Origin of the sequence: Citrobacter sp. RHB35-C21, from assembly GCF_013816515.1 — a bacterium.
Classification (GTDB): Bacteria; Pseudomonadota; Gammaproteobacteria; order Enterobacterales; family Enterobacteriaceae; genus Citrobacter; species Citrobacter braakii.
Genome location: NZ_CP057147.1, coordinates 1,899,186 through 1,956,856, shown reverse-complemented (window position 1 = coordinate 1,956,856; position 57,671 = coordinate 1,899,186). Strand labels below are relative to the sequence as shown.

At 53.4% G+C, this 57,671-nt stretch carries 45 protein-coding genes (1 of these 45 only partly in view); 29 read left to right on the top strand and 16 right to left on the bottom strand.

Going from position 1 to position 57,671, the window contains the following annotated elements:
* The 3 genes in view from wzc to HVZ39_RS09300 are tightly spaced (at most 5 nt apart) and all read right to left on the bottom strand, a layout consistent with a single transcriptional unit that may run on beyond the window.
* On the bottom strand, positions 1 to 160 hold the 5' end (the start) of the coding sequence (wzc, locus tag HVZ39_RS09310) for a tyrosine-protein kinase Wzc (RefSeq protein WP_046275965.1). The gene continues 2,003 nt to the left of window position 1, outside the view; 160 of the gene's 2,163 nt are visible here — the first part of the coding sequence; the start codon lies at positions 158 to 160; the stop codon falls past the left edge of the window.
* Complete coding sequence (gene wzb, locus HVZ39_RS09305) at positions 157 to 606, bottom strand: low molecular weight protein-tyrosine-phosphatase Wzb (protein WP_016156925.1); 450 nt, start codon at positions 604 to 606, stop codon at positions 157 to 159. The genes wzc and wzb overlap by 4 nt, the downstream gene beginning before the upstream one ends.
* 5 nt (positions 607 to 611) lie before the next feature.
* A complete protein-coding gene (locus HVZ39_RS09300) occupies positions 612 to 1,751 on the bottom strand; it encodes a polysaccharide export protein (RefSeq protein WP_047499630.1) in 1,140 nt (379 codons plus the stop codon).
* Positions 1,752 to 2,405: 654 nt separating this feature from the next.
* On the opposite strand from HVZ39_RS09300, the gene HVZ39_RS09295 reads away from it, so the two are divergent.
* A complete protein-coding gene (locus tag HVZ39_RS09295) occupies positions 2,406 to 3,989 on the top strand; it encodes a TerC family protein (RefSeq protein WP_019077138.1) in 1,584 nt (527 codons plus the stop codon).
* Between the two features lie 44 nt (positions 3,990 to 4,033).
* On the opposite strand, the gene asmA is transcribed toward HVZ39_RS09295, so the two are convergent.
* From asmA to udk, 3 genes are all read right to left on the bottom strand, one after another.
* Positions 4,034 to 5,884, bottom strand: a complete 1,851-nt coding sequence (asmA, locus tag HVZ39_RS09290) for an outer membrane assembly protein AsmA (RefSeq protein ID WP_181630327.1) — start codon at positions 5,882 to 5,884, stop codon at positions 4,034 to 4,036.
* 25 nt (positions 5,885 to 5,909) lie between these two features.
* Positions 5,910 to 6,491 carry a dCTP deaminase gene (gene dcd / locus HVZ39_RS09285; RefSeq protein WP_016153598.1) on the bottom strand — a complete coding sequence of 194 codons (582 nt, stop codon included), beginning with the start codon at positions 6,489 to 6,491 and terminating at the stop codon, positions 5,910 to 5,912.
* Positions 6,492 to 6,582: 91 nt separating this feature from the next.
* The gene (gene udk, locus HVZ39_RS09280; RefSeq protein WP_003036776.1) at positions 6,583 to 7,224 is read right to left on the bottom strand and encodes a uridine kinase; all 642 of its coding nucleotides are present in this window, start codon (positions 7,222 to 7,224) and stop codon (positions 6,583 to 6,585) included.
* Positions 7,225 to 7,539: 315 nt separating this feature from the next.
* Between udk and HVZ39_RS09275 the strand changes: the two genes are divergently transcribed.
* Complete coding sequence (locus HVZ39_RS09275; RefSeq protein ID WP_181633499.1) at positions 7,540 to 10,869, top strand: diguanylate cyclase; 3,330 nt, start codon at positions 7,540 to 7,542, stop codon at positions 10,867 to 10,869.
* Here the strand turns inward: HVZ39_RS09275 and alkA are convergent.
* Complete coding sequence (gene alkA / locus HVZ39_RS09270; protein WP_181633498.1) at positions 10,837 to 11,706, bottom strand: DNA-3-methyladenine glycosylase 2; 870 nt, start codon at positions 11,704 to 11,706, stop codon at positions 10,837 to 10,839. The two genes, HVZ39_RS09275 and alkA, sit on opposite strands and share 33 nt — an antisense overlap.
* 136 nt (positions 11,707 to 11,842) lie before the next feature.
* On the opposite strand from alkA, the gene yegD reads away from it, so the two are divergent.
* The 9 genes from yegD (at position 11,843) to yegQ (ending at position 26,604) form a co-directional block, all read left to right on the top strand.
* Positions 11,843 to 13,195 carry a molecular chaperone gene (gene yegD / locus HVZ39_RS09265; RefSeq protein WP_181633497.1) on the top strand — a complete coding sequence of 451 codons (1,353 nt, stop codon included), beginning with the start codon at positions 11,843 to 11,845 and terminating at the stop codon, positions 13,193 to 13,195.
* A gap of 438 nt (positions 13,196 to 13,633) precedes the next feature.
* Positions 13,634 to 14,881: an MdtA/MuxA family multidrug efflux RND transporter periplasmic adaptor subunit gene (locus tag HVZ39_RS09255; protein ID WP_181633495.1), complete on the top strand. Its 1,248-nt coding sequence runs from the start codon at positions 13,634 to 13,636 to the stop codon at positions 14,879 to 14,881.
* Complete coding sequence (locus tag HVZ39_RS09250) at positions 14,881 to 18,003, top strand: MdtB/MuxB family multidrug efflux RND transporter permease subunit (RefSeq protein WP_181630322.1); 3,123 nt, start codon at positions 14,881 to 14,883, stop codon at positions 18,001 to 18,003. The genes HVZ39_RS09255 and HVZ39_RS09250 overlap by 1 nt, the downstream gene beginning before the upstream one ends.
* Complete coding sequence (gene mdtC / locus HVZ39_RS09245) at positions 18,004 to 21,084, top strand: multidrug efflux RND transporter permease subunit MdtC (protein ID WP_181630321.1); 3,081 nt, start codon at positions 18,004 to 18,006, stop codon at positions 21,082 to 21,084.
* Entirely contained in the window at positions 21,081 to 22,493 is a 1,413-nt protein-coding gene (locus tag HVZ39_RS09240) for an MFS transporter (protein ID WP_016153605.1), read from the top strand. The genes mdtC and HVZ39_RS09240 overlap by 4 nt, the downstream gene beginning before the upstream one ends.
* Positions 22,493 to 23,896 carry a two-component system sensor histidine kinase BaeS gene (baeS, locus tag HVZ39_RS09235; protein WP_016153606.1) on the top strand — a complete coding sequence of 468 codons (1,404 nt, stop codon included), beginning with the start codon at positions 22,493 to 22,495 and terminating at the stop codon, positions 23,894 to 23,896. The genes HVZ39_RS09240 and baeS overlap by 1 nt, the downstream gene beginning before the upstream one ends.
* Positions 23,893 to 24,615 (top strand): two-component system response regulator BaeR, encoded by a 723-nt coding sequence (gene baeR, locus HVZ39_RS09230; protein WP_019077149.1) that lies wholly within the window; start codon positions 23,893 to 23,895, stop codon positions 24,613 to 24,615. Before baeS ends, baeR begins: the two co-directional genes overlap by 4 nt.
* A 135-nt stretch (positions 24,616 to 24,750) precedes the next feature.
* Positions 24,751 to 25,083, top strand: coding sequence for a YegP family protein (locus HVZ39_RS09225; protein ID WP_016153608.1), 333 nt, complete (start codon positions 24,751 to 24,753; stop codon positions 25,081 to 25,083).
* Between the two features lie 159 nt (positions 25,084 to 25,242).
* Positions 25,243 to 26,604, top strand: a complete 1,362-nt coding sequence (yegQ, locus tag HVZ39_RS09220; RefSeq protein ID WP_006683890.1) for a tRNA 5-hydroxyuridine modification protein YegQ — start codon at positions 25,243 to 25,245, stop codon at positions 26,602 to 26,604.
* Positions 26,605 to 26,863: 259 nt separating this feature from the next.
* Here the strand turns inward: yegQ and clpA are convergent, their stop codons facing one another.
* Together clpA and clpS are read right to left on the bottom strand one after the other, a co-directional pair.
* Positions 26,864 to 29,140, bottom strand: coding sequence for an ATP-dependent Clp protease ATP-binding subunit ClpA (gene clpA / locus HVZ39_RS09215; protein WP_016153651.1), 2,277 nt, complete (start codon positions 29,138 to 29,140; stop codon positions 26,864 to 26,866).
* Positions 29,141 to 29,170: 30 nt separating this feature from the next.
* On the bottom strand, positions 29,171 to 29,491 hold the full coding sequence (gene clpS / locus HVZ39_RS09210; RefSeq protein ID WP_003036810.1) for an ATP-dependent Clp protease adapter ClpS: 321 nt from the start codon (positions 29,489 to 29,491) through the stop codon (positions 29,171 to 29,173).
* A 323-nt stretch (positions 29,492 to 29,814) separates the two neighbouring features.
* Between clpS and cspD the strand changes: the two genes are divergently transcribed.
* Complete coding sequence (gene cspD, locus HVZ39_RS09205; RefSeq protein ID WP_003036813.1) at positions 29,815 to 30,039, top strand: cold shock-like protein CspD; 225 nt, start codon at positions 29,815 to 29,817, stop codon at positions 30,037 to 30,039.
* A 74-nt stretch (positions 30,040 to 30,113) separates the two neighbouring features.
* Here the strand turns inward: cspD and macB are convergent, their stop codons facing one another.
* Together macB and macA are read right to left on the bottom strand one after the other, a co-directional pair.
* Complete coding sequence (gene macB / locus HVZ39_RS09200; protein ID WP_103284007.1) at positions 30,114 to 32,060, bottom strand: macrolide ABC transporter ATP-binding protein/permease MacB; 1,947 nt, start codon at positions 32,058 to 32,060, stop codon at positions 30,114 to 30,116.
* Positions 32,057 to 33,172: a macrolide transporter subunit MacA gene (gene macA, locus HVZ39_RS09195; RefSeq protein ID WP_016156938.1), complete on the bottom strand. Its 1,116-nt coding sequence runs from the start codon at positions 33,170 to 33,172 to the stop codon at positions 32,057 to 32,059. Before macA ends, macB begins: the two co-directional genes overlap by 4 nt.
* Positions 33,173 to 33,332: 160 nt before the next feature.
* Here macA and HVZ39_RS09190 point away from each other — a divergent pair, with 160 nt between their 5' ends.
* Positions 33,333 to 34,283, top strand: a complete 951-nt coding sequence (locus tag HVZ39_RS09190; RefSeq protein ID WP_016156939.1) for a VirK/YbjX family protein — start codon at positions 33,333 to 33,335, stop codon at positions 34,281 to 34,283.
* Here HVZ39_RS09190 and HVZ39_RS09185 read toward each other — a convergent pair.
* Positions 34,280 to 35,938 carry an ATP-dependent endonuclease gene (locus HVZ39_RS09185; RefSeq protein ID WP_016153655.1) on the bottom strand — a complete coding sequence of 553 codons (1,659 nt, stop codon included), beginning with the start codon at positions 35,936 to 35,938 and terminating at the stop codon, positions 34,280 to 34,282. The genes HVZ39_RS09190 and HVZ39_RS09185 overlap by 4 nt on opposite strands.
* A 372-nt stretch (positions 35,939 to 36,310) precedes the next feature.
* Here HVZ39_RS09185 and aqpZ point away from each other — a divergent pair, with 372 nt between their 5' ends.
* The 5 genes from aqpZ (at position 36,311) to HVZ39_RS09160 (ending at position 42,653) form a co-directional block, all read left to right on the top strand.
* The gene (gene aqpZ / locus HVZ39_RS09180; RefSeq protein WP_003840208.1) at positions 36,311 to 37,006 is read left to right on the top strand and encodes an aquaporin Z; all 696 of its coding nucleotides are present in this window, start codon (positions 36,311 to 36,313) and stop codon (positions 37,004 to 37,006) included.
* 142 nt (positions 37,007 to 37,148) lie between these two features.
* The gene (locus HVZ39_RS09175) at positions 37,149 to 38,048 is read left to right on the top strand and encodes a lysine exporter LysO family protein (RefSeq protein ID WP_016153656.1); all 900 of its coding nucleotides are present in this window, start codon (positions 37,149 to 37,151) and stop codon (positions 38,046 to 38,048) included.
* Between the two features lie 155 nt (positions 38,049 to 38,203).
* A complete protein-coding gene (gene hcp, locus HVZ39_RS09170; protein WP_016153657.1) occupies positions 38,204 to 39,856 on the top strand; it encodes a hydroxylamine reductase in 1,653 nt (550 codons plus the stop codon).
* Between the two features lie 10 nt (positions 39,857 to 39,866).
* Positions 39,867 to 40,835, top strand: coding sequence for an NADH oxidoreductase (gene hcr, locus HVZ39_RS09165; RefSeq protein ID WP_181633494.1), 969 nt, complete (start codon positions 39,867 to 39,869; stop codon positions 40,833 to 40,835).
* Between the two features lie 201 nt (positions 40,836 to 41,036).
* The gene (locus HVZ39_RS09160; protein ID WP_181633493.1) at positions 41,037 to 42,653 is read left to right on the top strand and encodes an FAD-NAD(P)-binding protein; all 1,617 of its coding nucleotides are present in this window, start codon (positions 41,037 to 41,039) and stop codon (positions 42,651 to 42,653) included.
* A gap of 72 nt (positions 42,654 to 42,725) precedes the next feature.
* Here HVZ39_RS09160 and HVZ39_RS09155 read toward each other — a convergent pair whose 3' ends face one another.
* The gene (locus HVZ39_RS09155) at positions 42,726 to 43,160 is read right to left on the bottom strand and encodes a DoxX family membrane protein (protein WP_016156945.1); all 435 of its coding nucleotides are present in this window, start codon (positions 43,158 to 43,160) and stop codon (positions 42,726 to 42,728) included.
* Positions 43,161 to 43,312: 152 nt separating this feature from the next.
* On the opposite strand from HVZ39_RS09155, the gene poxB reads away from it, so the two are divergent.
* From poxB to HVZ39_RS09135, 4 genes are all read left to right on the top strand, one after another.
* Positions 43,313 to 45,031 carry a ubiquinone-dependent pyruvate dehydrogenase gene (poxB, locus tag HVZ39_RS09150; protein ID WP_016156946.1) on the top strand — a complete coding sequence of 573 codons (1,719 nt, stop codon included), beginning with the start codon at positions 43,313 to 43,315 and terminating at the stop codon, positions 45,029 to 45,031.
* 36 nt (positions 45,032 to 45,067) lie between these two features.
* Positions 45,068 to 46,069 carry a low-specificity L-threonine aldolase gene (ltaE, locus tag HVZ39_RS09145; protein WP_016153662.1) on the top strand — a complete coding sequence of 334 codons (1,002 nt, stop codon included), beginning with the start codon at positions 45,068 to 45,070 and terminating at the stop codon, positions 46,067 to 46,069.
* A gap of 10 nt (positions 46,070 to 46,079) precedes the next feature.
* Positions 46,080 to 47,513, top strand: a complete 1,434-nt coding sequence (locus HVZ39_RS09140; protein ID WP_016156947.1) for an SDR family oxidoreductase — start codon at positions 46,080 to 46,082, stop codon at positions 47,511 to 47,513.
* 94 nt (positions 47,514 to 47,607) lie between these two features.
* Positions 47,608 to 48,621, top strand: coding sequence for an NAD(P)-dependent oxidoreductase (locus HVZ39_RS09135; RefSeq protein WP_016153664.1), 1,014 nt, complete (start codon positions 47,608 to 47,610; stop codon positions 48,619 to 48,621).
* Here HVZ39_RS09135 and HVZ39_RS09130 read toward each other — a convergent pair.
* Positions 48,618 to 49,448, bottom strand: coding sequence for an N-acetylmuramoyl-L-alanine amidase (locus HVZ39_RS09130; RefSeq protein WP_181633492.1), 831 nt, complete (start codon positions 49,446 to 49,448; stop codon positions 48,618 to 48,620). The two genes, HVZ39_RS09135 and HVZ39_RS09130, sit on opposite strands and share 4 nt — an antisense overlap.
* Positions 49,445 to 49,768, bottom strand: a complete 324-nt coding sequence (locus HVZ39_RS09125; protein ID WP_001160725.1) for a heavy metal-binding domain-containing protein — start codon at positions 49,766 to 49,768, stop codon at positions 49,445 to 49,447. The genes HVZ39_RS09130 and HVZ39_RS09125 overlap by 4 nt, the downstream gene beginning before the upstream one ends.
* A gap of 251 nt (positions 49,769 to 50,019) precedes the next feature.
* On the opposite strand from HVZ39_RS09125, the gene HVZ39_RS09120 reads away from it, so the two are divergent.
* The 7 genes from HVZ39_RS09120 to yegS all read left to right on the top strand — a co-directional run bounded on the left by HVZ39_RS09120 (position 50,020) and on the right by yegS (position 56,366).
* Positions 50,020 to 50,535: a lipoprotein gene (locus tag HVZ39_RS09120; protein ID WP_016153666.1), complete on the top strand. Its 516-nt coding sequence runs from the start codon at positions 50,020 to 50,022 to the stop codon at positions 50,533 to 50,535.
* A 225-nt stretch (positions 50,536 to 50,760) separates the two neighbouring features.
* Positions 50,761 to 51,489: an arginine ABC transporter ATP-binding protein ArtP gene (gene artP, locus HVZ39_RS09115; protein WP_016156950.1), complete on the top strand. Its 729-nt coding sequence runs from the start codon at positions 50,761 to 50,763 to the stop codon at positions 51,487 to 51,489.
* A gap of 16 nt (positions 51,490 to 51,505) precedes the next feature.
* Positions 51,506 to 52,237 (top strand): arginine ABC transporter substrate-binding protein ArtI, encoded by a 732-nt coding sequence (artI, locus tag HVZ39_RS09110; protein ID WP_003027298.1) that lies wholly within the window; start codon positions 51,506 to 51,508, stop codon positions 52,235 to 52,237.
* A gap of 6 nt (positions 52,238 to 52,243) precedes the next feature.
* Positions 52,244 to 52,960, top strand: a complete 717-nt coding sequence (gene artQ, locus HVZ39_RS09105; RefSeq protein WP_016153668.1) for an arginine ABC transporter permease ArtQ — start codon at positions 52,244 to 52,246, stop codon at positions 52,958 to 52,960.
* Positions 52,960 to 53,628 carry an arginine ABC transporter permease ArtM gene (gene artM / locus HVZ39_RS09100; RefSeq protein WP_016153669.1) on the top strand — a complete coding sequence of 223 codons (669 nt, stop codon included), beginning with the start codon at positions 52,960 to 52,962 and terminating at the stop codon, positions 53,626 to 53,628. Before artQ ends, artM begins: the two co-directional genes overlap by 1 nt.
* 245 nt (positions 53,629 to 53,873) lie before the next feature.
* A complete protein-coding gene (gene artJ / locus HVZ39_RS09095; RefSeq protein ID WP_016153670.1) occupies positions 53,874 to 54,605 on the top strand; it encodes an arginine ABC transporter substrate-binding protein ArtJ in 732 nt (243 codons plus the stop codon).
* Positions 54,606 to 55,466: 861 nt separating this feature from the next.
* Positions 55,467 to 56,366 (top strand): lipid kinase YegS, encoded by a 900-nt coding sequence (gene yegS, locus HVZ39_RS09090; RefSeq protein WP_046275436.1) that lies wholly within the window; start codon positions 55,467 to 55,469, stop codon positions 56,364 to 56,366.
* 22 nt (positions 56,367 to 56,388) lie between these two features.
* On the opposite strand, the gene fbaB is transcribed toward yegS, so the two are convergent.
* Positions 56,389 to 57,441, bottom strand: coding sequence for a class I fructose-bisphosphate aldolase (gene fbaB / locus HVZ39_RS09085; RefSeq protein WP_016153672.1), 1,053 nt, complete (start codon positions 57,439 to 57,441; stop codon positions 56,389 to 56,391).
* Positions 57,442 to 57,671: the final 230 nt, after the last annotated feature.

Here is a 57,671-nt window from a genome sequence, read left to right as displayed (position 1 = left end):
GAGTGGCAAACAGCGTGTAGACCGCTGCGCATAATGCAAATGCCGCAGTAATACCAAGCACCCACCAGCGGGCTTCCACCACCGTTGCCACCAGACGACCAATATCGATTTCATCATTGCCCGTTACCGGCGCAGCAGACTGTTTTACTTTTTCTGTCATTGTTTTCCCTGCTCTGCGTTCAATGCCTGAGCCCATTGGCGTGCAGACCGTTCAAGTAATGCGTACACCGCGTCAAACGCATCACGGCTTTTACGATACGGATCGGGAATTTCGCGCTCGCTGTCCCAGTGACCAAACAGCATCACTTTGCCGCGCATCTCCGGCACCATTTCACACAGGGCAGAGATATGGCGTTTTTCCATGGTCAGGATCAGGTCATACTCCCGGCACATTCGTCCCGAGATCTGCCGGGCACAATGATTCTCCAGTGACAGGTTGTGCGCCTGCGCCACGCTGATGGCGCACGGGTCCGCGCCTTTGCCTACCAACGCCCCGAGACCGGCAGAAGAGACCGTCAGCGCCGGGTGAAATTGCCTTAACAAGCGCTCTGCCGTCGGAGAGCGGCAAATGTTCCCCACACAGACAACTAAGATTTTGTTAAACATGATGATTACCAGTTGTGAAGGTCGCTGGCCGTGTCCGTCATATAGCGAACACCGCTAATAGTCGGCAGCAACTGATTGATCAAACGGTTCCAGCGAGCAACCGGCGCGGTAGTGACGTACACCACATCGTATGGCTGGAGTCGGAATGACGTCGCCATCACCAGCGATGTCGCATCGGACATATCAAGCTGATAGATATTGGCAATCTTGCCGTTGTTCCCGCCCTCGCCTTTCAATGGACGAATAACGAAAATGCCGCTGGCGTTGGAGGTGGTCAGGTCGATACCTTCCGCGTTGCCGAGCGCTTCGGTGAGCGTCATGCCGCTGAAGTCCATTTTGAGGGTGCTCTGTTTTTTCACTTCCCCCATTACGAAGACTTTCAAATCGTCATTACGCGGAACAAACAGGATGTCGCCAGGATAGAGCAGACGGTTCTGGCTCAGGTCGCCATTTTGCATTAGCGCTTGCAGTGAAATGCGTTGCTCCTGCCCTTTATGAGTCAGTACAACGTTGCGCCAGTCTGCCGCCTCGGTGAGACCGCCTGCGGCGTTAATGGCATCGAGAATGGTAAGCGGCACGTTGGTGATGGCCTGCTGGCCGGATTTGTTCACCTGCCCAGAGACATAGGCCTTCTGCGAACGGAAAGCGGCGATATTAACGTCCACCTGCGGGTCAGCAATGTACTTCGCTAAGCGCCCGGTAATATCACTACGAATTTCGGCCAACGTTTTCCCTGACACGCTAACTTTGCCGATGTAGGGGTAAAACATGGTGCCATCAGGCTGCACCCAGTTGCCGGCATCACTTGAGCTACGATACTGCCCGGCCGGCGTGGTGAGTTCAGGATGATCCCAGACGGTAACATTCAGGACATCGCCCGGGCCGACCCGGTACTGATACCCGGAAATCTCCTGGTCGAGAGACATATTAGGCTGCGCAACATTTGGTCGGGGACGTAATTGTTCGACCAGTCGTGGGGTGAGTGGATAAACATTCACCATGCGATCGATATCAAAATCAGCGTCCTGCTGTTTAATCACATCTTTGCCCATCGTAGACATATTGCTGCCCGGAAGCACGGTACAACCGTTTATCAAGATTACCGATACCAATACAGGCATCAATTTAAGTTTGGATTTCATCATTGATTATTTATCACTTTGGCAGAGTAATTATCACGTGCGATCTAAATAGCGACTTCGCCTGTACGCATTTACCTTGCCGTTAATTGAAAAGGAATTTAACTGGCATCTGTCCTAAAAAAAATGAATTCATCTGCGGTCTCTTGACAGAATAATTTAGGCTCGTCTCAGGCGACCAGACACGCTACCGCCCCTGGCTTCATTAGCTACCAATGCACTGATTAATTTAAATTTTTATCTTCCCCTTTATTTTCATCACATTCACAGCGGGAACGCATCAGGAATAGCGCCGCTGGTTGATAAGGAAATATTTATCTTTTGATTATTACCGGAGGAATTGTTGCAGCTAAGCGAATATCAGGCAAGGTAACAAGTTACCGACAACTTGCTTTTAAGATTAATATTAAGCGTTGAATTTGTATATTTTTAGGATTTTATTGATATTGACAACGTTAATATAGAAATATCCCACCTGCGATATTTCTTAAAGAGCTTTGAATTAATAATATTATTTCCTGTAGTTACATTAAGGCTAATATCCCGTACCTGGTTGTAATAGGCTACAGAGAAATCCCTCCTCGCCATTGCATTTTTCGCCAGTTTTACCCATGATCGAATTGTGACAATTGTCATACAACTATGGGTATAGCATTTACTATGGAATGGATTGCCGATCCGTCAATCTGGGCCGGACTCGTCACGCTAATCGTGATCGAACTTGTTCTTGGCATTGATAATCTTGTTTTTATTGCCATCCTCGCGGAGAAACTGCCTCCTGCCCAGCGGGATAAGGCGCGTATTACCGGGCTACTGCTGGCGATGGTCATGCGCCTGCTGCTGTTGGCATCAATATCATGGCTGGTAACGCTGACCACGCCGCTGTTCAGCATTCGCGGCCTGAGCTTCAGCGCGCGCGATCTGATCATGCTGTTCGGCGGTTTCTTCCTGCTGTTTAAAGCCACCATGGAGCTAAACGAACGGCTGGAAGGCAAAGACAGCGAGAACCCGACCCAGCGTAAAGGCGCTAAGTTCTGGGGCGTCGTCGCGCAAATAGTCGTGCTGGACGCTATCTTCTCCCTGGATTCCGTCATTACCGCCGTAGGGATGGTCGATCACCTGGCGGTAATGATGGCTGCGGTGATTATTGCCATCAGCCTGATGGTGCTTGCCAGCAAGTCGCTGACGCGCTTTGTCAACAGCCATCCCACTATCGTCATTCTGTGCCTGAGCTTCTTGCTGATGATTGGTTTCAGTCTGGTCGCCGATGGGTTTGGTTTCCATATTCCGAAAGGTTACCTGTACGCCGCCATCGGCTTCTCGGTCATGATAGAAGCATTGAACCAGTTAGCTATCTTTAACCGCCGTCGCTTCCTGTCAGCCAACCATACCCTGCGCCAGCGCACCGCCGAGGCGGTAATGCGACTGCTGAGCGGGCAAAAAGAAGACGCCGAGCTGGATGCCGAAACCGCGGCCATGCTGGCAGACCATCATGAAGGCCAAATTTTTGCCCCTCAGGAACGGCGGATGATTGAACGTGTGCTGAACCTTAATCAGCGTACTGTCAGCAGTATCATGACCTCGCGCCATGATATTGAGCACATCGACCTCAATGCGCCGGAAACAGAAATCCGCGCTTTGCTGGAAAAAAACCAGCATACGCGTCTGGTGGTCACCGGCGAAGATGAGCAGGAAGACTTGCTGGGCGTGGTGCATGTCATCGACCTGCTGCAGCAATCTCTTCGCGGCGAGCCGCTCGACTTACGCGTCTTGATTCGCCAGCCGTTGGTGTTCCCGGAAACTCTGCCGCTGCTTCCGGCGCTGGAGCAGTTCCGTAACGCCCGGACGCACTTCGCTTTTGTGGCCGATGAATTTGGGTCAGTTGAAGGGATTGTAACGCTCAGTGACGTGATGGAAACCATCGCCGGTAACCTGCCAAATGAGGTAGAGGAGATTGACGCCCGCCATGACATTCAGAAAAACGCGGATGGTTCATGGACCGCTAACGGACACATGCCGCTGGAAGATCTGGTGCAGTATGTGCCTATCCCGTTAGATGATAAGCGTGAATATCACACCATTGCCGGACTGTTAATGGAGTATTTGCAGCGCATCCCGAAAACCGGGGAGGAAGTTCAGGTTGGCGACTATCGACTAAAAACCCTGCAGGTGGAAAATCATCGCGTGCAAAAAGTCCAACTGATACCGCTGCACAGTGAAGAAGAGATGGATTACGAGGTGTAAATCACGAGCCGGAGGCGGCATCGACCGCCATCCGGCAATATGAATCAGAGTTTATCCAGCAACTTTTTAACATCTTTACCGTTGCGGGAGTCTTTATTGCGATCGGCCCAGTCGTTAAGGCGACGTTTCGCTTCATCCTGCAAATGCTTACGCAAAATCTGGTCGACCTGCAGACTGTAGTTTAGCGCCTGCCACTGACCGTAGACTCTGAGAGGAACCGGGGTAGCCTTCAGGAAGTTAATCAGCTTACTTTCGCCATCCCAGCCGCCCAGCACGCGAATGTTAAACAGCGTGTCGCAATTCAGCTTCACCAGATCCAGCGTTCCCTTGCCGGTCAGCGCCAGCATCGCCGACTCACCCGCCATGTTATCCAGCATAACCTCGCCGTTATCCAGCGTCATATCGGTTACGAAATGATCCAACCGGGTCACGTTATCCAGGTTTTGCTGAGCTTTAACATCCCCACCGCTACGTTCGACGGCCTGTTGTATCATCTGCTGGAAGTTCATTCCTTCCATTCGCGTATCGCTCATTTCGACATGGGCCTGCCCTTGCCAGCTATGACGAAACGCCTGGGCATCAATATCTGAGCCAGAGAAATCCCCTGCCAGTGATAGCTTACCGGTGAGGGCGATGGGGTAGTCGAAGGCTTTCAGGATAGTACCAATTTCCACGCCTTCCAGGCGCGGATGGAAGACCGCTCGCGGCTGTCCTTTTCTGGCATCCAGCATACCAGGAAGCGACACCAGCCCGCCGTCACTTTTCCCCTGCAACTGCGTAACGTTCAATAAGCCGAACTGGTTGTCAATTTTTGCCGAGACATTATCAAACGCCATTTTCCGCCACAGCACTTTGTCAGCTTGCAACGCGATGTCTGCCGAAAATCCCTTCAGCCCCTGATACGAAACGGCATCAACCTGGGAAGCAATGACGGGGCGCGCCAGCGTTGACTGACTCTGACCTTGCTGAACTTCACCGTTCGTCGTCACAGCCTCACGTTGTACGAGCAGATTGTCCAGATTGAGCTGACCAAACTTCAGGTCGACGGCCCATTCTGGTTTTTCCAACAATGTCACATGAACTTGCCCGGCGAGAGAGCTGTCGTTAGCGGTCAAATGAATCTGGCTAAACGCGAGCTGTTTTTTCTCTTCCAGCCACTGCGCCTGAAACTGTCCCTGGCCTTTGATCCCCTGCGCCGGTAGATCGGCCCCCTGCAATTGCCAGCTTAGCTGCTCAATATTCGCGGATAAGTTATGCGGATAGTCGGAGGCATCAACGCTGCCGTTGAAGGATAACGCGAGGTCACGCTGATCGCGGTTAACGCGCCCGGAGAAATCAAACGTGCCGCGGTGCTGGTTATCCTGTTCCATATCCAGACGAATATCGCGAACCGTGACCTGTTCATCGTCTTCATGCTGGAATACCAGAACGCTATCGGCAACACGCAGGCGGGCAATATCAAACGACCATCCTCTGTCTTCAGCCAGGTCGGGCAAGGTATTGTCTTTTGGGGCAACGGGCGCATCTTTGCCACGCACCGCTTCAGTTTGCGGGGTCAGTTGAATCACCGCGCCTTTGAGCATCACCTGCTTCACGCTGAGCTGGTGACTCAACAGCGGCCACAACGCGACGTCAAGACGCATATTGTCGGCACGAATCAGGGGTTCGCTGGCGCCTTCAGCCGTTAACACCATGCGCCCCGAGAGGATACTCAGCTGTGGCCATACGTGCCAACGCAGAGGGCCATCCAACTGCAGCTGATATCCGCTACGCGCAGCAACCTGCTTGACCATATATGCGCGGAAATCATTCGGATTAACCAACAGTACTAACGCAGAAAAACCGGCCACCAGCACGACCAGTAGGATCATCAGCGTCGTCAGAAATCGTCTCATGCTATCCCCAATGGACTGAAAATACTCAGTCTTTATCGATCCGGCTGGCAACGGCGCCCTGCTGATCGCGATACTTTGCATCCTGACGACGGTTGTAAGGTCGCGCCGCCGGACCGGAAAGCGGTTCGAAGCTTAATGCGCCAATCGGCATGCCAGGACGCAGGGCCAGCGGTAGTTTTCCGGAGTTGTAAAACTCCAGTACGATGCAGCCAGACCAGCCCGGATCGATACGGTGTGCGGTGACGTGTACCATCAGTCCCAGACGCGCCAGCGAAGAACGGCCATCTAACCAACCCACAAGATCGGAAGGCAGTGTCACGGATTCGAACGTCACTGCCAGCGCCAGTTCGCCCGGATGCAGGAAAAATGCCTCGCCGTCTTTGAGGACGATTTCATCACTCATCACGCGATCCAGCGCGGCGCTGACTTCATCTTTCGGTCCGCTCAGATCGATATACGCCGCCGTATGCCCGCGGAACGTACGGAATTTGTTGCCAAGGCGCACATCTACCGTGGCGCCGTTGATTCGCTCGACAGGAGGGCGTGGATTGATCGACAGACGACCTTGATCCAACCAGGCTTCAATATCTCGGTCACATAAACGCATGGCACTTTCTCCTTTCGTGCTTCAACCCCTTAATGCCAGGTGCATTAAGGGTGAACCAGGTTATCACTGAACGGTACACAATTCGCTGAACTTATTCAAAGAACTGACTGATTTTAGCCTTCAGAATATCGATGGCGATGCGGTTTTTACCCCCGCGCGGCACAATGATGTCGGCGTATTGTTTTGAAGGCTCAATAAATTGCAGGAACATTGGACGGACGGTTTTCTGGTATTGCGCCATCACTGAATCCATTGAACGACCACGTTCGTTCACATCGCGCTTGATACGGCGCATCAGGCAAATATCCAGCGGGGTATCAACAAAAATAGAGAAGTTCATCTCATCACGCAAACGCGCATCCGTCAGCAGCAAAATGCCTTCCAGGATGATGACTTTCTTGGGTTCGATATGAATAGTGTCTTGCGTGCGCGTGTGCTCAACATAGCTGTACACCGGCAGTTCAATGGCACTACCGCGTTTCAGCGTTTGCAGATGTTGGAACAGCAGGCTGTGATCCATCGCGTTCGGATGGTCGTAGTTGGTTTTTACACGCTCTTCCATCGATAGATGGCTTTGATCTTTGTAATAGCTGTCTTCGGGAATAACGCCAATATGTTCGTCACCGACTTGTTCACGCAATTCGCGATAAAGAGTACTGGCAATAAGACTCTTGCCGGAAGCCGATGCGCCGGCAATGCCGATAATGACGCACTGATGGGACTGATCAGTCATAAATTTAGCGACCTGATTAACCTGGATGTTAGGAAGGGCGGCGCCGAAACGCCAAACGCGGCAATTATAGGGATTTCAGCGGCGCGACGCCAGTCCAGGCTGCACCAATGCCTTCCCTGTCGCAAATTAAAACGGTCATATTTAAAGCATGCGCTACATTTATTCGCCAGCCTTAGTAATTAATAGCTTGAGAGTGTTAATTTATGAGCAGCTGGCGTATAAATTGTAAATTATTTGTACTAGCATAAACCCAGATTAAATGTGATGCGTCCGGCATCTCTACTGGGCGACAACGGCTATTTGGGTAGAGTGGTAATGAGTAAACAATCCCAACATGTTTTAGTTACCTTACCTCATCCTCTACTGCGCCTGGCCAGTTTAGGTCTGGTGGCTTTCATCTTTACGCTGTTCTCGCTGGAACTGTCTCGTTTCGGTGCGCAGCTGGCGCCGCTGTGGTTTCCGACCTCAATCATGATGGTGGCTTTTTACCGCCATGCGGGAAAAATGTGGCCGGGGATCGCGCTGGCGTGCTCATTGGGTAACATCGCGGGTTCTTTGCTCTTCTTCCCCGGCGAGTCGCTTAGCTTTACCTACACGGCCATCAACATTATTGAGGCTGTCGTGGGGGCAATGTTATTGCGCAAACTGCTGCCCTGGTACAATCCTTTACAAAATCTCAACGACTGGGCGCGCCTGGCATTCGGCAGCGCAGTGGTCCCTCCGCTGCTGGGCGGCGTATTACTCTGGTTATTATTACCGCAAGAAACGTCGTTAAATACCTTCCTCATTTGGGTGCTGTCAGAATCCATCGGCGCGCTGGCGCTGGTACCATTAGGTTTACTGTTTAAGCCACATTATCTGCTGCGCCACCGCAATCCGCGATTACTGCTTGAAACTCTGATTACGCTTCTGGTGACGTTAACGTTCAGTTGGCTGTCGATGATGTTCATTCCATGGCCGTTTACCTGCGTTATTGTCCTGTTGATGTGGAGCGCTGTCCGTCTGCCGCGTATGGAGGCGTTTTTAATTTTCCTCAGCACCGTGATGATGGTTTCGCTGATGTTGGCCGCTGACCCTTCGCTGCTCTACACCCCCAAACAGAACATGATGACCAGCATACCGTGGCTGCCGTTTTTGATGATCCTGTTGCCAGCCAATATGATGACCATGGTGATGTACGCGTTTCGGGCAGAACGCAAGCACATCTCAGAAAGCGAAGCGCGCTTTCGCAATGCTATGGAATATTCCGCAATTGGCATGGCGCTGGTCGGGACCGAGGGGCAATGGCTACAGGCCAATAAAGCCTTGTGCCAGTTTCTGGGCTATAGCCAGGAGGAGCTACGTTCGCTCACCTTCCAGCAATTAACCTGGCCGGAAGATTTGAACAATGACCTCGAACAGTTAAACATGCTGGCGCGCGGGGAAATTAACAGCTATTCCATGGAGAAGCGCTATTACACGCGCGCGGGCGAGGTGGTATGGGCCTTGCTGGCCGTTTCGCTGGTGCGCCATAGCGACACCACCCCACTCTACTTTATTGCGCAGATTGAGGACATTAACGATCTGAAGCACACCGAGTGGATGAACAAACGGCTGATGGAGCGCATTACGCTCGCTAATGAAGCCGGGGGGATCGGCATTTGGGAATGGGAACTGCAGCCTGATGTGATCAGCTGGGATAAGCGTATGTTCGATCTCTACGAAGTCCCGGCACATATCAAGCCCAGCTGGCAAGTCTGGTATGAATGCGTTGTGCCTGAAGATCGCGAACACGCCGAAAATGTGATTCGCGATTCGCTGGCCGCACGAGCCCCGTTTAAGCTTGAGTTTCGTATCGCGGTAAAAGGTGGCATACGGCATATCCGCTCATTGGCCAACCGGGTACTGAATAAAGACGGTGAAGTTGAACGCTTACTTGGCATCAATATGGATATGACCGAGGTGAAGCAGCTCAACGAAGCGCTGTTCCAAGAAAAAGAGCGTTTGCATATTACACTCGACTCCATCGGCGAGGCGGTGATTTGTATTGATGTCGACATGAATGTGACCTTTATGAATCCGGTCGCTGAGAAAATGAGCGGCTGGCAGCAGGAAAACGCAATTGGCATTCCGCTCCTGACAGTACTGCGTATTACTTTCGGCGATAACGGTCCGCTGATGGAAAATATCTACAGTGCCGACATGTCACGTAAGGCAATGGAACAAGAAGTCGTCCTGCATTGTCGCAACGGCAATAGTTATGACATTCAGTACAGCATCACGCCCCTCAGCACCCTTGATGGCGGCAGCATTGGCTCGGTGCTGGTCATTCAGGATGTCACCGAGTCACGTAAGATGCTGCGCCAGCTTAGCTACAGCGCTTCGCATGACGACCTGACGCAGTTGGCCAATCGGGTCAGCTTTGAAAACCATCTCAAACAGTTGCTGCATACGGTGCACGACGCGCACCAGAGTCATGTGCTGGTTTTTATCGATCTTGATCGTTTTAAAGCGGTGAACGATAGCGCAGGTCATGCCGCAGGCGATGCCCTGCTGCGCGAACTCTCTTCACTGATGCTAAGCATGCTGCGGTCCAGCGATATGCTGGCGCGCCTTGGCGGCGACGAGTTTGGTCTGTTGCTGCCGGATTGTAATATCGAAAGCGCCCGCTTCATCTCAGGTCGCATCATCAGTGCTATTAACGATTACCACTTCATGTGGGATGGCCGCTTGCACCGCATTGGCGCCAGTGCGGGAATTACGCTGATTGATGACAAAAACCATGTTGCGACTGACGTCATGTCTCAGGCGGATATCGCCTGCTACGCGGCGAAAAACAGCGGACGTGGGCGTGTCTGCGTCTATGAACCCCAGCAAAGCCAGGCGCATGCCGCGCGTAGCCAACTGTCATTGGACCAACAAAAGCATACCATTATGCACGGCCCCATGCTGATGATCGCCAGAGGCGTGGCTTCTCCACGTATACCTGAGACGTTTAGCTTCTGGCTTATATCGCTACGCTTAGGGACCGCTGAAGGCGAAGTGATTGAAGAGCAAACATTCCGTACCGGGCTGGTCGATCCCACATTGAATCAAGCGCTCGACCGTCGGGTATTCAGCGAATTCTTCCAGAATGCGGCCCCGGCAGTCGCCAGCAAGGGTCTCAGTGTTGCGCTCCCCCTTTCCGCCGCCGGGCTGCTCAATTCAGAACTTGTTGATGAGCTGCTGGAACAATTGCAACATAGCCCGTTACCGCCACGGCTGCTGCACCTGACCGTTCCGGCCAGCGTCATCAAAACGAATCCAACGCAGGCGATATCCGCCCTGCATCGGCTACGTCAGTTCGGTTGTCGAATTGTGTTAAGTCAGGTCGGTCGTGATTTAGAGCTTTTTGACAATCTGAAATACCACATTGTCGATTACCTTTTGCTCGACAGCGAGCTAAGCGCCAGCGCTCACGGAGACCTGATTGACGAGATGTGGGTGTCCATTATCCAGGGCCATGCCCAGCGTCTGGACATTAAAAGCATCGCCGGTCCGGTGCAGTTGCCGCTTATCATGGATGCGCTTTCCGGCATCGGTATTGACATGATTTATGGCGACATTATTGCCAACGCCCAACCGTTGGATCTGCTACTGAATACCAGTAATTTCGCCATCAACTGACGGAAGCCAGCCATCCGTGTACCAGATATGCAAGAGTGCATAGGAGCGCCAGGGTTTCCAACGCTCTGCATACCGCCGGATCTGGGCTGGCGTCATGCCGGGAAAACGCTGTTTAATCAGATAATCATCCGGCAAAAAAACATCCTTCGCCTGCCAACCACGCAGCGCAAAATAGTTGGCGGTCCAGCGCCCTATTCCGGGAAACGTTTGTAGTTGCTTAACGCCTTGCTCAATATCGTCAGGCGCTATTGTCGCAAGCGTTCCTTCAAGCGTTGCACGCGCCAGGTGAATCAACGCTTCAGCGCGTTTGAGCGGCATCCCTAACGCTTTCAGGTGCAACGGTTCGGCGTCAGCAAGCGCTTCAGGCGTGGGAAAAGAAACATACCCTGGCGCATCCTCCAGCGTGTCGCCATAAGCATGGGCGACTTTCGCCGTCAGTTTTGCCGCCATAGCCACGCTGACTAACTGCCCTAAAATCGCCCGTACCCCTTGCTCAAAAGCATCGACACATCCCGGCAGGCGCAGTCCCGGACGCGCCGCACCAAGGCTTCCCAACGCGCTGACAATTTGCTGCGGGCAACAAGTAAGATCAAACAAACGGGTTATTTTCGCCAGGCACTCGGGGGCGGCGGGTTGTAATCCCGAACTTAACGTCACGTGTAGCACATTGACATGCAAATCCGGTACGACGCGCACCAGACCCCGATGCTCCCCTACGGACAGGCTTCTGGTATAACTCAGTTCCTCCACCGTTTCGACACCGTCAACCGCACGGGCGGCAAGAAATCCCAGCATCCAGGGCCAGTCATAAGGCGGTTGCCAGCTCAGCGTGAACATTCAGTTTTCCTTTTTATGCAAACCTACAGCATAAACGGTATTCAATCGATGCGCCTTGCTTTCATATTCCAGTTGTCGGAGCGTCAACATTTCGTTAAAGTCACGCCCCTTCTTCACTGGCATGGGGATTTTTACGGTGTTTATTGGTTTTGACTACGGTACGGCAAACTGTTCAGTGGCCGTTATGCGTGACGGGCAGCCTCACCTGCTCAAAATGGAAAATAACAGCACGCTTCTGCCTTCAATGCTGTGCGCGCCAACGCGCGAAGCGGTCAGCGAGTGGCTGTATCGCCATCACGACATCCCAACCACTGACGACGAGACGCAGGCGCTGCTTCGCCGCGCGATGCGCTATAACCGCGAAGAAGACATCGACGTTAACGCCAACAGCGTGCAGTTCGGTCTGGCATCGCTGGGTCAATATATTGAAGACCCGGAAGAGGTGTATTTCGTTAAATCGCCAAAATCATTTTTGGGTGCCAGCGGTCTGAAGCCGCAGCAGGTTGCGCTGTTTGAAGATCTGGTCTGCGCGATGATGCTGCACATACGCAACCAGGCACAAAATCAGTTGCCGGAAGCCATCACCCAGGCCGTTATTGGTCGTCCCATCAACTTCCAGGGGTTAGGGGGCGATGATGCCAACGCCCAGGCGCAGGGTATTCTTGAACGTGCGGCTAAACGCGCCGGTTTTCAGGATGTCGTCTTCCAGTACGAGCCGGTAGCGGCTGGTCTGGATTACGAAGCCACGCTGCAGGAAGAAAAACGCGTGCTGGTGGTGGATATTGGCGGGGGTACAACCGACTGTTCACTGCTGCTGATGGGGCCGCAATGGCAACAGCGCGCCGATCGCGAAAACAGCCTGCTGGGGCACAGCGGCTGCCGCGTTGGCGGTAACGATCTGGATATTGCGCTGGCGTTTAAACATCTGATGCCGCTGCTCGGTATGGGGGGAGAAACGGAAAAAGGGATCGCCTTACCTATTCTGCCCTGGTGGAACGCGGTCGCGATCAACGATGTTCCCGCGCAAAGTGACTTCTACAGTAGCGCCAACGGTCGCTTGCTCAACGATCTTGTCCGTGACGCGAAAGAAGCCGATAAAGTCGCCCTACTGCTTAAAGTCTGGCGCGAGCGTCTGAGCTATCGCCTGGTGCGCAGCGCAGAAGAGAGCAAAATCGCGCTTTCCGATCAGACCATTGTGACGGCGGCGATACCGTTTATCAGCGACACGCTGGCAACCGATATCAGTCAACACGGGCTGGAAGCTGCGCTCAATCAGCCCCTGGCGCGCATTCTGGAGCAGGTTCAACTGGCGCTTGAAAACGCGCAGGAAAAACCGGACGTGATTTACCTGACCGGCGGTAGCGCGCGTTCGCCGCTGATTAAAAAAGCCCTCGCCCAGCAACTTCCCGGGATTCCGATCGCGGGGGGCGATGATTTCGGTTCCGTTACTGCCGGACTGGCCCGCTGGGCTGACGTTGTTTTCCGCTAAGCGGCTCGCATGCTGAAAAGTACGCGTATTGACATCACCATTGCTGTGGCTTACTTTCAGAAGTGAGGGTTAGGGAGGTTTTCCCCTCCCCTTGGTGTCTTAGTAAGCCGGTAAGCTAATCACTAAGAGTATCACCTGTATGATGACCTGCTTCATCATAACCCTTTCCCTATTTTGGCCCCTTCCTCGGGAGGGGCTTTTCCGTTCCAGCATCCCGCTGAAATCTCTGGCTCTCCTCCTTTTTGCCTTGTCAGCACTCTTACGCACAATCACGTATTCGCTATTTTCACCACCGATTGTTGCGTAACGCTTCGCAAAGCCGCATCGGCATTCAGACGAATCCCGACAGTGTTTCATAATTCCTCCATTTTTCTCCCTTGTTCGCTGGCTAAACTAGTATCATTCCGCGAATCGTTTCAGGATGAGAAACTTATAACAATGAAAGGCAGTAAAAAATCCCGCTGGGTGATAGCAATCGCGATCGTTGTGGCCGCCGTCGCCGCCATCTGGTTCTGGCAAAGCCGTAACGACGCCCAGGAAAACGCACCGGGCGCTACCAAACCAGCGCAGCACACGCCAGGTTCGGGACGGCGTGGAATGCGCTCCGGGCCGTTGGCTCCCGTTCAGGCTGCCACCGCCGCCATGGAAGCCGTTCCGCGTTACCTGACAGGGCTGGGTACCATTACTGCCGCAAATACCGCCACGGTACGTAGCCGGGTGGATGGTCAGCTCATTGCCTTACACTTCGAGGAAGGACAGCAGGTAAAAGCCGGCGACCTGCTGGCAGAGATAGATCCCAGCCAGTTCAAAGTTGCTCTGGCTCAGGCGCAGGGCCAACTGGCAAAAGATAAAGCCACGCTGGCAAATGCCCGTCGCGATCTTGCCCGCTATCAACAGCTGGTGAAAACTAATCTGGTCTCCCGCCAGGAGCTGGATGCCCAGCAGGCGCTGGTAAATGAGACGTTAGGGACAATCAAAGCCGATGAAGCCAGCGTCGCCAGCGCCCAATTGCAGCTTGACTGGAGTCGGATAACCGCGCCTGTAGAGGGGCGTGTCGGTCTGAAGCAGGTCGACGTCGGTAACCAAATTTCCAGCGGCGATACCACCGGAATCGTCGTCATTACGCAAACCCATCCTATCGACCTGATATTCACCTTGCCTGAAAACGACATTGCCACCGTGTTGCGGGCGCAAAAATCGGGGACTCCGTTAAAGGTCGAAGCCTGGGACCGAACCAATTCGCAAAAACTGAGCGAAGGCGTCCTGCTCAGTCTGGACAATCAGATTGATGCCACGACCGGAACCATCAAAGTTAAAGCCCGTTTTAACAATCAGGATGATGCTTTATTCCCTAACCAGTTCGTTAACGCCCGCATGCTGGTCGACACGGAACAAAACGCCGTGGTGATCCCAACGGCCGCCCTGCAGATGGGCAATGAGGGCCATTTTGTCTGGGTGCTGAACAGCGAGAATAAAGTGAGCAAACATCTGGTTAAACCAGGTATTCAGGATAGCCAAAAAGTAGTGATCGCCGCCGGGTTGTCCGCTGGCGATCGGGTCGTAACCGACGGTATTGACCGCCTGACGGAAGGCGCAAAAGTAGAAGTCGTAGAGGCGCATGAAGCCTCAGCTCAGGACGAGAAAACAGCGCCCCGCGGATACGGCAAAAAAGGAGCTAACTCCTGATGCAGGTGTTACCTCCGCACAACACAGGCGGGCCATCACGCCTGTTTATTCTGCGACCTGTCGCCACCACGCTGCTGATGGTCGCGATTTTGCTTGCCGGTATTATCGGTTATCGTTTCCTGCCGATCGCTGCCTTACCGGAAGTCGATTACCCCACGATTCAGGTCGTTACGCTGTACCCGGGCGCCAGCCCGGACGTCATGACCTCGGCGGTAACCGCGCCGCTTGAGCGTCAGTTCGGACAGATGTCCGGCTTAAAACAGATGTCCTCGCAAAGTTCCGGCGGCGCATCGGTCGTCACGTTGCAGTTTCAACTGACACTCCCGCTGGATGTTGCCGAGCAGGAAGTTCAGGCGGCGATTAACGCCGCCACCAATTTATTACCGGGCGATCTGCCCAACCCGCCGGTCTACAGCAAGGTAAACCCGGCAGATCCACCGATCATGACGCTGGCGGTCACGTCCAGCGCCATGCCGATGACGCAGGTGGAAGATATGGTCGAAACCCGCGTCGCGCAGAAAATCTCTCAGGTTTCCGGTGTCGGTCTGGTAACACTTTCCGGCGGGCAACGGCCGGCGGTCCGCGTGAAGCTTAACGCACAGGCTATTGCCGCACTCGGTCTGACCAGCGAAACCATCCGTACAGCCATTACCGGGGCTAACGTCAATTCGGCAAAAGGGAGTCTTGATGGACCAACGCGTGCTGTCACCCTTTCCGCCAACGACCAGATGCAGTCCGCAGACGAATATCGCCAGCTCATCGTGGCCTATAAAAACGGTGCGCCGGTTCGTCTGGGCGATGTCGCCACCGTCGAACAAGGGGCAGAAAATAGCTGGCTGGGCGCATGGGCCAATAAGCAACAAGCCATTGTAATGAATGTTCAGCGCCAGCCTGGGGCGAACATCATCTCCACGGCAGACAGTATCCGTCAAATGCTGCCGCAGCTCACCGAAAGCCTGCCCAAATCAGTTAAGGTCAGCGTGCTTTCGGATCGTACGACCAATATTCGTGCGTCCGTTGCAGACACCCAGTTTGAGCTAATGCTGGCGATTGCGCTGGTGGTGATGATCATCTACCTGTTCCTGCGCAATATTCCGGCGACGATTATTCCTGCGGTCGCCGTTCCGCTGTCGCTCATCGGCACCTTCGCGGTGATGGTATTTCTTGATTTCTCCATCAATAACCTGACCCTAATGGCGCTAACCATCGCGACAGGATTCGTAGTGGATGACGCTATCGTGGTTATCGAGAATATTTCTCGCTATATCGAAAAAGGCGAAAAACCGCTGACTGCCGCCCTGAAGGGGGCTGGTGAGATTGGTTTTACCATCATCTCTCTGACATTTTCGCTAATCGCCGTGCTGATCCCGCTGTTGTTTATGGGTGATATCGTTGGCCGATTATTCCGCGAGTTTGCCGTTACGCTGGCCGTGGCAATTCTGATTTCCGCCGTCGTCTCGCTCACCCTCACGCCGATGATGTGCGCGCGCATGCTTAATCAGGCCTCGTTGCGTAAGCAAAACCGCTTCTCCCGCGCCTCGGAGCGTATGTTCGATCGCGTCATTGCCGGGTACGGTCACTGGCTGGCAAAAGTGCTGAACCATCCGTGGCTCACGCTGGGCGTGGCGCTCGGCACGCTGGCACTGAGCGTTATGTTATGGGTCTTTATCCCCAAAGGGTTCTTCCCGATCCAGGACAACGGCATCATCCAGGGTACGCTGCAGGCGCCGCAGTCCAGTTCATTTGCCAGCATGGCCCAGCGCCAGCGCCAGGTTTCCGATGTCATCCTTCGAGATCCGGCGGTAGAGAGCCTGACCGCTTTTGTCGGCGTGGATGGTACTAATCCGGCATTGAACAGCGCGCGTCTGCAAATCAACCTTAAGCCGCTGGACGATCGCGACGATCGCGTGCAGAAAGTGATCGCACGCCTACAGGACGCGGTTGACAGAGTACCCGGCGTTGATCTCTATCTTCAGCCCACCCAGGACCTGACGATTGATACCCAGGTCAGCCGGACGCAATATCAGTTTACGCTGCAAGCAACGTCCCTTGATGCTCTCAGCACCTGGGTTCCACAGCTGTTAGAAAAACTTCACCAGCTACCGCAACTGTCTGATGTCAGTAGCGACTGGCAGGACAAAGGGCTGGTGGCGTATGTGAACGTCAATCGCGATAGCGCCAGCCGTTTAGGCATCAGCATGGCGGATGTCGATAACGCCCTGTACAACGCCTTCGGCCAGCGACTGATTTCAACCATCTACACCCAGGCCAACCAGTATCGCGTCGTGTTGGAACATGACACCAATAGTACGCTGGGACTTGCTGCACTGGACACTATCCGTCTGACCAGCAGCGACGGCGGCGTGGTTCCGCTCAGCGCAATCGCCAGCATTGAACAGCGTTTCGCTCCGCTGTCGATTAACCACCTCGATCAGTTCCCGGTCACCACCATCTCGTTCAACGTACCGGACGGTCATTCGCTGGGCGATGCGGTGCAGGCAATTCTGGATGCCGAAAAAACGCTCAACCTGCCAGCAAATATTACCACCCAGTTCCAGGGCAGTACGCTCGCTTTCCAGGCCGCGCTGGGTAATACCATCTGGTTGATTGTGGCTGCGGTTGTCGCGATGTATATCGTCCTCGGCGTGCTGTATGAGAGCTTTATTCACCCGATTACCATTCTCTCCACGCTACCCACGGCGGGCGTCGGCGCCCTCCTGGCGTTAATGATTGCCGGCAGTGAACTGGACGTCATCGCGATTATCGGCATTATTTTGCTCATCGGTATCGTCAAGAAAAACGCCATCATGATGATCGACTTCGCCCTTGCCGCGGAGCGCGAACAGGGCATGACCCCACGCGACGCTATTTTCCAGGCCTGTCTGCTGCGTTTTCGCCCGATTCTGATGACTACGCTGGCGGCACTGCTCGGCGCGTTGCCGCTGATGTTAAGTACCGGCGTGGGGGCCGAATTACGTCGTCCATTAGGAATTGGTATGGTCGGCGGTCTGCTGGTAAGCCAGGTATTAACCCTGTTTACCACCCCGGTGATTTATCTGCTGTTTGACAGTCTGTCACTGTACGTGAAAAGCCGCTTCCCGCGTCAGGAAGAGGAAGCGTAGATGAAATTTTTCGCGCTTTTCATTCATCGTCCGGTGGCGACCATTCTCATTTCGGTGGCCATCACCCTGTGCGGGATACTGGGCTTTCGTCTGCTGCCGGTAGCTCCGCTGCCGCAGGTGGATTTCCCGGTGATCATGGTCAGCGCATCATTACCCGGCGCTTCCCCTGAAACGATGGCGTCTTCGGTAGCCACCCCGCTGGAGCGCTCACTGGGGCGCATCGCGGGCGTGAACGAAATGACCTCGAGTAGTTCCCTTGGCAGTACGCGCATTATTCTTGAATTCAAATTCGACCGTGACATCAATGGCGCGGCGCGGGATGTTCAGGCCGCGATTAACGCAGCGCAAAGCCTGCTACCCAGCGGCATGCCAAGCCGCCCCACGTACCGCAAAGCCAACCCTTCCGATGCGCCAATCATGATCCTGACGCTCACGTCGGACACCTACTCGCAGGGTGAGCTGTACGATTTCGCATCAACCCAACTAGCACAGACCATCGCGCAAATCGACGGCGTGGGTGACGTCGATGTTGGGGGCAGCTCTCTGCCTGCCGTGCGCGTAGGGCTTAATCCGCAAGCGCTGTTTAATCAGGGCGTGTCGCTGGACGACGTGCGTAGCGCGATTGCTAACGCCAATGTGCGTAAGCCGCAGGGAGCTATCGAGAATGATACCCATCGCTGGCAGGTACAAACCAACGATGAGCTGAAAACCGCCGCCGAGTACCAGCCGATTATCATCCACTACAATAACGGCGCTGCGGTGCGGCTGGGCGATGTTGCGTCTGTGAGCGACTCGGTGCAGGACGTACGTAACGCGGGGATGACCAACGCAAAACCGGCTATCCTGCTGATGATCCGCAAGTTGCCAGAAGCCAATATTATTCAGACGGTAGACAGCATTCGGGCCAAATTACCGGAGTTACAAACGCTGGTCCCGGCCGCCATCGATCTGCAAATTGCCCAGGACCGTTCACCGACCATTCGCGCCTCGCTGGAGGAAGTCGAACAGACGCTGATTATCTCCGTTGCGCTGGTTATCCTGGTGGTCTTTGTTTTCCTGCGCTCCGGGCGCGCGACCCTGATCCCTGCGGTAGCGGTTCCAGTCTCGCTGATCGGTACCTTTGCCGCCATGTATCTGTGCGGATTCAGCCTGAACAACCTGTCATTAATGGCGTTGACCATTGCCACGGGATTTGTCGTTGATGACGCAATCGTGGTGCTGGAAAATATTGCCCGCCACCTGGAAGCGGGAATGAAGCCACTGCAGGCGGCGCTACAAGGTACGCGCGAAGTGGGATTCACGGTGCTCTCAATGAGCCTGTCGCTGGTAGCGGTGTTCCTCCCGCTGCTGTTAATGGGCGGATTGCCTGGGCGCTTGCTGCGCGAATTTGCCGTCACGCTGTCAGTTGCTATCGGTATCTCGCTGCTGGTGTCGCTGACATTAACGCCAATGATGTGTGGCTGGATGCTCAAATCCAGCGCCCCGCGTGAACAGTCTCGTAAACGGGGTTTTGGTCGTGTGCTGGTGGCACTGCAACAGAGTTACGGCACTTCGCTTAAATGGGTGCTGCGCCATACGCGACTGGTAGGCGTGGTGTTACTTGGCACCATTGCGCTGAATATCTGGCTTTATATTTCCATCCCCAAAACCTTCTTCCCGGAGCAGGATACGGGCGTGTTGATGGGGGGGATTCAGGCCGACCAGAGCATCTCTTTCCAGGCGATGCGCGGCAAACTGCAGGACTTTATGAAGATCATCCGCGACGACCCGGCGGTGAATAACGTCACCGGTTTCACCGGCGGTTCCCGGGTTAACAGCGGGATGATGTTTATCACCCTCAAGCCACGCGATGAGCGCGGTGAAACCGCTCAGCAGGTGATCGACCGCCTGCGCGTCGCGCTTGCAAAAGAGCCTGGCGCGAATCTGTTTCTGATGGCGGTGCAGGATATTCGCGTCGGCGGTCGCCAGGCCAATGCCAGCTATCAATACACATTGCTTTCCGACGATCTGGCGGCACTGCGCGAGTGGGAACCGAAGATCCGTAAGGCGCTTGCCGCCCTGCCCCAACTGGCGGATGTCAACTCCGATCAGCAGGACAATGGCGCGGAAATGAACCTGGTCTACGATCGCGACACCATGTCTCGTCTGGGGATCGACGTTGCAGCCGCTAACAGCCTGTTGAACAACGCTTTTGGACAACGGCAAATTTCAACTATTTATCAACCGATGAATCAGTACAAAGTGGTGATGGAGGTCGATCGACGTTACACCCAGGACATCAGCGCGCTGGATAAAATGTTCGTCATCAACAATGACGGTAAGGCAATCCCGCTATCGTACTTTGCCAAATGGCAACCGGCGAATGCCCCGCTGTCGGTAAACCATCAGGGCTTGTCCGCTGCCTCAACCGTGTCGTTTAACCTGCCAACAGGTTCTTCACTGTCTGAGGCGACAGAGGCTATCAACAGAGCCATGACCCAGCTCGGCGTCCCCTCCACGGTTCGCGGTAGCTTTGCCGGCACGGCACAGGTATTTCAGGACACCATGAACTCACAGGTGATCCTGATTATCGCCGCCATCGCCACGGTCTACATCGTTCTGGGGATGCTGTATGAAAGCTATGTTCATCCCCTGACCATTCTCTCCACGCTACCTTCAGCTGGCGTCGGGGCTTTGCTGGCGCTGGAGCTGTTCAATGCCCCGTTCAGCCTAATTGCCCTGATAGGGATAATGCTATTAATTGGCATTGTGAAGAAAAATGCCATCATGATGGTCGATTTTGCGCTGGAAGCGCAGAGAAACGGCAAGCTGCAGCCAGAAGAAGCCATTTTCCAGGCCTGCCTGCTGCGCTTTCGCCCAATCATGATGACCACGCTGGCGGCGTTGTTTGGCGCGCTGCCGCTGGTGTTATCCGCCGGGGATGGCTCCGAACTACGTCAACCTTTGGGGATAACCATTGTCGGCGGGCTGGTCGTGAGTCAACTCCTGACGCTGTACACCACGCCCGTGGTCTATCTCTTTTTCGACCGTCTGCGTCTGCGTTTTTCGCGTAAAAACAGCAAACCGGTAGCAGAGTTATGACAGAACTTCCCGACAGCACCCGCTGGCAACTTTGGATTGTGGCATTCGGCTTTTTTATGCAGTCGCTGGATACCACCATCGTGAATACTGCGCTTCCCTCGATGGCGGCAAGCCTCGGGGAAAGCCCGTTACACATGCATATGGTCATTGTGTCATATGTTTTAACCGTTGCCGTGATGCTGCCCGCCAGCGGATGGCTGGCGGACAAAGTTGGCGTGCGTAATATCTTCTTCACCGCCATCATCCTGTTTACGCTTGGCTCGCTGTTTTGCGCCGGGTCCAGCACACTCAACGAGCTGGTGATGGCGCGCGTCTTACAAGGCGTTGGCGGTGCGATGATGGTGCCGGTCGGCAGGCTAACGGTGATGAAAATCGTCCCGCGTGAGCAATATATGGCGGCGATGACGTTTGTCACATTGCCCGGTCAGATTGGCCCGCTACTGGGACCGGCATTAGGCGGTATTCTGGTTGAGTACGCCTCCTGGCACTGGATATTTTTGATTAACATTCCGGTTGGCATTGTCGGCGCGATAGCGACGTTAATGCTGATGCCCAACTACACCATGCAAACCCGACGCTTCGATCTCTCCGGATTTGCGATGCTGGCAGTCGGCATGGCGGTACTGACGCTGGCGCTTGATGGCAGTAAAGGAACCGGCATCTCCAGTATCTCGCTGGCAGCGTTGGTTATCTGCGGAGTGCTGGCTATTGCGCTGTATCTGAAACACGCCCATCGTAATCCACGCGCGCTGTTCAGCCTGAATCTGTTTCGCACACCGACCTTCTCGCTGGGTCTTTTCGGCAGTTTTGCCGGACGCATCGGTAGCGGTATGCTGCCGTTTATGACGCCGGTGTTTTTACAAATAGGCCTCGGTTTTTCTCCCTTTCATGCCGGGCTGATGATGATCCCGATGGTGCTCGGCAGTATGGGCATGAAGCGCATTGTGGTGCAGGTCGTTAACCGCTTTGGCTACCGTCGCGTACTGGTCGCTACAACGCTTGGCCTGTCGCTGGTCAGTCTGCTGCTGATGACCACCGCGCTGCTCGGCTGGTATTACGCCCTGCCCTTCGTACTGTTCTTACAGGGAATGGTCAACTCAACGCGTTTTTCATCCATGAACACCCTGACGTTAAAGGACCTGCCTGACGATCTCGCCAGCAGTGGTAACAGCCTGCTGTCAATGATCATGCAGCTGTCGATGAGTATCGGGGTGACCATCGCGGGACTGCTGCTAGGCATGTTCGGTCAGCAGCATAGCGTCATCGACAGCGGAAGTACGCATACCGTCTTTATGTATACCTGGCTGTGCATCGCATTCATTATCGCGCTGCCCGCCATTATTTTTGCCCGCGTGCCGAACGACACGCAAACCAACGCGGTGATTTCACGGCGCAAAAGGAGCACCTGATGAAGTTCTGGCGGCCCGGTATCACCGGCAAACTGTTTCTGGCGATTTTCGCCACCTGCATCGTGTTGCTGATCAGCATGCACTGGGCCGTACGCATAAGCTTCGAACGCGGTTTTATTGACTATATCAAGCACGGTAACGAACAGCGGCTGCAAATGCTCAGCGACGCATTAAGCGAGCAGTATGAACAGCACGGCAACTGGCGATTCTTACGCAATAACGATCGGTTTGTTTTTCAGATCCTGCGCTCTTTTGAACACGACAACGACGATGATAAACCGGGTCCCGGCATGCCGCCGCACGGCTGGCGTACGCAGTTTTGGGTTGTCGACCAAAATGCCCGCGTGCTGGTCGGTCCGCGTGCTCCGGTCCCCCGTGACGGTATGCGCCATCCGATCCGCGTCAACGGTAGCGAAGTCGGTGCCGTGATTGCCTCTCCCGTGGAACGCTTAACGCGCAATACGGATATCAATTTCGACATGCAGCAAAGACGTTCAAGTTGGCTCATCGTCGCGCTCTCCACGATCCTGGCGGCGCTGGCAACGTTTACGCTGGCGCGCAGTCTGCTGGCCCCGGTCAAGCGGTTGGTAGAAGGCACGCACAAACTGGCGGCTGGCGATTTCACCACTCGCGTTGCGCCGACCAGTACGGATGAACTGGGCAAGCTGGCGCAGGACTTCAACCAGCTTGCCAGTACGCTGGAAAAAAACCAGCAGATGCGTCGTGACTTTATGGCCGATATTTCTCACGAACTGCGTACGCCGTTAGCGGTGTTGCGCGGTGAACTGGAGGCCATTCAGGATGGCGTACGCCAGTTCACCCCTGACTCCGTTGCCTCTTTGCAGGCTGAAGTAGGTACGCTCACCAAGCTGGTGGACGATCTGCATCAGCTCTCCATGTCCGATGAAGGCGCGCTGGCCTACCAGAAAACATCGCTGGATCTCATCCCGCTGTTGGAAGTGGCAAGTGGCGCATTTCGTGAACGCTTTGCCAGCCGTGGACTGACGATACAACTTTCACTCCCGGACAGCATGACGGTATTTGGCGACAGGGATCGTCTGATGCAGTTGTTCAACAATCTGCTGGAAAACAGTCTGCGCTACACCGACAGCGGCGGTGGGCTGCACATCAGCGCCGAACAACGCGAGCGTATGGTTTTATTAACCTTCGCTGATTCCGCTCCCGGCGTAAGTGACGACCAGTTACAGAAGCTGTTTGAACGATTTTATCGCACCGAAGGCTCGCGTAACCGTGCCAGCGGTGGTTCCGGGCTGGGGCTGGCAATTTGCGTCAATATCGTACAGGCGCATAATGGTCTGATTCGCGCCGCTCATTCGCCTTTTGGCGGGGTTAGCATTACAGTAACATTACCGCTGGAACGCGATTTACAGAGAGATGTATGACTGAGTTACCCATTGATGAAAACACGCCGCGTATTCTGATCGTGGAAGACGAGCCCAAGCTGGGGCAACTGCTTATCGACTATCTGCGCGCGGCAAGCTACGCTCCTACGCTCATCAGCCACGGCGATCTGGTTCTTCCTTACGTGCGTCAGACGCCGCCCGACCTGATCTTGTTGGATCTGATGCTGCCTGGTACCGACGGCCTGACTCTGTGCCGGGAAATCCGCCGATTCTCTGAAGTCCCCATCATGATGGTAACCGCCAAGATAGAAGAAATTGATCGCCTGCTGGGGCTGGAGATCGGTGCGGATGATTATATTTGCAAACCCTACAGCCCGCGTGAAGTTGTTGCTCGCGTGAAGACGATTCTGCGCCGTTGCAAGCCGCAGCGCGAACTGCAACAGATGGATGCTGACAGCCCGTTGATCGTCGATGAAGGTCGTTTTCAGGCGTCCTGGCGTGGGAAAATGCTCGACTTAACGCCTGCTGAATTTCGCTTACTCAAAACGCTGTCGCATGAACCAGGAAAAGTATTCTCCCGTGAACAGTTGCTCAATCATCTCTATGACGATTACCGTGTCGTTACCGACCGAACCATTGACAGCCATATTAAGAACCTGCGACGCAAGCTGGAATCGCTGGATGCGGAGCAGTCGTTTATCCGCGCGGTCTATGGCGTAGGGTATCGCTGGGAAGCCGACGCCTGTCGAATTGCGTAAACACTCCCATCCTGCAGGACTCCGCGGCTTCGTGGAGTCCTGTTGACTAGCAACTCTCCAAATATCGCTCATACTCTTTGTGGCAACACTATCGTCAATAACTGTTTGATATAAAACTTTAATCAAGGAGTGCATATGGCTGGTTGGTTTGAATTAAGCAAGAGTAGCGATGATCAGTACCGCTTTGTTCTTAAGGCTGGAAACGGGGAAACTATCCTTACCAGTGAGCTTTACACGACAAAAGGCGCGGCAGAAAAAGGGATCGCGTCTGTCCAGGCTAACAGCCCTCTGGCCGAGCGTTACGAGAAAAAAACGGCAGCTAATGGCAAATTGCATTTCAATCTGAAAGCAGCAAACCACCAGATTATTGGTAGCAGTCAACTGTATGCGAATGAACAGTCGCGCGAGACCGGTATTGCATCAGTTAAGACCAATGGTGTAAGTCAGACGATAAAAGATAAGACCTGATAATGACTCGCTCAGCCGGGTAACGCCACGCTGTCGCCCGGCGTTTTTCTTTACCTGTCTTCCCCACAGCGCTACAATGCCCGCCCTTAATATGGGGGCACTCCCCTAACCGCCTCATTGAGTGAGGCGAGTCTGACCTGTCATCAGAACGAGAAAATTATGTTTAAACCGGAACTCCTTTCCCCGGCGGGAACGCTGAAAAACATGCGTTACGCTTTCGCCTATGGCGCAGACGCTGTATATGCGGGCCAGCCGCGTTACTCACTGCGCGTACGCAACAACGAATTCAATCACGAAAACCTGCAGCTAGGCATTAATGAAGCCCATGAACTGGGTAAAAAATTCTATGTGGTGGTTAATATTGCCCCGCATAACGCCAAGCTGAAGACCTTCATTCGTGACCTGAAACCGGTGGTGGAAATGGGACCGGATGCACTGATCATGTCCGACCCCGGTCTGATTATGCTGGTGCGCGAAAACTTCCCTGACATGGACATTCACCTTTCAGTACAGGCTAACGCCGTAAACTGGGCAACGGTGAAATTCTGGAAGCAGATGGGATTGACCCGTGTGATCCTGTCCCGCGAACTGTCGTTGGAAGAAATTGAAGAGATCCGCACCCAGGTGCCGGATATGGAAATTGAGATCTTTGTTCACGGCGCGCTGTGCATGGCTTACTCCGGCCGCTGCCTGCTCTCTGGCTACATCAACAAGCGTGACCCAAATCAGGGTACCTGTACCAATGCCTGCCGCTGGGAATACAACGTGCAGGAAGGCAAAGAAGACGTGGTGGGCAATATCGTGCATAAGTACGAGCCTATCCCGGTACAAAATGTTGAGCCGACGCTGGGTATTGGCGCGCCGACTGACAAAGTCTTTATGATCGAAGAAGCCCAGCGTCCGGGTGAGTACATGACCGCGTTTGAAGACGAACACGGCACTTACATCATGAACTCGAAGGATTTGCGTGCCATTGCCCACGTTGAGCGCCTGACTCAGATGGGCGTGCATTCGCTGAAAATTGAAGGCCGTACTAAATCATACTATTACTGTGCACGTACCGCGCAGGTTTATCGCAAGGCCATTGATGATGCCGCTGCCGGGAAACCATTCGATCCGCAACTGCTGGAAACGCTGGAAGGTCTGGCGCATCGCGGTTACACCGAGGGGTTCCTGCGCCGCCATACGCATGACGACTATCAGAACTACGAATACGGCTTCTCTGTTTCCGAGCGTCAGCAGTTTGTCGGCGAATTCACTGGCGAACGTAAAGGTGAACTGGCGGCTGTGCTGGTGAAAAATAAATTCACCGTCGGCGACAGCCTGGAGCTAATGACCCCACAGGGCAACATCAACTTTACCCTCGAACAGATGGAAAACGCGAAAGGCGAAGCGATGCCGGTTGCGCCGGGCGATGGTTACACCGTGTGGATGCCTGTACCGGAGGATATCGATCTGAATTATGCATTGTTGATGCGTAATTTTGCCGGTGAGTCCACGCGCAACCCACATGCTAAGTAGTTAATTACGGTTATTTTTCAGCGTTCGGAAGATTCTTAGAAATCGATCACATACCGCTTCGTTCATTAAGGGTATTATCCCATCCGCTGAAAAACATAACCCATAAATGCTAGCTGTACCAGGAACCACCTCCTTAGCCTGCGTAATCTCCCTTACGCAGGCTTATTTTTTGCCTGCCGTTTAACCCCCCCTATTCAAATCACGACTTTCAGGCGAAAAAAAACCGGGCATTACGCCCGGTTCATTAGGTGGTTAGATATTAATGTGCTGCTTCTGGCTTGTGCTTTTGCGCACTCTGGAAACCATAGGTCAGCTCATTTTTCTCTTTATCCAGCGCAACGGTCACCTGACCGCCATCCACAAGCGAGCCGAACAGCAGTTCGTTAGCCAATGGTTTTTTCAGGTTATCCTGGACAACGCGCGTCATCGGGCGTGCGCCCATTGCGCGGTCATAGCCCTTCTCAGCCAGCCAGTCGCGGGCTTCCTGACTCACTTCCAGAGAGACACCTTTTTGATCCAACTGAACCTGAAGTTCGACGATAAACTTATCAACAACCTGATGAATCACCTCAGTAGAGAGATGATCGAACCAGATAATGTTGTCGAGACGGTTACGGAATTCCGGCGTAAACACTTTTTTGATTTCGCCCATCGCATCAGTACTGTTGTCCTGATGAATCAGCCCAATCGATTTACGCTCGGTTTCACGCACGCCGGCGTTAGTGGTCATGACCAGCACCACGTTGCGGAAATCCGCTTTACGCCCGTTATTGTCGGTCAGCGTACCGTTATCCATCACCTGCAGCAGCAGGTTAAAGACATCCGGATGCGCTTTTTCGATTTCATCCAGCAGCAGTACCGCATGCGGATGCTTAATGACAGCATCCGTCAGCAAACCGCCCTGGTCGAAACCGACATATCCCGGAGGCGCACCAATCAGGCGGCTGACGGTGTGACGTTCCATATACTCGGACATATCAAAACGCAGCAGCTCAATACCCAGCGCTTTGGACAACTGCACCGTGACTTCGGTCTTACCGACGCCAGTCGGTCCGGCAAACAGGAACGAACCGACAGGTTTATGCTCGTGTCCCAGACCAGCACGGCTCATTTTGATCGCTTCAGTCAGCGCCTCAATGGCTTTATCCTGTCCGAATACCAGCATTTTCAGACGGTTGCCCAGGTTTTTCAGCGTATCGCGATCGCTCTGCGAAACGCTCTTCTCCGGGATCCGCGCAATGCGGGCCACGACGGACTCGATATCCGCCACGTTGACGGTTTTCTTGCGCTTGCTGACCGGCATCAGACGCGCCCGCGCGCCCGCCTCATCGATCACGTCAATCGCTTTGTCCGGCAGATGACGATCGTTAATGTATTTCACCGCCAGTTCGACCGCTGCACGCACCGCTTTGGCGGTGTAGCGAACATCATGGTGCGCTTCGTATTTCGGCTTCAGACCGTTGATGATCTGCACGGTCTCTTCTACCGACGGCTCAGTGATATCGATTTTCTGGAAACGGCGTGCTAGCGCGCGGTCCTTTTCAAAGATATTGCTGAATTCCTGATAGGTTGTGGAGCCTATCACACGGATTTTACCGCTGGAGAGCAACGGTTTGATCAGGTTAGCCGCATCCACCTGGCCGCCCGATGCCGCACCCGCGCCGATAATGGTGTGGATCTCATCGATAAACAGAATGCTGTTAGTATCCTGTTCCAGTTGTTTCAGCAGCGCCTTAAAGCGTTTTTCAAAATCGCCACGGTATTTGGTACCCGCCAGCAGCGAGCCGATATCCAGAGAGTAAAGGGTACAATCAGCCATCACTTCCGGCACGTCGCCCTGGACGATACGCCAGGCGAGGCCTTCCGCAATAGCGGTTTTACCGACGCCAGACTCACCCACCAGCAGCGGGTTGTTTTTTCGACGACGGCACAGTACCTGAATGGCGCGTTCCAGCTCTTTGTCCCGGCCAATGAGCGGATCAATTCCGCCCACACGGGCAAGCTGGTTAAGGTTAGTCGTGAAGTTCTCCATACGGTCCTCCCCGCCAGCTTGCTCTTCGTTATTCGGCTGATTACCAGAGTCAGAAGACTGACTTGGTTCGTCTTTGCGCGTGCCATGAGAAATAAAATTCACCACATCAAGGCGACTCACTTCATGCTTACGCAGCAGATAAGCCGCCTGAGATTCCTGCTCGCTGAAGATGGCGACCAGCACATTAGCACCGGTAACTTCATTGCGCCCGGAGGACTGAACATGAAAGACCGCGCGTTGCAACACACGCTGAAAACTCAACGTTGGCTGCGTGTCGCGCTCTTCTTCACTGGCAGGCAATACGGGTGTGGTTTGTTCAATGAAGGCTTCGAGTTCCTGACGCAGCGCCACCAGATCCACAGAACACGCTTCCAGCGCTTCGCGGGCCGATGGGTTACTGAGCAATGCCAGTAGCAAGTGCTCGACGGTCATAAACTCATGTCGGTGCTCGCGCGCTCTGGCGAAAGCCATGTTTAAACTGAGCTCCAGTTCTTGATTGAGCATAGGCACCTCCCCCAATATTTATGCCTGCATTTAGGCTTTTTCTAGCGTACACAGCAACGGATGCTCGTTCTCCCTCGCATACTTGTTCACCATCGCAACTTTGGTTTCAGCCACTTCGGCAGTGAATACGCCGCAAATCGCTTTACCTTGATAGTGAACGGCAAGCATCAGTTGCGTTGCACGTTCTACATCATAAGAAAAGAATTTTTGTAACACGTCAATAACAAACTCCATCGGAGTGTAATCATCATTGACTAATATCACTTTATACATAGATGGCGGTTTTAGCGCGTCGCGCAATTTATCTTCCGCCAGCAGATCGAAATCCAGCCAGTCGTTAGTCTTACCCATTGTCAGTCGTCATCTTCAGTTACGGTTTCCGGCAGAAAATCTTGCCGCTGACAAGCAGCCTATGCGCACAATCAATCTACCTCAAGTATTAGATAACTATCATCTATTAGTGCCATCCGCGACATCTGTCACATAACCGACAATAGCGTTAACTGCTTCAAATTTTGATGCATTTTTACCCTATTCCGTCAGCCTGGCGCTTGACGCCTCGCCTGATTTCTCTAAATTGTAGTTTCGAGAGTTGGCGAGGTTTTGAACAGCCCCCACTCCGCCACCGGTTCATTCCATCTTACTTATATAAGATTTACGAAGGATGTCGAAGCATGGAAACGGGTACTGTTAAGTGGTTCAACAACGCCAAAGGGTTTGGTTTCATCTGCCCCGAAGGCGGCGGCGAAGATATTTTCGCCCATTACTCCACCATTCAGATGGATGGTTACAGAACGCTAAAAGCCGGACAATCTGTCCAGTTTGATGTCCACCAGGGGCCAAAAGGCAATCATGCCAGCGTCATCGTGCCTGTCATTGAAGCAGAAGCTGTCGCATAGCTCTTCTGTTTCATTGTGTACATCCCGCAGTCAAAATGCCAGCCTTTGCGGCTGGCATTTTTATCTCGATAGTATTATTCCCGCGCCAGAGCATCTACCGGATCCAGCCGCGCCGCATTTCGCGCCGGTAGCCAGCCAAACAAAATCCCGGTCGCAGTCGAACACAGAAACGCCGTCAATAAGGCTACGGGTGAGAAACCTATTTCCCAGCCAGGCAGGAATAGCTGAAGCGTAAAGGCGATCAGCATCGACAAGCTAATGCCCAACGCGCCGCCAACCAGACACACCAGTACCGCTTCAATTAAGAACTGCTGCAGCACGTCACTGGCGCGGGCGCCAACCGCCATACGAATGCCAATCTCGCGCGTTCGTTCGGTTACCGAAACCAGCATAATATTCATCACACCAATTCCACCGACCACCAGCGAAATCACGGCCACCAGCGTCAGGAAGAGTTGTAATGTACGTGTGGTCTTTTCGGCGGTTTTCAAGACACCGTCCATATTCCAGGTGAAGAAATCCTTCTTACCGTGGCGTAACGTCAGTAGTCGGGTGAGCTGCTGCTCGGCCTGGGCACTATCAAAACCGTCTTTCACCCGCACGGTGATCGAGTTCAGCCACGACTGCCCCATAATTCGCCCGGACATGGTGCTGTAAGGCAGCCAGACCCGCAGGATCTTGCTACTGCCAAACATCGACTGTTTCTCTTCTGCAACACCAATTACCGTGGCAGGCATATTCCCCACCAGCACGACTTCGCCGACAACTTTCGCTTTGTTGGGGAACAATTGACGACGGGTATTGCTGTCGAGCACCACCACCTGAGCGCGCCCCGCCAGTTGTTCAGCGTTAAAAGTGGTCCCTTCGCTAAACGTCATGCCATAGACGTTGAAATAGTCGCCGCTAACGCCATTAGCACTAGCGGCCACGTCGATATTGCCATAGCGTAGCCGCAGGTTTTTCGACACCGCAGGCGTCACCGAACTGACCCAGGGCTGCTTCTGTAACGCCGTTAAATCGTCATACTTCAGCGCCTGTTGATATTGTGGGTCGTCGTCGCCGAAATCTTTGCCAGGATAGATATCGATGGTATTGGTGCCAATAGCGCGAATATCTGCCAGCACCAGCTGTTTAGCCGCATCGCCTACCACCACAATCGACACCACCGAAGCAATACCGATGATGATCCCAAGCATGGTCAGTAGCGTTCGCATTTTATTCGCAGCCATTGCCAGCCAGGCCATAGTGAGCGCTTCGCGAAAACCGCTGACAAACTGCCCCCAGCCGGACGCCGTTTTCACCGTCGGCTCCGCGATATCGTGCCCGGTAGAGGGTTTGTGCGACGGCGGATTGCGCACAATCTCGCCGTCACGAATTTCAATGACGCGTTCGGCCTGTGCGGCAACCTGGCTGTCGTGAGTGACGATAATCACCGTATGCCCGCGATCGCGCAGCTGATGCAAAATCGCCATCACCTCTTCGCCTGAATGGCTGTCCAGCGCGCCGGTGGGTTCGTCGGCGAGGATGACCTGTCCCCCGTTCATCAGCGCACGCGCAATACTGACCCGCTGCTGCTGACCACCGGAAAGCTGGGAAGGCTGATAGTCGACTCTGTCGCCCAGACCCAGTCGCTGCAGGAGTTCTTGCGCACGGGCCAGGCGCTGCTTACGTTCGGTGCCAGCGTAGACTGCAGGCACCTCAACGTTTTGCGCGGCGGTTAAATGCGACAACAAATGATAACGCTGGAAGATAAAACCGAAATGTTCGCGACGCAGCTGGGCTAACGCATCGCTATCCAGCGTGGAGACATCGCGCCCGGCAACCCGATACGTACCGCTGGTAGGTTTGTCCAGACAGCCGAGAATATTCATCAGCGTCGATTTACCCGAGCCAGACGCCCCGACAATCGCCACCATTTCCCCGGCCTGAATGCTCAAGGATACGTCCTTCAATACCTCGACCTGACCTTCGCCTGACGGATAGCTGCGGCGGATATTGCTCAGTTCAAGCAATGCCGTCATTTTGGCGCTCCAGCGTTGCCCTCACCGGTGATGACTTCATCCCCCTCTTCCAGCCCTTTCACGATCTCCACATCGGTGTCATTACGCGCGCCGATAACCACTTCGCGTTCACGGGTTTCGCCGTTACGCAGCAGCCTGACGTTATAACGATTGTTGCCAATAGGATCGCCCAGCGCCGACAGCGGGATCGTCAGGACATTTTTGACATCCGTGAGCTGGATATGGACCTGCGCGGTCATATCCAGACGCAGGATCCCTTTCGGGTTGGGAACTTCGAAGCGAGCATAGTAGAAAATCGCATCATTCACTTTCTCTGGCGTCGGAAGAACATCTTTGAGTTTACCTTCGTAGCGCGTCTGAGGATCGCCAAGTACGGTAAACCAGGCCTTTTGCCCGGGATGCAGGTGGATCACATCCGCCTCGGAAACCTGCGCTTTCACCAGCATGGTGCTCATATCTGCCAATGTCAGAATGTTAGGCGCCTGCTGGGCAGCAATAACGGTTTGCCCCTGAAGGGTAGTAATTTGCGTGACTTCGCCTGCCATTGGCGCAACGATACGGGTGTAATCAAGGTTGGTTTTTGCCGTATCGAGAGAGGCCTGATTACGCTTAATTTGCGCATCAATTGTGCCGATTTGCGCCTGTTTGACCGCCATCTGAGTAGCCGCCGTGTCGAGATCCTGCTGCGAGACAGCCTGGGTTTTCGCCAGCTGTTGCTGACGGGAAAGCGTTACCCGCGCCAGCTTCCACTCTGCTTCAGCCTGTAAACGCTGAGCGCGTAATTCCATCAGCGTCGCTTCAACCTCTTTAATCTGGTTTTGCGCCTGTTCAGGATCGATAACGCCAAGCAGTTGATCTTTTTTTACTTTGTCGCCAATCGCGACCGACAGCGTTTTTAACTGCCCGCTTACCTGCGCCCCGACGTCAACTTTACGCAACGCATCCAGTTTGCCGGTTGCCAGTACGCTTTGCTGCAGATCGCCCGGACGAACAATTAACGTTTGATACTGAGGTAAAGGCGCATTAAGCGTTCGCCAAAGTGCAATTATCGCCACAATAATGATGATGGCGAAGAGAAAATAGCGCTTTTTGATTTTTCCCTTGAGCTTCATAAATGTCCCAATTTCCCCCAATACGTCCACCAGAGTGGAGTGGTAAACATCAACGTTAAATAAATAGCCGTTGAAAAACGCAAGAATAACAGAGTTATTGATGAATGGTTAAGATCCGCTGTGTTGAAATTAGTACCAGAGTATCCATCGGATTGTTATTATGAGCCAGCTAACTGACAGCACTTTTCATTCTTCAAAACCCGCCACAAGTTTTAGCCTCTTTTGTAGCCTGATGACCGGACATTGGCGCCCTGGAAAATTTTGGCATCAGCGTAGCTTCCGTCGTAAGTTTTTGTTGCGCTCAGCGCTTATGCCACGATTAATGCATGAATGGATGACTGAACTGGCGCAATGGCCTGATCTCGATAGCGTACTGGCACGCCAGCCTCGTCTGCCGGTTCGCCTACATCGCGCCTATCTCGCACAAAACCTTGATCGGAAAATGAAACTGGATGCTGTGCGTTTTCATTACAATGCTATCCGCAGCTCTTTTTCAGCCACTGAATATAAAGCTTATTTAAGTGCGGATGGATTACAACTGGCACAAATTGAAGGCAAAAATAGCGAAATATTTAGCGTAATACTGGGCTCATTTATCTCACTGGATAAAGAAGGTGAAAGTACCATTCTGGTACGCAATAGCGCTGGCGAGACTTTAGCGGAAATGACGTTTACGCTGTGCAATTATCAAGGAAGCAGCACACTGTTTATTGGCGGGTTACAGGGAGGCAGTCGATTACTGCCACATGAAGAAATTCAAAAAGCGACCAAATCATGCTACGGGATTTTCCCTAAACGTATTGTGATGGAAGCCATTTGCTGTTTTGCAGAACAATTGAATATTAAACAAATTCTGGCTGTCAGTAATGAACAGCATATCTTTCGCAGCCCGCGTTACCACGATAAAAACAAGGTGATACTTTCCGACTACAACGCATTTTGGGAGTCGGTTGGCGGTGAGTGCGACAGTCACGGCTATTACCATATCCCACGCACAATGGCGCGAAAAAGCGAAGCGGACATTGCCAGCAAAAAACGCGCGGAATACCGCCGTCGCTACCAGTTACTGGACAGCATCCACTCGCAGCTGTCGTCGATGTTTCGCAACTAATCCGCTCTGCCGCGTGCCAACCACAGCACGCGGGAAAACATTTTTCGCAGCAGCGTTGGCACCGCGTCAACGCCGCGCCGCCCGGCTTCCATCGCCACCTCAATGGCTAAATCTGGTTTTGACGACCGGTGAATCGCCTTCGAGATAATTTTGCGCATATTCATGGGCACGTTTTCGGGGATTTGCGCCACCCTGTGAAAAACGTCAGCAAACCCCTGGCGATACATAAAGTGTTCCATGTCCAGTGCGGGAAGCATGGTTAAATGATCGCGCTCTTCTTCTCTGTCGTTATTCAACAAACTCCGCACCGTAGCGGCATACTTTTTCCCGGCTTCATCACCATCAACCAGCACATGCCACTCGATACCCATCCGGCGGGCGAACTTAACCAGCGGCTTAAGGCCGGACTGGGCAAACTCAATGACTTTGATACCTTCCGCATCAAAGTGGTGCCCACACTGGCGGGCCAGTTCGTTAATGACCCAGGTTTCCGTTTCGCCTTCCACCAGCAGCCAACAGCGGGCAAACAACGACGATGCACGGTTAAAACGAATATGAAAGGCAATACGCCGACCATCTTCTGCGCTGATCCCACCTGGCCCAAGCCGCCAGGCGGCGACGCGGGAAGACTCACGCACCAGGCGGACAACGTGTTCCACGGGGGTGAGGGACAGTAACTCACCTGAGTTGGTGGTCGCCACCCGTTGCAGTGGAAGCAAATTCAGCAGGTGCCAGGCAACCGACAGCATAATCGGATGTAAACGCGTTTCAGGATCTTCTACCAACAGTAACGGCCGGGCGTCTTTATCCAGCCTCAGCGTACCTTTGGCCTGTAACAGCGTCGAAAACAGTCCCAACAAGATCACGCGGTGCGTGCGTCCGCCCGGTCTATCAATCATACGGTTGATAATATCCAGATAGCGCCAGCTACGTTGTTCATTATTGGAACGTCGACGCATCAGACGATAGCGGGACTGACTGGAACCCTGCTCAGAAAAATAGTGTTCCAATAGCTGTACCATGGCCGATAACCCCTGACGTATCTGCCCATCTGTCAGGTTTTGCGGTCGGGTAGCCAGTTCACGTGCCAGAAAATCCAGTTGCCGCGCGGTCACTTCGACATCCGCCGAATCCGGCACCGTACCGTTACGGATCCGTCGCATAAAACGCGCGTCGCGCAGGCGCAGTACTGGCATCAAACGCACGAGGTGCCGCGCCTGATCGTTAATGTCGTCGAGGGGAAGCTGATGGCCCTCGCCATCCAGAAAACTGCGTAACGTCAGAACGCTACCGTCGTCCGCACATTCACCTTCCAGCCGATAGAAAATGCGGTGATAGCCATCCTGACACAGCGTCCAGCTGGCTTCCAGAGGACGATACCTGCGCACGCGGTGGCGACCTGGTTGAGACTCACGAAACGTCAGGATGATATGCAGATGATGTTCCCGGCCTTGTATATCACCCGGCGGGAACCAGAAATCTTCGCGGTCAAAGTGGTACAAATCAGTTTCCGGCGACAGCAACAGGGTTAAAGCATCCAGCAGACTGGACTTACCCCACGCGTTCTCCCCAATCAGCACGTTGCTTTGCTCCAGCATCAACGACAGACGGTTAATACCACGAAATCCAACAATCTCAACGCGTTCGAGAATCATATAGCCTCCGGAAATGCTAACTTTTTCCTTCAAGTTATCAGGAGTATAACGGCAAGCGGGCGCTCAGGACACCCGATATGATCAGGAGGTTAGTCGCAGAAATCAAAAAATATAAGAATATTCTTCTTATGTTTTCCCCGGAATATTATTTCAGAACTCAATCATCGCCGTTTTGCTAATTGAACTATGCTTCATTCATCCAATATTCAAAAAGGAATCACAACATATTGCCTTAAATCAAATTTTTTCATCAATTTAACTGGCGAAGGGATGATGTTTTTTTCTAAAATACCGGCTCTTTCATCATCGTCCCTTTTAGCGATGAATTACCGGGTAAGGAACACGAACCCGGAACTTTTAATTGAGGTGGTTATGTTCAGGAAATTAGCAGCCGAATTCTTCGGTACGTTTTGGCTCGTCTTTGGTGGGTGCGGTAGCGCAGTTCTGGCCGCAGCATTCCCGGAGTTGGGTATCGGATTTGCCGGTGTCGCGCTGGCGTTTGGTTTGACCGTATTAACCATGGCATTCGCCGTAGGTCATATTTCCGGCGGACACTTTAACCCGGCGGTGACCTTCGGTTTATGGGCGGGCGGTCGCTTCCCGGCAAAAGACGTTATTGGTTATGTTATCGCTCAGGTTGTGGGCGGTATTGTTGCAGCAGCGGCACTGTATCTTATTGCCAGCGGTAAAGCTGGTTTTGACGCAACTGCCAGTGGTTTTGCCTCGAACGGCTTTGGTGAACATTCACCTGGCGGCTATTCAATGCTTTCTGCCGTCGTAATTGAAATTATTTTGACCGCTGGTTTCTTATTAGTGATCCACGGCGCGACCGATAAACATGCTCCGGCAGGTTTTGCACCTATTGCGATTGGTCTGGCGTTAACTCTGATCCACTTGATCAGTATTCCGGTTACCAACACCTCCGTTAACCCGGCACGTAGTACCGCTGTAGCCATCTTCCAGGGCGGCTGGGCATTACAGCAATTGTGGTTCTTCTGGGTTATGCCGATTATCGGTGGAGTCCTCGGCGGTCTTATTTACCGCACTCTGCTGGAAAAACGCGATTAATCGATAACAAAAAAGGCCTGGCGCAAGTCAGGTCTTTTTTTTCCCGCTATATTTCCTTTTATTTGCAACTTTACTCCCTTCATTGCATTGAGTAGTGTGTGCTGGCGCATTTCGTCTTACTCTCAGCAAGGATCTGGTTTTCATGTTTTCAGGGCTGTTAATCATTCTGGTTCCCCTTATTGTGGGCTACCTTATTCCGCTTCGGCACAGGGCTGCATTAAAACTCATCAATCGCCTGTTGAGCTGGATCGTCTACCTTATTCTCTTTTTTATGGGTATCAGCCTGGCGTTTCTGGATAATCTCGCCAGCAACCTGTTAGCCATTCTTCATTATTCTGCGGTCAGCGTGACGGTCATTTTGCTGTGTAATATCGCGGCGCTGTTCTGGCTGGAGCGTTCACTGCCCTGGCGACATAACCACAAGCAAGAAAAGCTACCCTCGCGAATTGCGATGGCGCTTGAGTCGCTCCAGCTTTGTGGCGTCGTCGTCGTGGGTTTTCTACTCGGCCTCACCGGTCTTCCTATTCTGCAGCACGCCACCGAAGCCAGCGAATATACGTTAATCTTTTTACTGTTCCTGGTCGGGATTCAACTGCGCAACAGCGGTATGACCTTAAAGCAAATTGTGCTGAATCGCCGGGGGATGATTGTTGCGGTGGTCGTCGTCGCCAGTTCGATGCTGGCGGGGGTTATCAATGCGTTGATCCTCGGCCTGCCGCTGAAAACCGCGCTGGCGATGGCGTCTGGTTTTGGCTGGTACTCCCTGTCCGGTATTCTGTTAACCGAATCGTTCGGGCCGGTGATTGGTAGCGCCGCCTTCTTTAATGACCTGGCCCGCGAGCTGATTGCCATTATGTTGATTCCTGGAATGGTGGGCCGCAGCCGCTCTACCGCGCTGGGGCTATGTGGCGCGACATCAATGGATTTCACCTTACCGGTGCTACAACGCAGCGGCGGTCTGGAGATGGTTCCGGCAGCCATCGTCCACGGCTTTATTCTGAGTCTGTTAGTGCCTTTGCTGATGGCGTTTTTCTCCGCCTGAAGTCAGGACAGATACCTCTCTGGCGGTAGTCATCTACCGCTAAAATTGCGCTAAATCAATCTCCCTGCAAGTTGTAGCAGAAATCCCTTTTATCCCTTCGCGCACAGGCATAACCTTAAACATGTATATTAAATATAACTTTAAAAGGTGTGACCATGTTTTGTGTGCAATGTGAACAAACCATCCGTACTCCGGCAGGAAACGGCTGCTCTTACGCGCAGGGTATGTGCGGTAAAACGGCTGAAACCTCCGATTTGCAGGATCTGCTGATTGCTTCCCTACAAGGTCTGTCTGCATGGGCTGTTAAGGCACGTGAATACGGCATCATCGACCATGAGGTTGATAACTTTGCGCCGCGTGCATTCTTCTCCACGCTGACCAACGTTAACTTCGATTCCCCGCGTATTGTTGGCTATGCCCGTGAAGCTATCGCCATGCGCGACGCCCTGAAAGCGCAATGCCTGAACATCGACGCGAACGCAGCGGTCGCTAACCCGATGGCCGATCTGCAACTGGTCAGCGACGATCTGGGCGACCTGCAACGTCAGGCCGCTGAATTTACCCCGAACAAAGACAAAGCAGCCATTGGCGAGAACATTCTCGGCCTGCGTCTGCTGTGCCTGTACGGCCTGAAAGGTGCGGCAGCTTACATGGAGCACGCGCACGTTCTCGGTCAGTACGACAACGACATCTACGCTCAGTACCACAAAATCATGGCATGGCTGGGAACCTGGCCTTCCGATATGAACGCTCTGCTGGAGTGCTCAATGGAAATCGGCCAGATGAACTTCAAAGTGATGAGCATTCTGGATGCTGGCGAAACCACTAAATACGGCCACCCGACGCCAACTCAGGTCAACGTCAAAGCAACCGAAGGTAAGTGCATCCTGATCTCCGGTCACGACCTGAAAGATCTGTACAACCTGCTGGAGCAGACCGAAGGTACCGGCGTTAACGTCTATACCCACGGTGAAATGCTGCCGGCGCACGGCTACCCGGAACTGCGTAAGTTCAAACACCTGATCGGTAACTACGGCAGCGGCTGGCAGAATCAGCAGGTTGAATTTGCCCGCTTCCCGGGCCCAATCGTAATGACCTCTAACTGCATCATCGACCCAACCGTTGGCGCCTACGATGACCGTATCTGGACTCGTAGCATCGTCGGTTGGCCGGGTGTAAGCCACCTCGAAGGCGACAACTTCGCTCCGGTAATTGCTCAGGCTCAGCAGATGGCGGGCTTCCCGTACAGCGAAATTCCGCACCTGATCACCGTTGGTTTCGGTCGTCAGACTCTGCTGGGCGCGGCTGATACCCTGATCGACCTGGTAAGCCGCGAAAAACTGCGTCACATCTTCCTGGTTGGCGGTTGTGATGGCGCGCGTGGCGAACGTAACTACTTCACCGACTTCGCCACCAGCGTGCCGGACGACTGCCTGATCCTGACCCTGGCGTGCGGTAAATACCGTTTCAACAAACTGGAGTTCGGCGATATCGAAGGTCTGCCGCGTCTGGTCGATGCAGGTCAGTGTAACGATGCATACTCTGCCATCATCCTGGCGGTAACCCTGGCTGAGAAACTGGGCTGTGGCGTGAACGATCTGCCGCTGTCTCTGGTGCTCTCCTGGTTCGAACAGAAAGCGATTGTCATTCTGCTGACCCTGCTGTCTCTGGGTGTGAAAAACATCGTCACTGGCCCGACTGCGCCTGGCTTCTTCACGCCGGACCTGCTGGCAGTTCTCAACGAGAAGTTCGGTCTGCGTTCCGTGACCACCGTTGAAGAAGACATGAAGCAACTGCTGAGCGCGTAAGGAGTAAAGAATGACAATGCCAACTCATCAGTGCCCATGGCGGATGCAGGTTCATCACATCCATCAGGAAACGCCGGATGTATGGACAATTTCGTTGCTGTGCCACGACTATTATCCGTACCGCGCCGGGCAGTATGCACTGGTCAGCGTACGTAATTCAGCGGACACGCTGCGTGCTTACACCCTTTCTTCAACGCCGGGCGTTAGCGAATATATCACGCTGACCATCCGCCGCATTGACGATGGCGCAGGCTCACAGTGGTTAACCCGCGACGTGAAGCGCGGCGACTATATCTGGCTGTCCGATGCAATGGGTGAATTCACCTGTGAAGATAAAGCGGAAGACAGATTCCTGATGCTAGCCGCTGGCTGTGGCGTCACGCCAATCATGTCAATGCGTCGCTGGTTGGCAAAATACCGCCCACAGGCAGATGTGCAGGTGATCTTTAACGTCCGTTCACCGCAAGATGTCATTTTTGCCGACGAATGGCGCGAGTATCCGGTGACCTTAGTTGCTGAAAACAATGCCACTGACGGTTTTGTTTCCGGCCGACTGACCACCGAACTGCTGCAAAGCGTACCGGACCTGGCTTTGCGCACCGTGATGACCTGCGGCCCGGCGCCGTATATGGATCTGGTCGAGAAAGAAGTCAACGCGCTGGGCGTGACACGCTTCTTTAAAGAGCAGTTCTTCACCCCGGTAGCTGAAGCCGCCACCAGCGGTCTGAAGTTCACCAAACTGCAGCCGGCAAAAGAGTTTTATGCGCCGGTAGGCAGTACGCTGCTGGAAGCGCTGGAAAGCAATAAAGTGCCGGTTGTCGCCGCATGCCGTGCGGGCGTTTGCGGCTGCTGCAAAACCAAAGTGGTTGACGGTAACTACACGGTCAGCAGTACCATGACGCTGACCGACGCAGAAATTGCTGAAGGTTATGTGCTGGCCTGCTCCTGTCATCCGCAGGGTGATTTAGTGCTGGCGTAATTGACCGATATCTGATGTGCAAAAGGCTACCCGGTTATATCGGGTGGCCTTTTTTTATGCTGTCAGACGCTGCAAAATTCCGATTTTTTCACCCTCCCAGGCAAAATACCGTCTTCCTCTCGCGAATTATCGACCACACTTACCTGGCACAGGTTAAGCAAAACCCCGACTACCACGTCGAACTTTCTACAAAGGATCCCCATGAAAAAAGTGGCCATCGTCGGCGTAGGTCCCACCGGAATTTATACGTTTCATGCCCTCGTTGAGCGCGGTGAACCGCTGGAGATACAGCTTTATGAGCAAGCTGAGGAAGCTGGCGTAGGCATGCCTTATAACAGCGACAACAACGCAGACCACATGCTGGCCAATATAGCCAGCATTGAGATCCCGCCGATTTATATCAATTATCTGACGTGGCTACAGAATCAAAGCGATGAATACCTGGCGCAGTTTCGGCTTGAACGTACATCGTTGCATGAGCGGCAATTTTTGCCCCGCGTGATCCTCGGCGACTATTATCGCGATCGTTTTTTAGCCATCGTCGATAAAGCGCAAAGATCCGGGTTCACAATTCGCGTATATGAATCAAGTAAAGTCACCGACCTGCAAGCAAACCCGACTGGGGTATCCCTGTGGATCAATCACGCGTCACAGCCCGTCGAAGTGGATTTCGCCGCTATCGCCAGCGGTCATCTGTGGCCAGAAACTGATGCTCAAGCACGCAAGTTTTTCCCCAGTCCGTGGACCGGCCTGATGGAGGCGCAGATTAGCGCTTGCAGGGTGGGTATTCTGGGCACCTCGCTAAGCGCTATCGACGCGGCGATGGCCGTGGTCAGTCAGCATGGTACCTTCACCACCAATACCGACCGTTCACTGCAGTTCACGCGTAAACCCGACAGCCAAAACCTGAAGCTGACCCTGATGTCGCGCAGCGGTGTGCTGCCTGAAGCGGATTTTTACTGCCCTCTTCCCTATGAACCGCTGAATATCGCGACGCAAGAAGCGATTGAAAACACCATTGCCGAGGGCCAAAACGGATTACTGGACCGCATCTTCCGGCTTATTGTGCAACAACTGCAAGACGCGGCCCCTGGGTGGTGCCAACAGGTTGCACTTGCAACGCTTAACGCCGACACATTCCCCGAGGTCTATTTTGCCGACAGGCTCAAGCATGACCCTTTTGACTGGGCGAGGCGTAACCTGGTGGAGGTTGAGCGCAACAAGCATGAACAACATACCGTCACCTGGCGCTATACCTTATTGCGCCTCCATGAGGTTATTGAAGAGATCGTTCCTCATCTTGATGCTCGCGACGAAAAACGTTTCAGGCACGGACTGGCGCGCGTCTTTATTGATAACTATGCGGCAATCCCGTCTGAATCTATCCGCCGATTGCTGGCTCTGCACGATGCCGGGCTGATTGAGATCCTCGCACTCAGCAAGGATTATGAGCGTACAAATGAGCAGGAAAGGACGGTCATTTACCACCACGGTCAGCGCAGTGAATTTGATGTATTTATTGACGCCCGAGGACAACGGGCATTGCAGAGCAAAGATATTCCGTTCCCAACGCTACGCGATCAACTGCTGGCCTGTGGCGATGAGATCCCGGATATCGGCGAAGATTACACGCTGCAAGCGCCGGAAAACGCCCGCAACCGCATCGCCTTTGGCGGACTGCCGTGGTTGATGCACGACCGTCCCTTTATTCAGGGGCTGGTGGTTAGCGCTGAAATAGGTGCGGCGATGGCAAAGGCATTGACGCAACGTGCACTGAGACGTCGGCACAAACTGTGGAACAGTGACGAGATGGATTAACGGCCAGATTTAATGGCGAGGCGGAGATAGGTTAACGCATTCCCGCCTCTGTATTGATTCTCGGATGGCAAACTATCGCCAGGCCGAGTTTCCGGCAACGGAGAAACGCCCCGCGCCCAAAAATGCCACGGCCAGAGCGCCGATGAAGAAATACACCAGACTTTCAATTGCCCATGCGCCGGTTTTATCCAGTGACCAGGTTTCACCCATCCCGACCATCAGCCATGCCACCACCATCGTAAACGCGAGCCCCAACGCCGCCGGACGCGTCAGGATCCCAAGAATAATCAGACACGGTGCCACAACCTCTCCCAGCAGAACGCCATACGCAATAAAGCCGGGGAAACCTTTCGCTATCAGCATGCCACTGATGCCATCAATACCCGCGAACAGTTTATGCAGCCCATGAAACAGCATTAATCCCCCCACGGCAATACGTAACAAAAACTTGCCAAAATCTTCATGAGTCAGTACCCGGTTAACTGTATTTAATAGTTTTATAACCATTTGAATTTATTCCTTGTTTAACCATGTCCAATAACAAACTACGCTTAATACAGGCTTAATGAAACCTGCCGGAAATAAGAGGTAATGATAAGCATAACTATTATCTTCATCTAAACTTGTAACCGGTATCACATTAAAGGAGAAGGAAAACCATGAAACAAACGGTTGCCGCTTTTATTGCTAAAACACTCGAACAAGCAGGCGTTAAACGCATTTGGGGTGTGACGGGTGACTCGCTAAATGGCCTTAGTGACAGTCTGAATCGTATGGGAACGATTGACTGGATGCCAACCCGTCATGAAGAGGTTGCGGCCTTCGCCGCGGGAGCTGAAGCGCAGTTGACGGGAGAACTGGCCGTCTGCGCTGGCTCGTGTGGACCAGGCAACCTGCACCTGATTAACGGCCTGTTTGATTGCCACCGCAACCACGTCCCGGTACTGGCAATTGCCGCACACATTCCATCCAGTGAGATAGGCAGCGGTTATTTTCAGGAGACCCACCCGCAAGAGTTGTTTCGCGAATGTAGCCACTATTGCGAGCTGGTTTCCAGCCCTGAACAGATCCCACAGGTGCTGGCAATTGCCATGCGTAAAGCGGTGCTCAACCGCGGCGTCTCCGTGGTGGTATTACCCGGCGACGTTGCGCTGAAGCCAGCACCAGAAAGCGCCAGCACTCACTGGTATCATGCGCCGCTCCCGGTGGTCACTCCGGAAGAAGAAGAGCTCAGAAAACTAGCGCAACTGCTACGCTACTCCAGCAATATCGCCCTGATGTGCGGCAGCGGCTGCGCCGGTGCGCATAAAGAACTGGTTGAGTTTGCTGCTAAAATAAAAGCGCCGATTGTGCACGCCCTGCGTGGTAAAGAGCATGTTGAGTACGACAACCCTTACGACGTGGGCATGACCGGGCTGATCGGCTTTTCATCCGGCTTCCATACCATGATGAATGCCGACACGCTGATCCTGCTCGGTACCCAATTCCCCTATCGCCCGTTCTACCCCACCGACGCCAAGATTATTCAGATTGATATCAATCCGGCGAGCATTGGCGCGCACAGTAAAGTTGATATGGCGCTGGTAGGCGATATTAAATCCACACTCCGCACCCTGCTGCCGCTGGTGGAAGAAAAAACCGATCGGCAGTTCCTGGATAAAGCGCTGGAACACTATCGTGAGGCGCGTAAAGGGCTGGATGATTTAGCCAAACCCAGCGATAAAGCCATTCATCCGCAGTATCTGGCGCAGCAGATCAGCCACTTTGCCGCTGACGACGCCATCTTCACCTGCGACGTTGGCACGCCAACGGTGTGGGCAGCACGTTATCTGAAAATGAACGGTAAACGCCGTCTGATCGGTTCGTTTAACCACGGGTCGATGGCCAATGCCATGCCGCAGGCGCTCGGCGCACAAGCGACCGAACCGGGACGTCAGGTTGTCGCAATGTGCGGTGACGGTGGTTTTAGCATGCTGATGGGCGACTTTCTGTCGGTTGTGCAAATGAAGCTGCCGGTGAAGATTATTGTCTTCAACAACAGCGTGTTGGGGTTTGTGGCGATGGAGATGAAAGCTGGCGGTTATCTGACCGACGGCACCGAACTGCACGATACAAATTTCGCACGGATTGCCGAGGCTTGCGGCATCACGGGCATTCGCGTGGAGAAATCCTCAGAGGTTGATGAAGCGCTGCAAAGGGCGATGTCGATTGATGGTCCGGTGCTGGTCGATGTGGTCGTCGCGAAAGAAGAACTGGCGATCCCGCCGCAGATCAAACTCGAACAAGCTAAAGGTTTTAGCCTGTATATGCTGCGCGCAATCATCAGCGGGCGCGGTGATGAAGTGATCGAACTGGCGAAAACTAACTGGCTCAGGTAAAACAGAGGGCATTACCTCACTTAAAAAGGAATGCCCGTGATTGATTTACGCAGTGATACCGTCACCCGACCAAGTCGCGCCATGCTCGAAGAGATGATGGCCGCCCCGGTCGGGGACGACGTCTACGGTGATGACCCTACCGTTAATGCCCTCCAGCAATACGCAGCCGAGCTTGCTGGCAAAGAAGCCGCAATTTTCTTACCCACAGGCACTCAGGCGAACCTGGTGGCTCTCCTCAGCCATTGTCAGCGCGGCGAAGAGTATATCGCCGGTCAGGGCGCACATAACTATCTCTACGAAGCGGGTGGCGCAGCGGTACTCGGCAGCATTCAACCGCAACCTATCGACGCCATGCCGGATGGCTCTCTGCCGCTGGACAAAGTGGCGGCAAAAATCAAAGCGGACGATATCCATTTTGCCCGCACGCGTCTGCTCAGTCTGGAAAACACCCACAACGGCAAAGTACTACCACGCGAGTATCTGAAAGAGGCCTGGGAATTCACCCGTGAGCGCAATCTTGCGCTGCATGTCGACGGCGCGCGTATTTTTAACGCCATCGTCGCCTATGGCTGTGAGTTAAAAGATGTCACGCAATACTGCGATTCGTTCACCATTTGTCTCTCCAAAGGTTTAGGAACGCCGGTAGGCTCACTGCTGGTCGGCAGCCACGAGTACATCAAGCGCGCCATTCGTTGGCGTAAAATGACCGGTGGCGGAATGCGTCAGGCCGGTATTCTGGCGGCGGCCGGACTGTATGCGCTGAAAAATAACGTGTCGCGCTTACAAGAAGACCATGACAACGCCGCCTGGATGGCGGAACAACTGCGCGAAGCAGGAGCGGACGTCATGCGCCACGACACCAACATGCTGTTTGTCCGCGTTGGCGAAGAACACGCTGCGGCGCTGGGCGAGTACATGAAAGCGCAAGGCGTGCTGATTAACGCCTCGCCGATTGTGCGTCTGGTGATGCATCTGGACGTATCGCGTGAACAGCTTGCTGAAGTCGTCGCCCACTGGCGCGCTTTTTTAACCCGCTAAGGAGATGGGCGTGCCGCAACGGATTTTGGTTCTTGGCGCCAGTGGCTACATTGGTCAGCATCTGGTACAGGCGCTCAGTCAGCAAGGGCATCAGGTGCTGGCTGCGGCACGCCGCATCGAGCGGCTGGAAAAGCAGCAGTTGGCCAACGTCAGCTGCCATAAGGTCGATTTGAATTGGCCAGATAACCTAACGCCGCTGCTGACCGGCGTTGATACGGTCTATTACCTGGTCCATGGCATGGGAGAAGGCGGTGATTTTATCGCCCATGAGCGCCAGGTAGCAATGAACGTGCGCGATGCGCTACGTGATACGCCAGTCAAACAGCTTATTTTCCTGAGCTCATTACAGGCTCCCCGCCATGAACAATCCGATCATCTGCGTGCGCGACAGATAACCGCGGACACCCTGCGCGAATCAGGCGTGCCGATGACCGAATTGCGCGCTGGTATTATCGTAGGGGCAGGTTCTGCCGCCTTTGAAGTGATGCGCGACATGGTCTACAACCTGCCGGTACTCACCCCTCCGCGCTGGGTGCGCTCGCGTACCACGCCTATCGCGCTGGAGAATTTAATGTACTACCTGGTGGCGTTGTTGGATCATCCTACACGCCAACACCGCGTACTCGAAGCCGCCGGGCCGCAGGTATTGAGCTATCAGGAGCAGTTCGAGCATTTTATGGCGGTCAGCGGTAAACATCGCCTGCTCATCCCTGTCCCCTTTCCTACCCGCTGGATTTCGGTCTGGTTTTTGAACGTCATAACGTCAGTGCCGCCGACCACGGCCAAAGCGCTGATACAGGGTTTAAAACACGACCTGCTGGCCGATGACACCGAATTACGCACCCTGATCCCGCAAAAGCTGATTGCCTTTGATGACGCGGTACGCAGCACGTTGAAAGAAGAAGAGAAGCTGGTCAATTCCAGCGACTGGGGTTACGACGCGCAGGCATTTGCCCGCTGGCGCCCCGAATATGGCTATTTCGCTAAACAAGCTGGCTTTAGCGTTGAAACCTCCGCCAGTCGGCAGGCACTGTGGCAGGTGGTGAATCGCCTCGGCGGCAAAGAAGGCTATTTCTTTGGCAATATTTTATGGAAAACGCGCGCGGCGTTGGACCTGCTGGTCGGCCATAAGCTGGCGAAAGGCAGACCGCAACACTCTCTGTTGCAGGTTGGCGATACCGTTGATAGCTGGAAAGTGATCATCGTTGAGCCAGAAAAACAGCTGACGCTGCTGTTTGGGATGAAAGCGCCAGGATTGGGTCGTCTGAGCTTCACGCTGGAAGATAAAGGCGACCACCGACGCATTGATGTCCGCGCCTGGTGGCATCCGCACGGCATGCCAGGCCTCTTCTATTGGCTGCTGATGATCCCGGCGCATCTGTTCATTTTCAGAGGGATGGCGAAGCGTATTGCTAAACTTGCAGAACAAATCACAGACTCATGATAAAAAGAGCCTGTATTCTTTCATGTTTCCCATTGCATACAGACGAAATTCACGGAAGAATGCGCACGACGTTTTTTAAACACAGTGGATTGATATGAAGGTACTGGTTACCGGAGCCACCAGCGGCTTAGGCCGAAACGCGGTTGAGTTTTTATGCAGCAAAGGCGTCAGCGTCAGAGCTACCGGTCGCAACGAAGCGATGGGCAAGCTGCTGGAGAAAATGGGCGCAGAGTTTGTGCATGCCGATTTGACCGAGCTGGTCTCTTCGCAGGCAAAAGTGATGCTCGCCGGTATCGATACGCTGTGGCACTGCTCCAGTTTTACCTCACCATGGGGAACTCAGGAAGCCTTCGATCTGGCCAACGTTCGCGCAACCCGCCGTCTGGGCGAGTGGGCCGTGGCCTGGGGCGTTCGTAACTTCATTCATATCTCATCACCGTCGCTCTATTTTGATTATCACCACCATCGCGATATCAAAGAGGACTTCCGCCCCCAACGCTTCGCCAATGAATTCGCCCGCAGTAAAGCGGCTGGCGAAGATGTGATTGCGTTGCTGACACAGGCCAACCCGCAGACCCGTTTTACGGTATTGCGTCCGCAAAGCTTGTTCGGACCACACGATAAAGTTTTTATCCCGCGCCTGGCCCATATGATGTACCACTACGGCAGCATTCTGTTGCCGCACGGCGGAAGTGCGCTGGTGGATATGACCTACTACGAGAATGCGGTGCACGCGATGTGGCTGGCAAGTCAGCAAGCCTGCGATAATCTGCCGTCGGGTCGTGCGTACAACATTACCAACGGCGAGCATCGCACCCTGCGCAGTATTGTGCAGAAACTCATCGACGAGCTAAATATTGATTGTCGTATCCGCTCCGTACCCTACCCGATGCTGGACATGATTGCCCGCAGCATGGAGCGGTTAGGCAATAAATCCGCGAAAGAGCCAAAGCTTACGCATTACGGCGTCTCGAAGCTGAATTTTGACTTTACGCTGGATACCACCCGCGCTCAGGAAGAATTAGGTTATCAGCCCGTTGTGACGCTGGATGAAGGGATTGAGCGTACCGCGGCCTGGCTGCGTGACCACGGCAAGCTGCCGCGTTAACCCTGCCCGTATTTCTCCAGTAACGCTTCGGCAATCGCCTGAGTTTCTGCATCCGCCACGCCGTTCCACAAGGTCGGGCGGAAGTGCATCTGGAAGGCCATAATCACCCGCCGCTGTTCACGCGGCGTCATTTCAGGTTTTACCTCATAACCATAGCGCGACAGCAGATCGAGCAATGATGAGGTTTCTACCGGTGCATCGGGCGCTCGCCCGGCAAGATAAAACGCCACTCGCTGAGCATCCGGCCACGCGCCAATTCCTTGCGCAGCCAGTTCTTCCCATGGAAACAGCGGACCTGGATCGTCCTTGCGCTGCGGTGCGACATCCGCATGGGCCACCACGTTCTGTGGTTTTATGTCATAGCGGGCAATAATATCTTTCGCCAAGGGGATTAACGCCTGAATTTGCGCGGGTTCAAACGGCGCAAAATACTTGCTGCCCGCCGATTTTTGCCAGCCGCGGTTTTCCAGCTCAATGCCGATCGAGGTATCGTTAATTCGCGTAGCGCCGCGCCAGAAGCTAATCCCCGCATGCCAGGCCAGATCTTTTTCCGCTACCAGTTGCCAGATACGCGGTTTGCCGTGGTAGAGCGGCGGCACTGCCGGGATCAGATAGTGCGAGCTGACGTTTTTATCGGTCAGCGTAGCCAGAGAAGAGTCGAAATTATCGGCCGTGTAATGGATAACCAGCACTTTAATGCGCGGGTAAGCAGCCTGCGCCTGACGACGGGTATCTAACTGATACCCGTCTATGTCGACAATCCCTTTTTCGCCAGCACATCCTACCAGCAGCAGCGTTAATGCCAGCAGAGACAACAAACGCTTCATCGGCGAGTTTTCACCGCGGTGCCGCTGACGCTCACCATCAGCATGCTACCGTCTTTGCCCACGGTTTCGTAATCGATATCGATACCGACTACCGCATCAGCACCGAGCGCTTTTGCCTGTTCACCAAGCTCCTGAAAAGCAATTTCACGCGCTTTACGCAGCTCTTTTTCATACGCGCCGGAGCGACCGCCGACGATATCGCGAATGCCGGCGAAGAAATCGCGGAAGATATTCGCGCCTAAAATGGCTTCGCCAGTCACAACACCGCAGTATTCCACGATGCTTTGCCCTTCCAGCGTAGGGGTAGTCGAAAACTGCATGGTTAATCTCCTTTTTGCGCTAAGAGCACGATCTCAAAAGCATTATCGAACCGATCCACTATCATTGAAAGGATATATTCTTTACACAAAATAATTCGAGTTGCAGGAAGGCGGCAAAAGAGTGAATCCCCAGGAGCATAGATAACTATGTGACTGGGGTGAACGCACGTAGCCAACGCACAAGCAACTTGAAGTATGACATGTAAATCAACGTAGAACACTAATAGTAGAAAGCTAATAAGGAAATCATTATGCGCTACTCGAAACTCTCTCTGCTGGTTCCATGTGCACTACTTCTCAGCGCCTGTACTACCGTAACGCCGGCCTACAAAGATAACGGCACGCGTAGCGGCTCTTGCGTAGAAGGCGGGCCAGACAGCGTGGCTCAACAATTCTATGATTACCGTATTCAGCACCGAAACAATGACATTACTCCCCTTCGTCCGTACCTCAGCGACAACCTGGCGAAACTGCTGAACGATGCCAGCCGTGATAACGCGCATCGCGATCTGTTTAACAGCGATCCGTTCTCTAGTCGCGCTACGTTACCGGACAGTGCCAGCGTCGCCAGCGCATCGACCATTCCGAATAGTGATGCACGCAACATTCCGCTGCGCGTAGAGCTTAAACAGGGTGACCAAAGCTGGCGTGATGAAGTACTGATGATCCGCGAAGGCCAGTGCTGGGTAGTTGACGATGTCCGCTATCTGGGCGGCAGCGTACACGCGCCAGCCGGGACGCTGCGCCAGTCTGTCGAAAACCGCTAACCACCCCATTCACCCGCTTTAATCATAACCCCCATAAATTGTCTGGCATTCTGCATAGAATGCCGACAATTATTCTTGCCCACTGGTGGCCCCGCTATTTTGTGCTATGTTTAGATAAGAATGCGGTTTGCATTTAACTTTTAACGCATAAATATTGCATAACTATTCTGTCAAAGGTAGTATCTGCGGCTTCAATAGCTATCAGACTGCCAGTATCGAGTGTCAATGAGTATTCAATTAAACGGCATTAACTGCTTCTACGGCGCACATCAGGCGCTGTTCGATATCACGCTGGATTGCCCTCAGGGTGAAACACTGGTGTTACTTGGCCCAAGTGGAGCCGGGAAAAGCTCGCTGCTGCGCGTACTCAACCTGCTTGAGATGCCGCGCTCGGGCACGCTCTCTATTGCGGGTAACCGTTTCGACTTCACGAAGACCCCGTCAGACAAAGCCATTCGGGAGCTGCGTCAGAACGTGGGCATGGTCTTCCAGCAATACAACCTTTGGCCGCATCTCACGGTTGTGCAGAATCTGATTGAAGCGCCCTGCCGCGTACTGGGTCTGACAAAAGATCAAGCGCTGGCACGCGCCGAAAAATTGCTGGAACGTCTGCGCCTGAAGCCGTACAGCGATCGCTACCCACTGCATCTCTCCGGCGGCCAGCAACAACGTGTGGCCATTGCCCGCGCGTTGATGATGGAGCCGCAGGTGCTGCTGTTTGATGAACCTACCGCAGCGCTTGATCCGGAAATTACTGCCCAAATCGTCAGCATCATTCGTGAACTGGCGGAAACCAACATTACTCAGGTGATCGTCACCCACGAAGTGGAAGTTGCACGTAAAACGGCCAGCCGTGTGGTGTATATGGAAAACGGTCATATCGTCGAGTTTGGGGATGCGAGCTGCTTTGCCAACCCGCAAACCGAAGCGTTTAAAAACTATCTCTCTCACTAAGATTCGGGACAATACAATGAAAAAAGTTCTGATTGCCGCGCTAATCGCAGGTTTTAGCCTTTCCGCTACCGCAGCCCAAACCATTCGTTTCGCCACCGAAGCGTCTTATCCTCCGTTTGAATCTATTGATGCGAATAACAAAATCGTAGGGTTTGACGTTGATCTGGCGAATGCGCTGTGTAAAGAGATTGACGCGACCTGTACCTTCACCAATCAGGCCTTCGACAGCCTGATCCCGAGCCTGAAATTCCGTCGTTTTGACGCGGTGATGGCCGGTATGGACATCACGCCAGAGCGTGAAAAACAGGTTCTGTTCACCACCCCGTATTACGACAACTCTGCCCTGTTTGTTGGCCAACAGGGTAAATACACCAGCATTGACCAGTTGAAAGGCAAAAAAGTCGGTGTACAAAACGGTACTACGCACCAGAAATTCATCATGGATAAACATCCGGAAGTGACCACCGTACCGTATGACAGCTACCAGAATGCCAAACTCGATCTGCAAAATGGTCGTATTGACGGCGTATTTGGTGATACCGCAGTGGTGACCGAATGGCTGAAAGACAATCCAAAGCTGGCCGCAGTTGGCGACAAAGTGACGGATAAAGATTACTTCGGTACGGGTCTGGGCATCGCTGTGCGCCAGGGCAATACCGAGCTGCAGCAGAAATTTAACGCTGCGCTGGAAAAAGTGAAGAAAGATGGGACTTACGAGACCATCTACAACAAATGGTTCCAGAAGTAATACTTGATGAATGAATTTTTTCCTTTAGCAAGCGCCGCCGGGATGACCGTCGGCCTTGCCGTTTGTGCGCTGATTATTGGCCTCGCGCTCGCCATGTTTTTTGCCGTCTGGGAGTCAGTAAAATGGCGTCCGGTAGCATGGACGGGCTCAGCTCTGGTCACCATCCTGCGTGGTCTGCCGGAAATTCTGGTGGTTCTGTTCATCTATTTCGGCTCTTCACAGCTGCTGCTGACGCTGGCCGATGGCTTTACGATCAATCTCGGGTTTGTACAAATCCCGGTTCAGATGCAGATCGAAAACTTCGACGTCAGCCCGTTCCTGTGCGGTGTAATTGCGCTGTCATTGCTGTATGCGGCTTACGCGTCGCAAACGCTGCGTGGCGCGCTGAAGGCCGTACCACTCGGACAATGGGAATCAGGTCAGGCGTTGGGTTTGTCTAAAGCCGCGATCTTCTTTCGCCTGGTGATGCCGCAGATGTGGCGTCACGCTCTGCCGGGACTGGGTAACCAGTGGCTGGTATTGCTGAAAGATACCGCGCTGGTCAGCCTTATCAGCGTGAACGATCTGATGCTGCAAACCAAGAGCATTGCCACCCGTACCCAGGAGCCGTTTACCTGGTACATTGTGGCGGCGGCTATTTACCTGGTGATTACGCTGGTGAGTCAGTACATTCTCAAACGCATTGACCTGCGCGCGACACGATTTGAGCGGAGACCAGGCTGATGCTTGAGTATTTACCTGAATTGTTAAAAGGGCTGCATACCAGCCTGACGCTGACGGTCGCCTCCATCGTGGTTGCTCTGGTGCTGGCGCTGGTTTTCACCGTCATCCTGACGCTAAAAACGCCGATTGTGGTCTGGTTGGTTCGCGCCTATATCACGTTGTTTACCGGTACTCCGCTGCTGGTGCAAATATTCCTGATCTACTACGGGCCAGGGCAGTTCCCGACGCTACAGGAGTATCCGGTACTGTGGCACCTGCTCTCTGAACCGTGGCTGTGCGCCTTAATTGCGCTATCGTTAAACAGTGCGGCTTATACCACCCAGCTGTTCTACGGTGCCATCCGCGCGATCCCGGAAGGCCAGTGGCAGTCCTGTGGAGCGTTGGGGATGAGTAAGAAGGATACGCTGGCGATTCTGTTGCCGTACGCCTTTAAACGCGCCCTCTCCTCGTATTCCAACGAAGTGGTGCTGGTGTTTAAAAGTACCTCACTGGCATACACCATCACGCTGATGGAAGTCATGGGCTATAGTCAGCTGCTGTACGGTCGCACTTATGACGTCATGGTTTTCGGCGCGGCGGGTGTGATTTACCTGATCGTCAACGGTTTGCTGACGCTGATGATGCGCTTGATCGAACGTAAAGCGCTGGCGTTTGAACACCGGAATTAAATCGGTTTTTATGTCTGATGGCGCTACGCTTATCAGGCTACGATTCATCTTCCGTTGTACACTCTCCGGTGAATATGCATAAAGCCAAAATAAAAAGACGGACAACAACCTAAATTGTCCGTCTTTTTTTATATCTTTAAAAATAACTAATCATTTTAATTGCATATAAATTCATTAAATGGCATTGTTAATTCACGCCGCAGACACGGTAAATAATCATAAGATTGACAGACGGGAGTTCCACCATGAAAAAGTTAGTACTGGCCGCATTACTTGCTACTTTCGCCGCAGGCGCCTCAGCTGCTGATAAAATTAGTTTCGGTGTATCAGCGACTTATCCGCCATTTGAGTCACTGGATGCAAGCAATAAAATTGTCGGTTTTGACATCGACCTGGCAACGGCACTGTGCAAACAAATGCAGGCTGACTGTACTTTCACCAATCATGCTTTTGATAGCTTGATTCCCGCGCTGAAATTCAAAAAATATGATGCGGTGATTTCCGGAATGGACATCACGCCTGAGCGTAGCAAGCAGGTGGCATTTACTCAGCCTTACTATGCAAACTCCGCGCTGGTGATTGCGAAAAAAGACACCTATAAAACCTTTGCCGACCTGAAAGGGAAACGCATTGGCATGGAAAACGGTACCACGCACCAGAAATACCTGCAGGACAAACACCCTGAAGTGAAAACTGTGGCCTACGACAGCTATCAGAATGCGATTATCGACCTGAAAAATGGTCGTATTGATGGCGTATTTGGCGATACCGCCGTGGTTAACGAGTGGCTGAAAACCAACCCGCAGTTAGGCGTAGCCACTGACAAAGTGACCGACCCACAATACTTCGGTACTGGTCTTGGCATTGCGGTTCGCCCGGATAACAAAGCCCTGCTGGAAAAACTGAATAGCGCGCTGGCCGCAATCAAAGCTGACGGCACGTACCAAAAAATCAGCGATCAGTGGTTCCCACAGTAACGTCCACCCAATCTGAAAAGCCGCATTCTGCGTAATGCGGTTCAGTTAACGCCTCAGTTTCAGAAAGCATCACCTGTGTTGGTAGAAGTTATGGATATGCTATCTCACGGTAAGGGTTCCGTTCACCTCATGTGCATCGTTTCTCTGAAACACCGATTCCTGTGAACGTGTAAAGGGCGTTCTCCGCCACGCCCTTTACAATCCCGGCTCCCGGCGGGAAAATTGCCACTTCGTGGTCCCCTCCGTTTATTCCTCCAGGCTACCGGGCCGGACGCGAGGCAGCGTCCCTGCAAAACGCGCCCTGAACCCGCATCCCTGCGGGTTCTCCCGGCCTTACGGAAACACGTCGGCAATTTTCAGCCGGACCAGCCCACACCTGACCACCTGCGTTTTTTATCTGAATAGCAAAACAGAGTTAACTGGAAGTCAGCGCGTTGCAGCGATGACCCCGGTCCGGCTGAAAATCGATGAGGCGTTGACGGCTGACCGGGTCTGCCCGCAGGGATGCGGGCAGAGGGGACGGCCTGCAGGGACGCAGGCCCGGCCCCGACCCGACAGGCAGACGGCATAAGACGAATGAATCGCGTAGCGACGATTTTCCCGCCGGGAGCCTGGGTTGCAAGGGAGGCGGCGGTGAGCCTCCCTTGCACGTTCACGGGTATCTGCGCTTCAGAGAATTGCTACCGCCGAGGTGAACGGAACCCTGAGCAAGAATCACATGTTCCCCATAATGCTTAACTGAACAGTATTGCGCATTCTGCGGCTTTTTTTATCTCTTCGCCTTCGCTTTCAGTCAGTTCTTACGCCATAAACCCATTCCTGGCGTACACTTGTTAAAACGAAAAAAAGTGAGGCAAACGGATGATAGCGTTCCCTGCCAGTTTACTGATCCTCAACGGAAAAAGTGCTGATAATCTCCCCCTGCGTGATGTCATTGCAGAGCTACGCGATGAAGGCGTGGAAATCCATGTTCGCGTTACCTGGGAAAAAGGCGACGCCCAACGCTACGTTGATGAAGCTCGCCAGTTAGGCGTTGCAACGGTGATTGCCGGCGGCGGCGACGGCACAATTAACGAAGTCTCGACGGCGCTGATCCAGTCACAGGGCGGCAATATCCCGGCGCTCGGTATTTTACCGTTGGGAACGGCGAATGATTTTGCAACCAGCGTAGGCATACCCGACGCCCTTGATAAGGCGTTAAAACTGGCTATCGCCGGAAATGCGACTGATATCGATATGGTTCAGGTCAATGATAAAACCTGTTTTATCAATATGGCGACCGGCGGCTTCGGCACACGCATCACCAGCGAGACGCCAGAAAAACTCAAGGCCGCATTAGGTGGCGTATCGTACTTTATTCACGGATTAATGCGCATGGATACGCTCAAACCCGACATCTGCGACATTCGTGGGGAAGATTTTCACTGGCAGGGTAAGGCGCTGGTCATTGGTATCGGTAATGGTCGTCAGGCCGGTGGTGGGCAACAGCTTTGCCCGACGGCGCTGATCAACGATGGTCTGCTGCAACTGCGTATTTTTACCGGCGAAGAGCTGCTGCCAGGGCTACTTTCGGCGTTAACGCAATCCGAAGACAACCCTAACATCATCGAAGGCGCATCATCGTGGTTTGATATCCGCGCCCCGCACGAAATTACGTTTAATCTCGATGGCGAACCGCTTAGCGGACAAGAATTTCATATTGAAATCCTGCCCGCAGCGCTACGTTGCAGACTGCCGCCGGGTTGTCCGCTACTGCGTTAACACGACGACACCCCAACTGGGATCAGGCAATGGTGACTTTGCTGTCCAGATAAACATCCTGCACGGCGTTAATCAGCTTAACGCCGTCAGCCATGGTTTTCTTGAATGCTTTTCGTCCAAGAATCAGCCCCATGCCGCCAGCACGTTTGTTAATCACCGCCGTACGTACCGCATCGCTCAGATCGGTTTCGCCGCCAGCCGCACCGCCAGAGTTAATTAATCCGGCGCGCCCCATATAGCAGTTCGCCAGCTGATAACGCACCAGATCGATTGGGTTGTCGCTGGTCAGCTTGCTGTAAACGCGATCGTCGGTGTAGCCAAAGTTGACTGCTTTATACCCGCCGTTATTTTCCGCCATTTTCTGCTTAACGATATCCGCCCCGATAGTGGCTGCCAGATGGTTAGCCTGCCCGGTGAGATCGGCGGAAACATGGTAATCCACGCCATCTTTTTTAAACGCGGAGTTACGCAGATACGCCCACAGCACGGTGACCATCCCCAGTTCATGAGCACGCTCGAACGCCGCAGAAATCTCTTCAATCTGGCGACGGGACTCCTCTGAACCGAAATAGATGGTTGCCCCTACCGCAACCGCGCCCATATTGAATGCCTGTTCTACGCTGGCATACAGCGTCTGGTCAAACGTATTGGGGTAGCTCAGCGTTTCGTTGTGGTTAATTTTTACAAGAAACGGAATGCGGTGCGCGTAGCGACGGGAGACGGAAGCCAGCACGCCATAGGTCGATGCCACGCAGTTACACCCTGCTTCGATAGCCAGTTCCACAATATTCTTCGGATCAAAGTACAGCGGGTTAGCCGCGAACGATGCCCCCGCGGAGTGTTCCACGCCCTGATCCACCGGTAGAATTGACAGATAACCTGTCCCGGCCAGTCGGCCCGTGTTATACAGCGTTTGCATATTACGCAGCACCGCTGGCGGACGGTTGTTATCCACCATCACGCGATCGACGTAATCATGTCCAGGCAGGTAAAGTTGGTCAGAAGGAATGGTCATACAACGATGCTGTAAAAGGTTGTCGGCATCTTTGCCAAGCAACTGCGCAATATCAGTCATAGCTATGCTCCCGTAAGTTCCGATTTGAAACCGGAATGTGGATTGTCCTGACCCGCTTTGTTGCGGGCAGCAATAAGCCTGGTACCGACTGCGTTTTTTTTCCATCTTTAGCGCACTTTTCAGCAACTTCTGCTGGCTCGATTCAGGAAGAAATAATGTTAAGGCGGTCAAATTTAGACCTCAAAGGTATTTTAAAGGTATTATCGAATGGTACTATCAGTGCGTACCTT

Excerpts from the sequence above, each read along its gene's own strand:
- wzb (WP_016156925.1), bottom strand. The coding sequence starts at position 606 with ATGTTTAACAAAATCTTAGTTGTCTGTGTGGGGAACATTTGCCGCTCT.
- HVZ39_RS09300 (WP_047499630.1), bottom strand. The coding sequence starts at position 1,751 with ATGATGAAATCCAAACTTAAATTGATGCCTGTATTGGTATCGGTAATC.
- HVZ39_RS09295 (WP_019077138.1), top strand. The coding sequence starts at position 2,406 with ATGGAATGGATTGCCGATCCGTCAATCTGGGCCGGACTCGTCACGCTA.
- asmA (WP_181630327.1), bottom strand. The coding sequence starts at position 5,884 with ATGAGACGATTTCTGACGACGCTGATGATCCTACTGGTCGTGCTGGTG.
- dcd (WP_016153598.1), bottom strand. The coding sequence starts at position 6,491 with ATGCGTTTATGTGACCGAGATATTGAAGCCTGGTTGGATCAAGGTCGT.
- udk (WP_003036776.1), bottom strand. The coding sequence starts at position 7,224 with ATGACTGATCAGTCCCATCAGTGCGTCATTATCGGCATTGCCGGCGCA.
- HVZ39_RS09275 (WP_181633499.1), top strand. The coding sequence starts at position 7,540 with ATGAGTAAACAATCCCAACATGTTTTAGTTACCTTACCTCATCCTCTA.
- alkA (WP_181633498.1), bottom strand. The coding sequence starts at position 11,706 with ATGTTCACGCTGAGCTGGCAACCGCCTTATGACTGGCCCTGGATGCTG.
- HVZ39_RS09255 (WP_181633495.1), top strand. The coding sequence starts at position 13,634 with ATGAAAGGCAGTAAAAAATCCCGCTGGGTGATAGCAATCGCGATCGTT.
- HVZ39_RS09250 (WP_181630322.1), top strand. The coding sequence starts at position 14,881 with ATGCAGGTGTTACCTCCGCACAACACAGGCGGGCCATCACGCCTGTTT.
- mdtC (WP_181630321.1), top strand. The coding sequence starts at position 18,004 with ATGAAATTTTTCGCGCTTTTCATTCATCGTCCGGTGGCGACCATTCTC.
- HVZ39_RS09240 (WP_016153605.1), top strand. The coding sequence starts at position 21,081 with ATGACAGAACTTCCCGACAGCACCCGCTGGCAACTTTGGATTGTGGCA.
- baeS (WP_016153606.1), top strand. The coding sequence starts at position 22,493 with ATGAAGTTCTGGCGGCCCGGTATCACCGGCAAACTGTTTCTGGCGATT.
- baeR (WP_019077149.1), top strand. The coding sequence starts at position 23,893 with ATGACTGAGTTACCCATTGATGAAAACACGCCGCGTATTCTGATCGTG.
- HVZ39_RS09225 (WP_016153608.1), top strand. The coding sequence starts at position 24,751 with ATGGCTGGTTGGTTTGAATTAAGCAAGAGTAGCGATGATCAGTACCGC.
- yegQ (WP_006683890.1), top strand. The coding sequence starts at position 25,243 with ATGTTTAAACCGGAACTCCTTTCCCCGGCGGGAACGCTGAAAAACATG.
- clpA (WP_016153651.1), bottom strand. The coding sequence starts at position 29,140 with ATGCTCAATCAAGAACTGGAGCTCAGTTTAAACATGGCTTTCGCCAGA.
- clpS (WP_003036810.1), bottom strand. The coding sequence starts at position 29,491 with ATGGGTAAGACTAACGACTGGCTGGATTTCGATCTGCTGGCGGAAGAT.
- cspD (WP_003036813.1), top strand. The coding sequence starts at position 29,815 with ATGGAAACGGGTACTGTTAAGTGGTTCAACAACGCCAAAGGGTTTGGT.
- macB (WP_103284007.1), bottom strand. The coding sequence starts at position 32,060 with ATGACGGCATTGCTTGAACTGAGCAATATCCGCCGCAGCTATCCGTCA.
- macA (WP_016156938.1), bottom strand. The coding sequence starts at position 33,172 with ATGAAGCTCAAGGGAAAAATCAAAAAGCGCTATTTTCTCTTCGCCATC.
- HVZ39_RS09190 (WP_016156939.1), top strand. The coding sequence starts at position 33,333 with ATGAGCCAGCTAACTGACAGCACTTTTCATTCTTCAAAACCCGCCACA.
- HVZ39_RS09185 (WP_016153655.1), bottom strand. The coding sequence starts at position 35,938 with ATGATTCTCGAACGCGTTGAGATTGTTGGATTTCGTGGTATTAACCGT.
- aqpZ (WP_003840208.1), top strand. The coding sequence starts at position 36,311 with ATGTTCAGGAAATTAGCAGCCGAATTCTTCGGTACGTTTTGGCTCGTC.
- HVZ39_RS09175 (WP_016153656.1), top strand. The coding sequence starts at position 37,149 with ATGTTTTCAGGGCTGTTAATCATTCTGGTTCCCCTTATTGTGGGCTAC.
- hcp (WP_016153657.1), top strand. The coding sequence starts at position 38,204 with ATGTTTTGTGTGCAATGTGAACAAACCATCCGTACTCCGGCAGGAAAC.
- hcr (WP_181633494.1), top strand. The coding sequence starts at position 39,867 with ATGACAATGCCAACTCATCAGTGCCCATGGCGGATGCAGGTTCATCAC.
- HVZ39_RS09160 (WP_181633493.1), top strand. The coding sequence starts at position 41,037 with ATGAAAAAAGTGGCCATCGTCGGCGTAGGTCCCACCGGAATTTATACG.
- HVZ39_RS09155 (WP_016156945.1), bottom strand. The coding sequence starts at position 43,160 with ATGGTTATAAAACTATTAAATACAGTTAACCGGGTACTGACTCATGAA.
- poxB (WP_016156946.1), top strand. The coding sequence starts at position 43,313 with ATGAAACAAACGGTTGCCGCTTTTATTGCTAAAACACTCGAACAAGCA.
- HVZ39_RS09135 (WP_016153664.1), top strand. The coding sequence starts at position 47,608 with ATGAAGGTACTGGTTACCGGAGCCACCAGCGGCTTAGGCCGAAACGCG.
- HVZ39_RS09130 (WP_181633492.1), bottom strand. The coding sequence starts at position 49,448 with ATGAAGCGTTTGTTGTCTCTGCTGGCATTAACGCTGCTGCTGGTAGGA.
- HVZ39_RS09125 (WP_001160725.1), bottom strand. The coding sequence starts at position 49,768 with ATGCAGTTTTCGACTACCCCTACGCTGGAAGGGCAAAGCATCGTGGAA.
- HVZ39_RS09120 (WP_016153666.1), top strand. The coding sequence starts at position 50,020 with ATGCGCTACTCGAAACTCTCTCTGCTGGTTCCATGTGCACTACTTCTC.
- artP (WP_016156950.1), top strand. The coding sequence starts at position 50,761 with ATGAGTATTCAATTAAACGGCATTAACTGCTTCTACGGCGCACATCAG.
- artI (WP_003027298.1), top strand. The coding sequence starts at position 51,506 with ATGAAAAAAGTTCTGATTGCCGCGCTAATCGCAGGTTTTAGCCTTTCC.
- artQ (WP_016153668.1), top strand. The coding sequence starts at position 52,244 with ATGAATGAATTTTTTCCTTTAGCAAGCGCCGCCGGGATGACCGTCGGC.
- artM (WP_016153669.1), top strand. The coding sequence starts at position 52,960 with ATGCTTGAGTATTTACCTGAATTGTTAAAAGGGCTGCATACCAGCCTG.
- artJ (WP_016153670.1), top strand. The coding sequence starts at position 53,874 with ATGAAAAAGTTAGTACTGGCCGCATTACTTGCTACTTTCGCCGCAGGC.
- yegS (WP_046275436.1), top strand. The coding sequence starts at position 55,467 with ATGATAGCGTTCCCTGCCAGTTTACTGATCCTCAACGGAAAAAGTGCT.
- fbaB (WP_016153672.1), bottom strand. The coding sequence starts at position 57,441 with ATGACTGATATTGCGCAGTTGCTTGGCAAAGATGCCGACAACCTTTTA.